Below are 57,671 nucleotides of genomic sequence, written 5' to 3'. Positions count from 1 at the left end.
GTGCGTAAACTACTCCGGAGGATCTAAAACTTGAAAAGGTACTATGTTTTCCTGGTGAGCATCCTTTTACTGGTGCTCCTGGTCATCTGGATTGGCCCCCAGCAAATGTGGGAGGTTATAAAATCTGCCAATCCCTGGCTGATATTACTGGCAGTTTTCATACATCTTTTTGTGGTGTGGGTAAGGTCTCTAAGATGGGGTTATATTATCAATCAACCCTGGGAGTTTAAGAAGAACTTTATTGTCAAGATCATTGGACTTTTTGCAGGTAATTTCACCCCTATGCGCAGCGGTGGGGAGGTTTTAACCGCAGTTGCCGGTAAAAAAATCAATGAAATAACCCTTTCTGAGGGTTTGTCTGCAGGGTTAACCGAAAGATTCTTTGACGGATTTATTGTGGCAGTTCTACTGATCACCTGCGCATTTCTTCTTCCCAAAGTTAGATTAATAGCTATATTAGGAGGTTTAGCTTCCATTGGACTTTTAATACTCATCTACCTTATTAACTGGAGGGAGGATACCAGTTTATGGATTTATAACCGTTTTCATTCCATTATCAGATTCTTACCTATTAGTGAAGAAGTGGTGGAAAACTTCTATCATAAGTTCACCCAGGGATTACGGGGCATGATTGAGTACACCCAATCATTCAGCAGTTTTAAGAATCTTTCTATTGTTTTCATATTAACCGCAGCGTCATGGATTTTTGAATGTGCCCGTCTTTACGTGGTTTTCATGGCTTTCGATGTTGAAATTGGTTTTGCAGCCATTATAATCATCTTCCTCCTGGCCAATATCATTGGAATCGTGTCTGCCCTGCCTGGAGGTATTGGTTCTATTGAACTTTCCCTCACCGGTCTTTTCGTGCTTTTCGGAGTTCCAAGTGCATTGGGTGGAAGCATAGCCATGGTGGACCGCCTAGCTTCCTTCTGGCTTACTACTGTTCTGGGGATTATTTTCTCCGCTTATTATGCCCATGACATTCTTGATGAAATCAAAGGATACACTATCGGACTTAAAAGGTCTGGTAGATAACATGAAATTTTTTTTACCAAATTTAAACCTAAACAGTTTACCTCTAATCTTACCTATAGGCAACGGCATCTCTTCTTATGCCAAAATAGATTATGCTAAAATCTTCAGGGAACTGGCATCCTTTAGGATAACTTCCAGATTACCCTGATACTCTGTAACTCTCCCCACAACACTTATACGGCGATGATCGAAGTTTTGAATATTTATACTGGTTTTCTGAATTTCAGAGGCTGCACTCTCAAATATCACCAACTTCATCTTCCCTGTTCCATCCATTAACTCCAGGAAATATGTTCCACCCTTCTGTGATTGGCTCACTCCTGTAACCAATCCTTCAACTGAAACTTCTTTATCAAGCATTCCTCGATTCAAATCTTTGATTTGGACTTTTTGAGGAGTTATATAATTTGCAGAAACAATCATACCCACCAATCCCAAAATTGCTGTAAATAATGCCAGTTTAAAGATCTTACTATCTTCCATAATACCACCAATAATACTATAACTGCAATAGTTAATAATATTTTAGTTGTTCTTATAAAGGGTAAAATAGGGTAGAAACTAGCTTTCAAAAAAAATAATTGAATTCGATAATGGAATAAAATATAAGCATCATTTAAACAGGAATTACCCTGTTAAATAAGTAATTGCTAGGTTAAAACAGAGAGTATAATGAATTATCTAATATATCTTGCAAATCCCTCGAATTTGCTTAATTCTTTTTTGAATTCCTGAAAATAGATTCTATTCTCTCCAGAGTATCAATTTCATCTAGACTGCGATCATTCCTGATCCTTTTAACAACAGGGAAACGTAATGAATACCCGGTTTCTGATTCAGGACTTTCCACGATTTCACTGAAGGCTATTTCCAAGATTATGGAAGGTTGAATTTTAACCTTTCTGCCCTCTTTGCTTATAATAAGTGGTTCCACCATTTCAGAAAGCTCCAGCAATGTTTTATCATCAAGTCCTGTGGCAGCATAGGCAAGAGGTTTAAACTGCCCGTTTTCATCCTGAATTGCCATTAGATAGGATCCTATTAGGTGCGCTCTTTTACCTGTTCCGTAGGTTCCACCCACCACCACCAAATCCAGTGTTTCTGGTTCTGCCTTTAATTTTAGCATTTTCTTGCCCCTGATACCCGGCATGTATGGCGCATTAGGATCTTTAATCATGATCCCCTCATGTCCCGCCTTAATTGATGTTTCGAAAAGTTCATGGGCCTTTTGGATTTCTGGAGGAGTTACTTTAACCTGTCTTGAAAGCTCCAGTTTACCAGGATCTGGGGTGACCATAGATTCTAAAATCTCCCTTCTTTTCTTTAAAGGTTCATCCAAAACTGGTTTTCTGTAATAAAGCACGTCAAAGAGATATAGGGTGATTGGTATCTTGGAAATCATTTTTTCAACTTCATATTTCCTGCGCACTCTCTGAAGCATGTACTGGAATGATATGGGTTTCCCATCCCTGCTGGCAATTATCTCCCCCTCCACAATTAAATCTTGGTGTGGGAGTGATTTTTTTATATAATCTGCTATTTCTGGGAGTGCATGGGAAATATTTTCCAGTCTACGGGTGAAAACATCTATTTTATCACCATATCTATGAATTTGAACCCTTATTCCATCATATTTAGTTTCACACAGGGCCCAACCCATTTCTTCAACACTTTCAGCTATTCCTGGTGAAAGCTGTGCCAGCATGGGTTTTACGGGTTTGCCTGGTTTTAGAGTTAACTTTTTCAATCCTTCTGTTCCCTGCATCCTGGCGACTTCAGAAACTAGTCCCATATCGTTAGTGAGCATGTGAGCTCTTTCTGTAACTTCAGTTGGGATGTTAAATGCCTGGGATATGGCATCTCTCATGGTGCCTTCACCTACACCCACTCTGAGTTCTTCTAAAACTGTTCTAGATAAATATTTAGCCTCTAAGGGTGATGCAGATGATAATAACTCCATTAAATAATCAATTTTCTTGAATTGAGCCCGGTTACCAGAAATATTAACCATTTTTATGAGATTGCCATGTACCTTACTAATGGTGAGTGGTCTGGTGAAGAGAGTTACCTGACTTTTTTTCTGATACAGTTCCTGAGTAGCCACTCCAATATCACCAGTTTCCCGCATCAGGTTCTCCACATCAGCAACAGAAACTCCAACTGCCATTGAAATGGCTTTCATAAGAAGTTTAGAACCAATTCCCAGCTCTTCTTCACTCCATGTTGGTAAAATTCGCCCCATAGACATTAATGTAACTACAGGGAGAATTTGAGGTTCTTCATCACCTACTTTTTTAAGGAAACTGGCCAATATGGAAGTTTTCTCCAGCCTTTTGGTGGTGGATTCTAAATCTTCATACACTCTCACTAATTCCAGGTAAAGCATTGGCTTATCACCCATAAATCCATTAAATTTCCTTTTTTTAGGCTATTGTTAAATTATAATATGAAATCATGTTATTTAAATGAAACTTTTGCCTTAAAAAAATCAAATCTTTCAAGCATTCGTTGAATCTTGCTAAAAATCTACTAAAAGAATTTGATGAGAATAAATTAGTTGAATGGTAAAAAATCAGAGATATGCTAGATTTTGAGATTAATACTCCGATTCTGACCAAATTATCTGGAAAGTGGTTCCTTTATCTCTGGAAAGTATTATGCTACCTTTTAACTGATTCACCAATTTGTTAACCAGTTGAAAACCCATTGTTCCACTATCTTTAAAATTGATCTTATCAGGAAGACCCACCCCGTTATCATTTACAATTAAAACATTATTTTCCTGATTGTCAAGACCAAATTCCACAACAACTTCTCCTTTTTGATTTCCAGGGAAGGCGTGTTTAACAGCATTGGTTAACAATTCATTTACAATTAGTCCGCAGGGTATGGCAGCATCAATATCCAGCATTAATCCATCGGTTCTTGTCTTCATCTGGATCCTATCTGTATCTACGTTATAGGAGTTGGTGATGAGTTCAATGAGTTTTTGGATATATTTGGAAAAATCGATCAATGCAAAGTCTTCAGATTGAGAAAATCCATCATGTATGAGTAACATTGATTTCACACGATTCTTGTTGTCTTTTAAAACTTCTCTATTCTCCTCATCTTTCATGTAAACTGACTGGAGTTCTAAGAGACTGGAAATCATAGTCATGTAATTACTTACCCGACTATTTATTTCGCCCAGAAGCATCTCTTTTTCCTTTAAGGATGCATTTATTTCTGTTTCTGCCTTTTTACGTTCTGTGATATCCTGTGCTATTATTTGTACTGCGAATAATTCACCATTTTTAAGTAAAGGAGCAGGATGAATTTCCATTAGCCGTGTTTCGCCTTCTCGAGATACAAGACGAGATTCAAATGGACCCACTTCCTCACCATCCAGGAACTTTTTAAATAGTTCCTGGTAATAGGAAGAATCTTCCCCAGTAATTGACTGCAGATCTGTGAAGTGCATACCTATGGTATCATCACGGGATAGTGGGCTGAATTTTGCAGCAGCATGATTAAGATCCATAATCTTCCCATCTAATCCTAAAAGTACCACATAATTGGGGAAATATTCAAAAAGAGTCCTGTATCTTTCTTCACGTTCTTTAAGAGCCTGTTCCGCATTCAACTTTTCAATCTTTTCTTTAGCCTCTTTTAAAGCTCTTTTGACAGCGTGAGGCAATTTAGTAAGGTTATTTTTAAGTACATAGTCCGTTGCACCTTCTTTAAGCATTTCAACAGCGAAATCCTCACCTATTTTACCGCTGACAAAAATGAAGGGGGTGTTGGGTGCGATTTCATGGGCCAAGTTCATGGCAGTGATGCCATCAAACTGGGGTAGGGAGTGATCTGCCAGAATGATACTCGGCTTGAAATCTACCAGGGCTCGGCGATATTCTTCTTCTTTTTCCACCATCTTGGATTTAAATTTTAGACCCTCTCTTTTAAGCTGTGTTTCAATTAGTTCAGCATCCAATGGCACATCTTCCAATATTAGAACTCTAATTTCTTCCGCCATAACATCCCACTAGTATTATTAATTAATAATTTAATTTATGAGGTAATTGACAACCAATTTAATAGTTATTAATAGTTGTTTTTATTTTGCCCCAATCACATTTTAAGTTAACTATGATTCCATTACCCTAATTAACCGAAGCCTTCTATATAGTTATAATCAGAATTATCTCAATATAATTCCTTAAATTTTTTAAAAATTGCAAATGTAAAGTGTAGTCTGATAAAAACTAAAAATTATGAAAAAAATGTAAAAAATAAAAAATATGAACTGCTTTAATTCCAACTGAAAGAAATTTATCTATTTTTCCATGACCATTATCTCATCATGTATTCCTTGTTTATCCAGTGTTACTGGAGTGGCTTGGTGGAGATAATAATCGAACAATCTGCTACCCCATGAAATAGCTTCGTCTCCATGGCTGATTAGAGAAATGTTTAAATCATATGCTCCGTCAGTTGAGAATAATCCCAGAGCAATGAAATTATCACCAGAAGTTAGAGATATTTTAACATCCTCATCAATTTTCATTAACTGCAGATTACCCTTTTTTATCCATTTTTCCAGTTTTTCCGCGCCAGCAGTTTCCACTAATTTTTCAATGATGCCTTCGGTCATTATCAGCTGAACTTTGCCCTTTTTCTCCAGAGTTTCTAGGAATATCTGAACACTTGAAGGGTTGTATACCGATGTTAGCTGTTTGAAATTTTTGCTTTTGGCTAAAAATTCTGATAAAACTTCTTGAGGCCTCATTATGTTAGTGCTGGTTGATTTGACAATGAATGCTTTTTCCAGGCACCCTATATCCTTAAATAGTTCTGGAGGGATACAGCTAATGTCATGATTTAAGAAAAGACCTTCGCAGAGGTTTAAAGAATAGAATGAACGCATTACATCGATTAATTTATTGGCAACAACTTCACCTGTTTGGGAGAGAGAATAGTTACCTGATTCCCGGAAAATGAAATTTTTCTGTTCCAGTTGATTCATCCCATGCAATATGGTTGAGGAACTCAAGTGAATTTCCTTTCGTAAATCAGCCAGATTCTTTGAACCACTTCTTAAACTGATTAAAATCTTAGCTCTCACATCAGAAGCTATGAAAAACTTCATATCATCCTTAACTTGCTCATACAGCTCAAACATATAATCCATTCGAATTCCACCTTTTGTTCTTTGGGGAGAAAATATAATATTGCTAATATGAATTTTACATAATTTTCAATATTACATATCTTATATGTATCCCCTTATATTGCTAACCATTAATAAATTTTCCCTTAGGACCTACCATTGAATGATCTTTAATAATATCTTATAACTCCATAATCAGCCTCGAACAAGTTATTAGTGAGTTATGCAAAATAAACTTGATTTAAATTGATTTATATCCATTTATTATTCATATAAATCTTTCAAATCTCTCTTTACCCACTTTACATATCGGACAGGTTTCTGGAGGTTCTTCCCGGGCGCATAAGTATCCGCAAACACGGCACCTCCACACCGGCAAATAAAGTGATGTTATGTGCTCTTCCAGGGCACTTTCCTGATTTCTGGATCTTTCATCCGGGCCAGGACGTCTTTCAGGTATGGAAGTTAATTTTTTCCTTCCCTGCAGTATATCTCGAGATACATACAATCCACAGTAACATGCTCCAAATTCATCTAAATCAGGATCACGATAGTCACAGGGACATATTATATCCATATCTTCTTTCTCATCTCCTGCAGACAGACGACAGGGACATGAACCATAACCATAACGATCCTGGTTTATCAGGATGCTTTTAAGAAGTTCCTTGGTGAATGTTTCATCAGGGTTCAGATGGTAACCTGCAGATTCAGCGTCTTCTTTAACTTTCTGGTAGAAACTGTCAACAGTTTCCTTGGAAATATCATTGGGAATCATCCCAGCATCTCCTTTACTTTATCCTCATTGAATCCAACGATAGATTCTTCATCATTGAAGACTAGGGTTGGGAAGGATAGTTGAGGGTTCCATTTCTTTACCTGTTCAATGATGTCCTGTTTCTCCTCACCGGCAAGAAGATCCACATAGATATAATCATATTCTACTTTCAGATCTTCCAGTAACATTCGAGTTTTTTTACACCATCCACAAGTGCTTAGGGCATAAAGAACCACTTTACCCTTATTTTGACCATCTACATGCTTCATGGGCATTTGTTTTCCCCCTTCATCTGAATCAGCTGATTTAATGGAAAAAGTTAATGTCAATAAAAGTTTTCCATTGAAGGCCGTTTTTATTTTTTGATTTTTTTTAAATTCCAATTTATTTATGGCAAATATTCTATTAATAATGTTTGAATACCTTAATTTCCTGATAAAATACAGATTATGAAATTTAAGTTATAGATTATCTCTTACCATTCTCAGTGCGCAGTATTCTCCACACATGCTACACATATCACTTTCAGGTGTTGGTTTCCTTTCACGACACTTTCTGGGTTTTTCAGGATCAAATGCCAGCTGGTACTGTTTTTCCCAGTCAAAATTCCTGCGAGCATTGGCCATATCCAGCTCCTTTTTCCAAGCCACTTTATGACCATTAGCCACATCAGCAGCCTGTGCAGCTATTTTAGATGCTATAACTCCTTCTTTAACATCTTGAAGTCCGGGTATGGATAGGTGTTCCGATGGGGTGACGTAACAGAGGAAATCCGCCCCTGCTTTTGCTGCAAGAGCTCCCCCAATGGCAGAGGTGATGTGATCATACCCTGGAGCCAGATCAGTTACAATGGGCCCTAAAACATAGAAAGGAGCACCTTTACACACTGTCTTCTGTATTTGCATGTTGGCTTCCACCTGGTTTAAGGGCACATGCCCCGGACCTTCCACCATTACCTGTACTCCTGCTTCTCTGGCTCTTTTTACCAGACCCCCCAGTATTAGGAGTTCACCAATTTGAGGTATGTCTGAAGCATCAGCCAGACATCCTGGGCGGAGACCATCACCCAGGGAGAGGGTTACATCATGTTCTCGTGCAATTTCCAAGAGATAATCATAATTTTTATATAACGGATTTTCCTCCTGATTATGAAGTATCCAGGCACATAAAAAAGCACCTCCTCTACTTACAACCCCCATTAATCTTTGTGACCTTTTTACCTTTTCCACTGTATCCAGTGTGATGCCACTGTGCACAGTCATAAAGTCCACGCCTTCACGAGCCTGTTGTTCAATGGCCTCGAACATGTCATCTTCATCCATATTAACCACCGCCCCCCTCTTTTTGGAAGCAGTGACCCCTGCCTGGTATATAGGTACAGTTCCTAAGGGTGCGCTGGTAGATTGCATGATTGCTTTTCGAACCTCCCTGAATTTAGGTCCGGTGGATAAATCCATCAAGGCATCAGCACCGTATTCCACTGCCAATTTGGCTTTTTTAACCTCCAAGTTCACATTTTCCAGTTCTGGTGATGAACCCAGATTGGCGTTTATCTTGGTGGTGAGTCCCTTTCCTATGCCACAAGGATTGGTTTTCCGGTTTTGATTTTTGGGAATCACCACATGACCTTTAGCAACTCTTTTTGTGAGTTTCTGAACATCCATGCATTCATATTCTGCTACTTTCCGTATTTCGTCTGTGATCTGGCCTTTGCCAGCTTGGTACAACTGAGTCACTTTTCTCACCCTTTATTGATATATATAGTAAGTAGTGGAGAGTTAAATATTATGATAGAAAAACTGCATGCCCAGGACATCATGATCCGGGAAGTGCATGTAAGTGCACCAGAAGACCTGATTGCTGCCGCCAAGTTGAAAATGATGCGCTGCAATGTAGGAGGTCTGCCTGTAGTGGATGATAAGAGACTGGTGGGAATTATCACCCATCGAGACATTCTCTTAGCCGGTGGTGAAGCTTTAGGCCTTAAAGTAGGGGACTTGATGACTAAAAATCCAAAAGTAGCAGAGAGAAACACCCCCATAACAGAGATTACCAGGATAATGGCAGAGAAGGGTTATCAGAGAATTCCAGTAGTGGAAAATGGAGATTTAGTGGGCCTTATCACCCAGAGTTCCCTGATACGTGCTCTTGCAGGTTTGGATGATTAATGACTGAGATAATCTTCAGGAATTAAAGATGAGAATCCTATAAATGCATAATTGAAATCTTATCTAACTACATCTAATCATAATCCAGTCGATATCTTTAATTAATCATTTACCACGAAATTCCCATTAATCTCAAAAATTTATCCCTTTAGTCCATTTATATGATTTTGTTTATATGATTTGGGATCAAATAAGGGGATTTGGAATTTTAGCATCTTTTTTCTCTTTAACTCCACCGATTTTTTCCAATCTTATTTTAAGAAATTTCTCACCATCCTCACTGGGAGCGTAAATTGGAATAGAAGCCCCCACAGAGAATGTTTCCTTTTCTTTGGCAATTTCTCTTATATGGAAAGATGCACAGGAAGTGATAACATCAGAATTTTCAAAGAGAACCTCTGCATCCCTCCGGGAGATACCAGTGGTGTGCACCGTGAAGATGCTGATCTTCACCTGAGGATGGTCTATTTCAATCTGGCGAATTTTAACTGCATCGGCTGCAGAAGCAACAGTAACGCCAATTTTCTTATAACCCAGGTTTATCGCCTTTAAAACTCCTTCAACCTGGTTGATCATTGCACTTTCTACTTCGAGTACTTTATCTTTCCCCAGAGTATTAACAATTTCCTTAATAGGAGTGGTGCTTATAATTCCGGATATTCTACCCCCAATTCCCTGCACCAGCACTGGATCCTCCACAATAACAGTTCCACTACCTTCACAAACTATTACTGCACATTGTATAACTTTTTCATCAAGTAAGGTTCCCAGAGTTTCTGATATCCCGAATGATAAAAAATCATCCATTTCCAGTTGCCTTTCTTTGGTACACATTCCAAAGTCCTTCACCCGGAACTCCATGTTCTCTCTAATAACCTGGGGTGTGAGTTTCTTAATACCCCGGTATTTGTGAAAAAGAGGGCAGTAATCAATTTTTGGTTCTTCAACTTTTACCACTTTTCCATCCCTTATTATGACCCTAGCTTTCCCTAAAGCCTCCATAATATGCTCATCCACTTTAAGACCCCATTATTTTTAACTCTCAAACTTAGTATGGAATTTGTATTCTAAAAAAGGTTTGTTCAGACCAATGAGAAATAATACAAATTTAACAAATTGACCATATAAGCAAGATCATATAAACAAAAAAAGAATTTTAAATGTCCAAGTAATCATAGAAAACTTTAAATTAGATAAGAATGAACAGCATATAAGCCATGCCGGGGTGGCTCAGCTGGTTAGAGCGCGCGGCTCATAGGGTATTAAGCAAGTGCTCTGACTTTTTCCTGGGATACCGCGAGGTCGCGGGTTCGAATCCCGCCCCCGGCACTTAATTATTAATATATTTAACCTAATTCTAGCATGTTTCTCTTTAAATAATGATTCTTTATAAAATATGGCCTTTATCTGGTATTTAAGAAAAGCTATGTTTTAAAAGAACTTATTAAAGACTTATTTGTTTCTAAAATCCACCTAAAAACCTAACAATAAACTTACTTCTTGTGCATAGATAAATGGTGAGAAACATCTAATTGAAATCATTAAATTTTAAAAAATGAAAGTGATTTGAAAGTGATTATTCTAATAATGAGAATTTGAATATTGTCTCAAAAATAACGATTTTAATCAATAATCACCTGTTTCAATAATATAATCTTCTGCATATTTAATTCATGGGAAAATTTCATTGCGAAAAATAAATTGGTATCCCTGATGGGAATTTTCCCATGATTGCATTTATGAGGCATACCTCATCCTGATCACGTTAAATGCAACCACCGCTCCCACAAAAGCCAGGCGTATGTAGGGACTTACTGGAGCAAATAGTGCAATGGCCAGGATTATAACCCCCACGATGGTGTGGGTTAAAAGGTTTTTCCAGTCTGTTAGATAAGCTTTTATCCCTTTAATTATCCTATTCATGTTTTTTTCTCCCAGATAACTTTTTTAATTTTTTTTAATTTCATGAATTCATTAAGAAATCCAGCATCTATCGTTTAAAATAACGCATTCTGAATAAGTTAAAGCCCATAATCACTGCTAAAACCACTGCCCGTGAATATGAATTTATTGACCCATGTGACCCATATATATCGATTAAACATTGTTATCTCAGTTTAACCACTTGATAGCCTGTTTTTCTTATTCAGAAATGTAATATTTGATTCCATTCCACGATTTGTTTCATAACTATATTCCAATTTAATTACATTTTATGTCATTTTTCGATATATATAATTATGACATATCAATTTATTATATATAATTTTTGGTTTAATGAACTATCTAGAAAATGTTAATAAAATGTTAAAAAATAAATGACACTAAAATAGAATCAAGTGATATAGCATATAAATGAAAGGTATTTGGTGGCCCTATGCCCGGATCAAACAATGAAGAAACTTATTGGGAAATGATAGACCGACAGAAAGGAATTCTTGATAGAGATCAGCAGATGCTACTTAAAAAATCCCTAATAACTGTTATTGGCTGTGGAGGCATAGGAGGGGCTGCGTTGGAAATGCTGGTCAGAATGGGCGTTGAAAAGGTTCGCATAGTTGATAAAGATGTTTTCGAATTAACCAATATCAACCGGCAGCTAATGAGCAACATGAAAAGAATTGGAACACCAAAAACCGAAGCCACCATTGAAGAACTTCTTTCCATTAATCCCCACTTGTATATTGAATCATTTAATGAAGAATTAACTGAACATAATGTTGTAAAAATACTCAAAGGAAGTAAGATTGTTATAGACGCACTGGACAACCTACTAACACGAATCATTGTTAGTAGATGTGCCCGGGAAATTGAAATTCCATTCATACATGGCGCTATCCATGGAACTATGGGTCAGGTGAGTGTTTTCACTAATTCAACGCCTTCTTATGAGGAAATATTTAAATTACCTTCCCAAGAAGAAGAATTAACTAAAAAAGTGATTTCAAAAGTTTTGGATATGAATAAAGAAGTTCCACCAGCGATTGGACCTGTTCCAAATATTGTGGGTTGTATTCAAGCATTTGAAGCTCTTAAACTCATCACAGGGAAAGGAAATCCCGTTATGTCCCCCCAAGTCCTCATGTTTGATCTGTGGAAGGAAGAAGCATTTTCAGTGGTACGTTTTTAAACTCATCCCTATTATTAATATAATTAAACTCCTAATCCTCATGACCAGGTGTATTTCATGAACAAAAAAATGAATGCAGGAATAATTGGATTAATCATTACGATTATAGTTTTGAGTGTCAGTGGCTGCACCTTAAACACCGGAAATCTTATCAACCCAAAAAATGACTCTGCTGGAGATATAATACAGTTTACAGTTAATATTCAACAAGCCAATAACAATTCTTACCATGTAAATGGCATGATGGAGAACAGAGGGGATAAAAAATACAGTTTTGTTAACTTAACTGTTATTGGATACAATGAAAAGAAAGAAGAAGTATCTAAAACTAAAATAATGTTACCGAGCATGCCTGCTCACGATTACACAAATTATGAAGCCTGGTTACCTTCACCCAACGGTGAAAAAATAACAACCGCACGCATAGAAGTTATTAACGCCACTAAAGAAGATTAATTAATCTCCTTTTTTAATAAAAAAAATCTATAACCCTAATTATGATAATTTTTTTTGAATTATTATTATAACACCAAACATTTATATACCAGTAAAAGGAAACATCCTTCCGGTGAAGATCACGGAGGTTTATAAATTGCAAGACAAAATTGGAAAAGTTATTGAAAATATCGAAAAATGCGGTACTAAATTCGTTAGGCTGCAATTCGTAGACATACACGGGACTCCCAAAAACATGGCAATCCCACTGGTGAAACCAGACGATATAGAAGATATAATAAAAGACGGACTCTTATTTGACGGTTCATCCATTGAGGGCTTTGCTGATATCAACAATAGTGACCTGGTCATAAAACCGGACCCGGACACATTCTCCACACTACCCTGGAGACCTGATGAAAAGGCTGTTTGCAGGTTCATCTGTGACATTTACTGGCCTGAAGGAAAACCATACGAAGGCGACCCTAGGTACATATTAAAGAAAACCTTGGAAAAAGTGGAAAAACTTGGCTACGAATACAATGTAGGGCCAGAACCAGAATTCTTTATAGTGGACATGGATGAAGAAGGAAATGTTTACCCCCATGATGAGGGTGTTTACTTCGATGTGGAACCTGTTGATCAGGGAACCAACATGAGAAGAGAACTGGTGCTGGGACTGGAAGAGTTGAACTTCGATGTGGAAGTTAGCCACCACGAAGTAGGACCCGGACAACACGAAATAGACTTCAAATTCGACCACGCCCTAAAAACTGCCGATGCAGTTATCACCTTTAAACAAGCAATCAAAGCCATTGCAGATAAACTAGGATCCATGGTCACCTTCATGCCCAAACCATTCTTCGGAGTAAATGGTAGTGGTATGCACTGCCACCAGAGCCTGTTCAAAAATGGTGAAAACGTATTCTATGACCCTGATACAGAAAATCAACTCTCAGAAGATGCTATGCATTTCACTGGAGGTTTGCTCAAACACTCCAAAGCACTGGCTGCAGTTGTGGCACCTTCAGTTAACTCCTACAAAAGACTGGTCCCTGGATACGAAGCTCCAGTCTACATCGCTTATGGACTCAAAAACCGTTCCACCCTGGTCAGAATCCCCGCCTCACGTGGTAAAGGTACCCGTGTGGAATTCAGATGCCCCGACCCATCATGTAACCCCTACCTGGCATTCGCTGCCATGTTAGAAGCTGGAATGGATGGTATGAAGAACAAAATCGACCCGGGAGAACCAACTGAAATCGATGTATTCGAATTGAGCCCAGAAGAACTGGCAACAATGGGTATTGACACCCTCCCCTCCAGCCTATGGGAAGCTTACCATGCCCTGGAAAAGGATGACGTAGTTAAAGCATCCCTGGGAGACCACATCTACAACGAATTCATGGCACTAAAACGAAAAGAATGGGACGAATACCGTATACAAGTATTCCAGTACGAACTGGAGAAATATCTCCAGATCTAAAACCCCCTTTTTTCTTTTATTTTGATGCCCTATTATTCCATCTTCAACTCAAAATCCATTTATATTTATAACAGCTTTTTCAATCACTCATTTTAACCATAAGTATTTAAAATCAATCCCAATAATTACAATTATTCTATTAAAATCTGATAGGATCAATAGGATTATGATACCATGATTTAGAAATAAACTGGTGAAATCATAAAAATATAAATAATATTTAAAAATCTTTAGATTTTTACAAAAAAAGATTAGGTGAAGCGATGCCACAGGAAACTGATCGTAAAATGATGGAGATCCTGAGGATCCTGGCAGACAGAAGTGAGGTTCTGGGAGCAAAAACCATAGCCGAAGAGCTGCGCAGAAAGGGATACGACCTTGGGGAAAGAGCAGTACGCTACCATATGCGAATCTTAGATGAAAAAGGATTCACCGAACGTGTAGGTTACGCTGGCAGGAGAATCACCCCCGAAGGAATTAAAGAGCTCGAAAAAGGCCTTATTTATGATCAAGTTGATTTCATTTTCTCTAAATTTGAGGATATGATGTACCAAACCACCCTCAATCCCCATACTGGAATGGGAAAAGTGGTTGTAAACACATCCATCTTCCGTTATGATGAGGAGTTAATGGAGATCATCACTAATGTTTTCAGTAAAGGGATTTCAGTTAGTCCTTACGTCAAAATCAACAAACCTATCACAACTGCAGAATATGAAGATCAGGTGGAAATGGAAACAATATGTGGAACTACCATTGACGGAATGTTACTTAAAGCCGGCATCCCCGTGATTCCTAAGTACGGAGGATTAGTGAAGATCGAAGACCACACTCCACGAAGTTTCACCGAACTAATCGCCTATAAAAAGACTTCCATGACCCCTCTGGAAGCCTTTACTGACCGGGAAATGACTTCTGTTCTAGGAGTTCTAGAAGGAGGGAATGGAAACATCCCCGCCAACTTCAGATTAATACCAGCACATGCCCGGGATGAAGCCCTAAACCTGTTCAGTAAGCTCCAGCAAAGAGGAATATCAGGACTTTTAAAGATGGGTAAAGCAGGGGAATCTGTTCTTGGCATTTCCGTGGATAATGATATGGTGGGCATAGCTGTGATTGGAGGAATATCACCATTATGTGCTGCCAAAGAAGCTGGATACGAAGTCAATATTAAAATGGCTGAAAACACAATAGAATTCTCAGAAATGAAACCAATCAGCACTCCCCACAATATAATAAAACAATCCGAACTGGAAGAAGGGGAAAAAGTAAAATTCATCCTTTCCAAGGCATGGAACCTCATTCATAAAGTTGATTTCGATCCAGAGACACGGCAAGGCCAGGTTATTGTGAATATATCCTACCTCAAGGAAGAAGACCTGGATGAAGGTCTTAACATCTTTGATCAGGTTATGGCCAAACGTCCAGAGTACTGCACCAGCAAATACTTCCAGATCCTTCCTGGACCCGAGGGTAAGAAGGGATTGGCCACTGTTTGCAGTTTAACCATTGACGGAATACTCACCAAACACGGGATTGCCTCCACACCCCAGTACGGAGGAATCCTTGAAACCGAAGGAAAATCGCCCCGATTCATTGAATTGACGGCTTACAATGGTTCCTCCCTGGATCCCCACGAAATATATTTATCCAAAGGATTAACCACCGTCAATCAATCCCTAAAAAGTGGTGGGCGAATCCTGGCCAGTTTAAGGGAAATACCCTACGTTGCCAGGCCAGAAGCCCTTGATATTCTAGATGAAGCAGAAGAAGCAGGATTATCCGTGTTAAAAGTTGGTAAACCCAGTGAACTGGTCTATAATGCTAAGGTAGAACGTTACCATGTGGGTGTTGTTGCCCCTGGTGGGTTAAACCCCATAGCTGCCATGAAAGAGGCGGATATTAGTGTGGAGGCCAAAGCAGTTGAGACTTTCATGGATATATCCCAGATGGAAGAGTTTTAATAATTTTTTACAAATTTACGTTCAAAAAAGGATTTTATTTGAAAAGTTTATTATTTAATTTCTAATTAAACCGGGAAAATTGATTAACATCCAATACGAATGATCAATAGGTGATGAGATGAAAGAAAGTAAACAAGTGTGTGCTACCTGCGAAGAGATTTGTGATTATATTGAAAATGAAGTGAAACCTGGAGACACAGTAAGATTATCTTTAGGAAGATGTTACATCCCTGGTAAAGTGGTAACCAACAACAACGGAGTCATACAAATAGAAATCGACAGTGAGATGATCAAAGGTTTATCCACCATCGATGTGGAAAAACTCAAAGAACATCTGGTGGAACTTGAGCACGAATGTCCTGATGGTATGTGCTGCACACTAGAAGCAAAGGATGATTAATAGCTCCTTTAATTTTTTACAACCCTCTGAACTTTATTTAGATTTTTTTTGGTAAATGAGATTTTTGATAATTTTTAGATATAATTTCAACCATTTTTTCAACCATTTCTCTAAATATTTAATGCCATCTGAATCTAATGCCATCTGAATCTAATGCCATCTGCTAATAACTTTACTGATAGCTTTACTTATAGCGATCTTTATACAAAATCGATATGTTTATATATGCATATCGATGTGATTATTATTAGGTTATTAGGAGACATGACATGGAAAGAAAATCCAGAAGGGCCTTGCTAGTGATTATAGGAATCATCATCATTGCAATTATCGCAGCCTCATACCTTGCTTTCAGTGGATTCAAAGGTAAGCAAACCCTTAAGATCGCAACCACAACCAGTTTGGAAGACACTGGCTTGTTACCTGTTCTAGAAGCAGCTTTTGAAAAAGAGAACCCTGATGTTGATGTGCAATTTATTGCCACGGGTACAGGTCAGGCCCTGGAATACGGTAAAAAGGGTGATGTGGATCTGGTGATGGTTCACTCCAAAACCCAGGAAGAAGAATTCGTTAAAGAGGGTTATGGTACCCAAAGATATCCCTTTGCCTACAACTACTTCTATGTGGTGGGACCATCCACTGATCCTGCTCAAATCAATGGAACCAATGCCACAGCAGCCTTCAAGAAAATCGATGCCACGGGATCGGCAAATCCTAACCAGGTGAAATTCGTCTCCAGAGGAGATAATTCCGGAACTAACACCCGAGAAATTCAAATCTGGAACAAAACAGGTGCCAACTACAATACCACCATCCGTGGACAGAACTGGTACATTGAATCGGGGAAAGGGATGGTTGACACCTTAAATGTTGCTAATGAGAAGTCTGCCTACACTTTATCCGATTCCGGTACATTCCTGGCATATAAAGACAATATTAACCTGGTAGCCTTTATAACACAGGGGAAAGACTTGTTAAACATCTACTCCCTGATACCTGTGAATCCAGGAAAATTCTCCAGGGTGGACTACAATACATCAATGAAGTGGGTAGACTTCTTGCTTTCCCCAGAAGGTCAAAAAATCGTGGGTGAGTACGGAAAAGATAAATACGGTCAGGAACTATTTATACCCCTGGCTGGAGTGAATGAACCAACGGAATAACTAGTATTGATGAAATAGTGAGATAAAAAAGTGATTTTTTTATTAATGGGATCTTAATTCCCAAATGATTCTTTTTTTGGTGGTTAAGTGAACGAGATCATGAACGCCTTATTGGAAGCCATACATCTCCTGGTAACTTTGGATCTGGAAGTTATGGAGATAACCATCAGAACACTCTACATATCCATCACATCCACGTTCATCGCTGCGTTAATAGCAGTGCCCATTGGTGGATACATACATTTTAGAAAGTTCCGGGGAAAAAGAACTGTTATAAATATTATTCAAACTCTTTACAGTATCCCCACAGTTCTGGTTGGTTTACTGGTTTTCCTTTTGATTTCCAGCCAGGGCCCATTAGGTAGTTTAGGTCTTCTTTTTACACCTGGAGGTATGATTCTTGGTCAAACTATACTAGTACTCCCTATCGTGACTGGATTCACGATTTTAGCATTAAATGGAGTTAAAGATGAAATTAGAGACCTTTGTATTTCTTTAGGAGCTACTGAGTTTCAGACCATTAAAACCATCATGCACGAAGCTAAATACGCCTTACTAGGGGCTATTATATTGGGATTTGGCAGAGCCATCTCTGAAGTAGGGGTTGCCCTGATGATAGGAGGTAACATCAGAGGACATACCAGAGTAATAACCACCACCATGTCCCTGGAGACATCTAAAGGAAATATTGAACTTTCCATAGCACTGGGGATCATTTTACTGGCTATTGCCCTATTTATAAATCTAATATTGAATTACTTCCAGGAGAAATAATATGAACCTGCTGGAACTTGAAAAAATATCCAAAAAATATGATGGGAAGCCCATTCTGGAAGATATCAACCTTTCCCTAGAAAAGGGCAAAACACTGGGACTTATCGGACCAACTGGTTGTGGGAAAACCACTCTACTTCGAATTATAGACCTCATTGAAAAGCCTTCCCAGGGTAAGATCCTCTTCAATGGCCAGGAAGTTCCTGGAACAAAAAAAGAGCAGATTAACATTAGAAGAAAAATTGGTTTGGTCTTTCAAAAACCTATGGTGCTTAAAGGAACAGTTTATGATAATATCAGCTATGGTATGAGGATCAGAGGAGAAAATAAACATTCCTATCATGACCAGATAAAGAATCTACTGGAAGCACTTGGCCTGGAGGGATATGAAAAACGAGATGCTGCAACTCTTTCAGGTGGAGAAATCCAGAGGATGGCTCTGGCAAGGGCCCTTATCACCAAACCTGAACTTTTACTTTTAGATGAACCCACCGCCAACTTGGATCCCCTTTCCACTCAGAAGATTGAGAATTTTCTGGAAAAAATGCACAGGGAAAGGGAAATTACGGTAATACTAGCCACCCATAACTTGATACAGGGTCAGCACCTTTCTGATGAAATTGCCATACTCAATAATAGAATATTTCAGATTGGTAAGCCAGAGGAGGTTTTCAGAAAACCAAAAAATAGGTTTGTAGCAGAATTCGTGGGAGTGAGGAATGTGAAAAAGGGAATATCCCGTAAGGTAGATGATGGCCTCACCATTATCAAAACTGGCACCATTAGTGTTTATTCATCGTCAAACCTGGAAGGAAATGTTTATATGAGTATAAGACCAGAGGATATAACCATTTCCAGATCAAAAGTTCAGACCAGTGCCCTTAACGAATTTAATGGAAAAATTAAAGAGATTAAGGATTCTGGTGGTATTTTAGATCTTAAAATTGATGTAGAAAGTGAGTTGTTCTCAGTTTACATTACTCGAAAATCATTTGCAGATATGGGGTTGGAACCAGGTTCCTCAGTTTGGTTAGAATTTAAGGCCTCAGCAGTGAATGTTTTTGAAGTTTAACATTAGAAAAAAAATCCAATAATTTAGATTTACTATTTAGAGATTTCGTGTTTATTGACTGTACCTAAAAAAAGATATAATTTGGGTCTTCTTTAGTGGAATTTAAATATGCTTCATTTTTGTTACCAAAAACTTATGTAAGCATTAATTCTTAATTCAACTGTATAGAACCCATTAATTATATTAGAACTTTATTTTCCAGTTACCACTTCAGATTCACTTAAGTTGGTTGATTCTACCTTATCATTTACTATCACAACCACCACCAATACTAAAGCAATTATTGAGGTTATTGTTCCGAATAGGAACAAATTAGAAAATGATTGGCTTAAGTTACCCATCCCACTGGCGGCATTAACTAAAAATATAGCTCCAATCACTGGCGCGACAGTGGAACCAACACCTTTGAAAGTATTTAATATTCCAACACCTGTTGCTTCTTCTTCTTTTGGCATGAAAGACATCATCAGAAGTTGGAATGCACTCCATGTGAAACCCACACCCACTCCAATTATGGCTAAGCAAATTGCCAGACTTGTATAATCTCTGACATAGTATGACAAGCCGAAGAGTCCTGCGACTAGGAGAGGTGATCCCAACAAGAGCATACGTTTAGATCCAAATTTATCTAAAAGAAATCCGCCCAATATTGCTGTTACACAAACAGCTGCAGAAAGTGGTGTCAACACCATACCACTGTCCTGTACATTCAGATTTAGTACAGTCTGGGCGAATGTTGGCACATATGTAAATGCCATAAACGTTCCAATCCCAGATAAGAGGATTGCAAAGTTTAGTGATAGAATTTTAGGCTTTTTTAATACATCTATATCTAATATTGGTTCTGATACGCGTTTTTCGTATGTGATCAGCGCAATGAACAGAATCGCAGCAGCTATAAGTAGTGGGAACACCGTTACGTCTGTAAATGGTGCGCTTTCCAGCCCTATAATACCTAGCAACATTGAGGCTATTGCTCCTACCAGTAATGCTGATCCAATGTAGTCAATATGCTGATCTTGATCTCCATAGGTTTCTTTGAACTTGAAGGCTAGGATGATGGCCATTATTCCCAGGGGAATGTTAATATAGAATACTGTTCTCCAACCAAAATTTTGGATCAAAAAACCACCGATGTTTGGCCCTATAATGGTAGCAATGGATGACATAGCCATGAGCACACCCATTGTTTTTCCTTTTTGATTTTCTGGAGCAGAATCATTCATACTGGATAATGCTGCTGGCAGAACAATCCCTGCACCGATACCCTGTAAACCCATTGAAGCTATTAATGAATATATATCCCAGGATAAGCTGGCAGTAATTGATCCTATGACAAAGGTGGCCACACCAACGACATATAATTTTTTCCGACCAAATACATCAGATAATTTCCCAGCCAGTGCCATAATGGCTGTCATAAACAACATGTATGTTGTTAATGTCCATGTCGCCCAATTAAAGGAAGTGTGCAGGTCTGAAATTATAGTTGGTAGAGCTGGCACGAATATATAGGCATCCATGGCTGTCATGAATACACCTAAAGCCAGGACTATCATCACAAAAATTGGGGATGATCCTAGACCCTTTTTATTTTCCATTGTTTCGGTAGTATTTTCACTCATTTTTATCTCCATCTTTTATGACAAAATTAAAGTCTGAGAGCATAACATATTCATTTTTCCAATTATCACTATTATAATAGGAATATGAAAAAATAAATCGGCTAAAGCCATTGAATGCTTTTTAAATTCTCAGATAATTTAATTTTGAAATTTAATGATTTTTATCTCAAAGTAACAATTTAATTAGTTGTTAAATACATTACAACTAAAATAATATGTTTTAGTATTTATATTTATTGCTTAAGTTGTTAGACACATAACAACTAGAATATTAATATCACAGCACACACAAAATTTATGTAGTAATTCATTACCTAACAACCAAAACTTAGCAGGAGATAATTAATATGAATGAAATTCCTCAAGAATTAATTAAATCATTGATGGACCTCGGACTTCTTGAATCTGAGGCAAAAATATACATAACACTGGCAATGATGAATAATTCCGAAGTTAAAACGATTATAGAATTTTTAGGTCTATCAAAACCAAATACATACGAAAGTCTTCGCCTTCTAGAAGAAAAAGGACTGGTGTCTTTAATTAATACCCGGCCAATGGCCTATCAAGCATTGCCCCCAGATATAGGGTTGGAAGTTTTATTAAAAAAACATATTGATGCAAAAGATAAAGCAAAAAAGATTTTTTCAATTATGGATAAAAAAGAATTCTTACCCAGATCTTCTGAGTCATTATGGAATGTTTTCAATGGAGAAAGCATAAATTATAAAATTAAAGACATGATCCAAAATGCTAAAAAGAGCATATTCATGTTCTCATCCCCCAAATACATTAAATTTCTCGAAAATGCAGATAAAAATTTAAAACTGGACGTAGTCCTATTTTCAGAGACACACTCCTTTGAAACATTAAAAGAAGATTTGAAAGATAAAAAAGGCAGTTTTAAAGTTGTAAATGAAGAAGATATGCTTAATATTGTTGCATTATCTAAAACCAAAGATCAAAAACAATTTGAAATATATAAAGAAGCTTTGTTAATGGTTGAATACAGGAATATGCTAATGTTAGCTATAGATGATGAAGAAGTATTATACATGCCACCCATGTCTACAGAATCACTAACAGCAATCAATACAAAAAATAAGGCAATGACTATGCTTATGAAAATAGGACTCAGTGACATTACAAACCAGTTATCTTGAAAATAATCCAAGTAATGACATTTAAAAACCCCAGCAACCACCATCAATCAATTAACGCTTCTTGAAGTATTAGATAATATTTTAGGGTCTTTATGGCTGAAATTTCCTCATCTTTCAAGAAAAAGAAATGTTTTTCCATTAAACGGACAAATTTTACCATATCATAATAAACAGAATCATTAAATCTTAATTTTATTTTATCTTAATTTCTACAATTCTATATATATAGTAGAAATTTTTTAGAGAATACAGTAAAAACCATAACATTTATATAATATAATTATTAACACTATATTATCGGAAGTATGTTTCCTTCTTCCGGTAACTTTTATTAGAAAAACAAACAAGAGAGGTCAAAATGGTAAGAAAAATAGCTATATACGGTAAAGGTGGAATTGGAAAGTCTACAACAACTCAAAACACAGCATCAGCCATGGCACACTTTCACGATAAGAAAGTAATGATACACGGTTGCGACCCCAAAGCGGACAGTACCAGAATGATCCTTGGGGGAAAAATGCAAACAACCATGATGGATACCCTCCGGGAAGAGGGCGAAGAAGCCTGTATGGACCTGGACAAAATTATGTCCAAAGGTTTTGAAGGAATAAAATGTGTAGAGTCCGGAGGACCAGAACCAGGTGTTGGATGTGCAGGTAGAGGAGTTATAACCGCCATAACAATCATGGAACAGCTAAAAGTCTATGAAGACAATGACTTCGTTTTCTTCGATGTTCTTGGTGATGTTGTATGTGGAGGATTCGCTATGCCCATCAGAGATGGGAAAGCCGAAGAGATCTATGTAGTGGCATCAGGAGAAATGATGGCACTGTATGCTGCCAACAACTTGTGTAAAGGGATGGTAAAATACGCAGAACAAAGCGGTGTGAGACTGGGAGGAATAATCTGTAACAGTCGAAACGTGGACGGAGAAAAAGAACTAATGGAAGAATTCTGTAAACGTATCGGAACTCAGTTGATACATTTCGTTCCTCGAGATAACATCGTACAAAAAGCAGAATTCAACAAAAGAACCGTAGTTGAATTTGATGAAGAATGTAATCAGGCCCATGAGTATGAGGAACTGGGTCGAAAAATTATAGAAAACGAAAATTTTGTAATTCCAAGCCCTATGACCATGGAAGAACTGGAAGAGCTTGTTATAGATTATGGTTTAGTCGATTAAACCAGTATCGCCCCAATACCCCAATAAATTAAATGGTGATTTAATATCCATGGAAATTACAGATCAAGAATTTAATGGTGATTAAGAAAATGAAAATGATTAGAGCAATTATACGCCCAGATAAAACTGAAGAAGTGGTTGATACGCTGGCAGATGCTGGTTATGTGGCTTTAACCAAAATGGACGTTATTGGACGTGGAAAGCAAAAAGGTATTCAAGTGGATAAGATCTACTACGATGAATTACCCAAAACAATGATCCTGCTGGTTGCAGAAGACGATGCTACCCCTCAAATTGTGGATTTAATTAATGAATCAGCATTTACCGGGAGTTTTGGTGATGGGAAAATATTTGTTAGCCCAGTAGATGAAGCATACACCGTAAGAACACGTAGTAGTGAACTTTAACTTAATTATTGGAAATAAAAGACGGTGCATTTAATGAAAGAAATAATCGCCATCATCCGCCCCAACAAAATGACTCAAACTAAGGACGTTCTAAACGCACTTGGCTTTCCTGCAATGACTGCACAAAGAGTAATGGGGCGGGGAAAGCAGAAAGCAATAATTGGAGAAGTATCCTTCGACATACAGAATGAAAACCTTCTAAAAGAGGAAGGTACCATGCGATACATACCTAAACGACTTATATCGTTAGTAGTGCCTGATGAAGATGTTTCTTTAATTGTGGAAGCCATTATGAGAGTTAATCAAACCGGGCAAACCGGTGATGGGAAATTATTTGTATGCCCTATAGACGAGGCAGTTAGGGTAAGAACGAACGAACGAGGAACAAAAGCGCTGGTTTAGATTAATATTTAGATTAATATTAAAATTGTCGGCCTTCAGAGGATTATTTAATATAAAATAGTTAGAACCAAAAAATTACGAAAATTTAGCATTTTAGGAGAGTAAAAATGCCCTATGAACTTTTTGAAGTGGATAAAGAAATTCCAGATAGGAAAAACCATACTTATGTAAAAGACTCATCAGATCCAACTGAGGAAATCCCAAAATGTAACACTAAAACTATTCCAGGTTGTATGACCGAACGCGGGTGTGCATTCGCGGGTGTTAAAGGAGTTATAACCGGAGCTGTGAAAGACGTTGTGCACGTGGTTCACTCCCCTGTAGGCTGTACCACTTATGGGTGTGGGAGTAAAAGGTATCCCACCTCCCCTTATCTTCCCAACGGAGATAAAATCCCCGTGGAGCAGTTTAACCTTAAATATATCATGGGGACAGATTTAAAAGAATCAGATGTGGTTTTCGGAGGTATGAAAAAACTACGAAAATCTATTCTGGAAGCTGCTAAAGAATTTCCATTTGTCAATGCCATATACACATATGCAACATGTACCACTGGACTTATAGGGGATGATTTGGATGCAGTTGCTAAAGAATTATCTGAAGAAATTGGAATAGATGTAGTAGCCTTTAATGCTCCTGGTTTTTCAGGCCCAACCCAGTCTAAAGGACATCATGTAGGGAATTTTACCCTCTTCAACAAATTAGTTGGAACCAAAGAACCACCAGAAACAACTCCCTACGATGTCAACCTTATAGGAGAATATAATATCGATGGGGACCTATGGGTCCTTCAAAAGTATTTCGAAGAGATAGGAATAAACATACTCTCCAAATTCACTGGAGACTGCAGTCATGATGAAATATGCTGGATGCACAGAGCTAAATTAAGCATTGTAAGATGTCAGCGTTCTGCAACTTACATTGCGGACTTAATAGAAGAAAAATACAACATCCCCTATATTAAGGTTGATTTTTTCGGGCCGAAATACTGTTCTGAAAACCTTATGGCTGTAGCTAAACACTTTGGACTAGAAGAAAATGCTCAAAAACTTATCCATCGTGAAATGGCTAAAATTCAACCGAAATTAGATTTCTATAGAGAAAAACTTGAAGGTAAAAAATTGTGGGTATTTTCAGGAGGGCCTAAAAACTGGCACCTTCCCGAACCATTAAAAGAACACCTTGGAATGGAAACGGTTGTAGTTTCAACCATGTTTGAACACCAAGATGGATATGAAAAGATCAAACAACGTGTGGGTGAAGGAACTGTAATTGTGGATGACCCCAACTCACTGGAACTGGAAGAAATCATTGAGGTATACAAACCCGATATTATTCTTTCAGGAATAAAAGAGAAATATATCGCCCATAAATTGGGAGTTCCCTGCGTTTTAATTCATTCATACGAAAACGGACCATACATTGGCTTTGAAGGATTCTTAAATCTAGCTCAGGATATCTATGCATCAATATATAATCCTGTGTGGAATATGCTAGAATTTGAAGAAACCATAAAAGATAAAGAAGAACATTTAGATGAAACCTGCAATATCTCTGATGAAACTGGGACAAATATTCCAAAAGCCAAAACAGAAGAGGAGGTAGTCTAATGAGCTGTGCCAATGTAATGAAAAGGGATAGGACTGCAGTTATAAATCCCCTGGTTACCTGCCAGCCCATGGGTGCCATGTATGCAGTTGCCGGGATAAGAAGAGGTCTTCCACTGGTTCACGGATCTCAAGGTTGCTCCACATTTGTTAGATACTCCTTCTCACGACATTTCAGGGAACCTTCAGAAATCGCAGTGACCTCACTCCACGAAGATGCGGCAGTTTTTGGTGGGAGAAAGAACCTGATATCCGGTATTGGAAACTTGGCAGTCAGATTTAAACCAAGTGTCATCGGTGCCATAAGCACTTGCTCCAGTGAAATCATTGGAGATGACATGGAAGGTTTCATAAAAATAGCTAAAGAAGAATTAAAACAAAAGATGGGAGAAAAAGAAGCAGAACAAATAAAAATCGTCCCTATAAGCACCCCCAGCTTTGTAGAAACCCATTTTAAAGGTTATGACAGTGGTATTAACGCTTTGGTGAATAATTTAGCACAAGATCCTGTAGATAGTAATGAAAAAGTAAATATAATTCCAGGAATTGTAAATCCAGGAGATATCAGAGAAATAAACCACATGATGGAGCTAATGGGTATTGAAGGTATCATACTTACAGATATATCTGATCCTTTTGACTCGCCACTGCGACCCTCAACAACAGAAACCAAGCCATTCTATCCTAAAGGAGGAACAACTCTCGAAGAAATAGAAGATTCATCTAATAGCCTTGGAACAATAGCTTTGTGTGGATACGCTGGTTCTGGTGCCCGTTCTCTTGAGAAAAAGTTCGAAGTTCCTGCTGCTGTAGGTCCTATCCCAATTGGTGTTAAAAATACCGATAATTTCCTGAGAAATTTGAATAAATTCACAGATGCAGAAATTCCAGATTCTATTCTGGATGAAAGAGGACTGTTAATAGATTCAATGGCAGACCTCGCATCAAGATATCTTTTCGGAAGAAAAGTAGCCATTTTTGGAGATCCAGCCATAAGCGCAGGGATAGCTCGTTTCGTATGTGAATTAGGCATGATCCCCTCAGTGGTTTGTACAGGTGTTGAAAGCCCCGAATTTGTTAGTGAAATGAAAAGTGTGGCCAAAGAATCGGATGGGCCAGTAGATATATTAATAGGAAGCGATTTGAGAGCTTTAGAGACTCGAATTGAGGAAGATCCTGTAGAACTAATGATTGGCCATTCTGATGGCAGATTATTTGCTAAAGATCTAGATATACCTTTAGTAAGGGTTGGATACCCAGTTTATGATAGAGTAGGATATCATAGGATCCCTATTGTCGGATATAATGGTTCTGTTAACCTAATAGACAGAATAACCAACACCGTGTTTGAAAAATATTACGACAAAGAACACTGGAAATTACAGCAGTGACCAGCACAATATTTTTTATTTTTTTTATAAAAAATATAAAATCGCTTGAAAATAAAAAAAATATAATTTAACGGTTATATAATGCAAAAAAATAGTAAATCTCACCCTAACCCCGAAATTGAGGATAAGAATGTGGTTTTTCCCCGGGATATGCAGGATATTGAGATCCCTAAAATTCCAAAAGAAGTGATAGGTACCCTGAAATCTCGAAAGAAGCACTTGTGCATAAAAAGGGAGGGAGAAGAATCAACTCCGGCTTGTAACCAGGCTAGTGTTCCTGGAATGGTAACTCAACGATCATGCGTTTATGGTGGGGCTCGGGTGGTTTTGATGCCTATAACCGATGCTATCCACTTAGTACACGGCCCTCTGGGTTGTGCATCATGCACCTGGGATATTCGTGGCAGTCGATCCTCAGGTTCAGAGCTCTATCGTAATGGATTTAGCACTGACCTGCAGGAGAAAGATATAGTTTTTGGAGGAGAGAAAAAACTCCTGGAAACCATCATCCAACTCAATCAGTTGTTCAAGCCGGGTGCCATCTTTGTCTATGCAACCTGTGTGGTGGGATTAATTGGAGATGATCTTAAAAGTGTTTGCCGCAAGGCAAGTGAAATCACTGGATCAAGAGTCATACCTGTCCAATCAGAAGGTTTCAGGAGTGTGAATAAATCACTAGGACATCAACTTGCATGTGATGCTCTCTTGGAATATCTTATCGGCAAAGAAGCCCCTAAAAAGAAAAATGAATCCCAAAAAATAGATAATTTCCCCGCGGATTACACAGAAGAATCTCCACCAAAAACGAATCATCACATAAACATATTAGGTGAGTTCAATGTGGCAGGTGATTGCTGGGCCATTAAACCACTCCTGGAAAAAATTGGAATTTCCATTCAAGCAGTTATAACTGGAGATTCTCGGGTTGAAGAAATAGCCAATGCACATCTAGCTGATTTGAACTTGGTGCAGTGTCAGAAATCATCACGTTACCTGGCGGATTCCATGGAAGAACTTTACAACATTCCCCAGCTCAGAGTGAACTTTTTCGGAGTTGAAGAAACATCTAAATCTCTTAGAGCAATTTCAAGTTTTTTTAATGACCCTGAAATGATAGAAGCTGCAGAAAATCTTATTGAATTTGAAACTAACCGAATTGAAGATGCCATCATTCCCTATCGGAAACGTTTGACTGGGAAAAGAGTTGCGGTTTATGTGGGTGGAAATAAGGCATGGTCCCTCATAAGAGCATTCGAAGAACTGGGAATGGAAGTAATCATGACCGGAACCCAGAATGGTTTGCCTGAGGACTACCGGATGATAAAAGAGACTGTGAGAGATGGAACATTAATTGTAGATGATGCCAATGCCATGGAACTGGCCAGGCTCTTGGAGAAATATGAACCTGATCTACTGGTTTCCGGAGCTAAAGAGAAATATCTTTCACTGAAGATGGGAGTGGCTTTCTGCGACTTTAACCATGACCGGATAAGCTCATTTGCTGGTTTTGAAGGATTCCTTAACTTTGCCCGGGAAGTGGATCGAGCAGTTTCAAGTCCAGTGTGGAAGTATGCTCCCCACATTAAACTAACCAATCTAAACGGGAAAATGAAGGTTAGATCCATCAAAAACAGTTCTTCGACAAAATTCTCAAAGGAGGTGGCAAAAGTTGCAGAAGACTCTTAAAATTGATATTGCTGGAGATGGCTCTCTTGGAGGAGATAGTCCCTCCGAAGGAGATAAGCATCTTGAGGAATCTACAAAAGAAGATAAAAAGAAATTTGCAGTGATTAATCCCTGCAGAATGTGTCAGCCTATGGGTGCTGTGCAGGCACTGCTAGGGGTTGAAGGTGCCATGCCCCTTATCCACGGCTCACAGGGATGTAGTACCTACATGCGTTTCCAGTTATGCCGTCACTTCCGGGAGCCCATTAATGTTTCCTCTTCATCCATGAGTGAAAGCACCGTGGTTTATGGTGGTGAAAAAAACTTGCTGAAGGCTCTGGAGACTATAAAATCACAGTACAATCCCATCCTAATTGGGGTAACTTCCAGCTGTCTCACAGAAACCATTGGCGATGATGTTAATGGCATAATAACAAAATTCCGCGAATCTTATTCTGAAGATCCTGAAGAAGAAGTTCCCCAAATACTATCCGTATCAACACCCAGTTACACTGGTTCTCATGTTGATGGTTATGATAAAACCATTAAAACCCTTCTAGAAAGCTTTACGTTGCCTCCTGAAAGTGAAAATAAGAAAGATGTAATCAACATTGTCCCTGGGAACTTAAGCCCTGCAGATGTAGAGGAGATTAAAGAAATTCTGCAGCTCTTGGAAGTTGACAGCATCATCCTCACCGACACATCCGAATCGCTTCATGCACCCCTTGATGGTTCTGTTGAATTTTTATCGTCAGGAGGAACAACTTTAGATGAAATCAGACAGGCCAGTAATTCTAAGACTACTCTAACCCTATCCAAGCATGCAGATTCAGGTGGAAAGTTCCTGGAAAAAAGATTTAATGTTCCTCATATCTCACTTCCCCTCCCTGTGGGGCTGGAAAATACTGATGGGTTCATGAAAATTATTTCTTCTCTTGAAGATATTGAAAATATTCCCCCTGTGCTGGAACGAGACCGGGGACGGTTACTGGATGCCATGATAGATTCCCAAACATACAACTACAGGCGAAAAGTGGCCATTTACGGAGACCCCGACCTTGTGTGCGGCTTGGTTAGCTTTTTAACTGAAATAGGTATGGAACCATCAATTATTGCCACTGGCACCAGAAGCAATAAATTTAGAGATGAAATCCACCGGATCATTTCCAGAACCCAACATAAACCTGTGGTACTAAATGGGGGAGATCTTTATGATCTGCAAAGGCAGGTTAAAAAAAGAGGGGTGGATCTTTTGATAGGGAACTCTTACGGAGCCCGTATTGCAATTGAAGAAAACATTCCCCTGTTTAGAGTAGGCTTCCCAGTATTTGACAGAGTTGGTGCACAGAGAATCCGTATTTTAGGTTATAAAGGAGGTTTACATCTATTAGACCAACTTACCAATACAATCATCCAGCACTACTATGATGAAGCGGGTTATGAACTATTGGATGAATTAATTCGATGATTTATGATGGTCTTAGGAATTATTTCATGAAGATAAGGTTCATGGAAGATAAGATTGAAAGTGCATTCAAGATATCTACTAAAGGGAATGTGAGAGAAGTTACATGATAGACATTACATTAGACCAAAGCCGTTGTAGAGGCCCAAAATGTGCTAAATGTGCATATGTATGCCCTAATAACGTTTTCACAGTTTATGATGCAGTCGTAGTAACTTCTTCCAGGTACTGTAAAAAGTGCCTGCAATGTTTAGAGATATGTCCAGAAGTGGCAATTTTCCTGAATGTTCAAGATAACGATTAATATAACAATGCAGAGAAGCATTAAAAAAAATATTGACCATTATATCAAAAAATAGTCAATATGCAGTCAATTATTGGAATATATCTAAATGGATGATTAAATGAAGATAGCAATAGCCTCAAGCGATGGCCAAACTGTTGACCAGCACTTCGGACAGGCCCATCATTTCCTCATCTTCGAGATGGGAAAAAACGGACTGGACTTTTTAGAATTAAGAGAAAAAAGTAAAAGACCTATTTATGATCATGAATATCGCTGGATTAGAGGTCTTGAAATTTTAAAAGATTGCAAAGTGGTGTTTTGCAGACGCATAGGAGATGAACCCCGACAAAAATTACAAGAAATTGGAATTGAGGTAGTTGAATCCAAAAAAAAACAATATCTAACGCTATAACTGGTTATCTTGCTTCTGTTATTGAAGAAATAAAAACAAACGATTCAAATGATATGATAAAGGATCAAGAGATTGGCAAAAATAAAGATTGATCATGCCAAATGTGATGCTTTTGAGTGAGTTATGTATGAAATTATGCATTCATTATGGAGAAAGTTTTTATGGAAGAGATTTTAACCACATGCACTGCTGATTGTCCAGGAACCTGCAGTATTATCGCCCAAGTGGAAAATGGAAAAATAGTTAAACTTCGTGGGAACCCTGAACACGAGATAACCAGTGGTTTCATCTGTAAAAATACTCGTCATTATCTTGATGAACGATTTTACAGCCGAAAAAGGATCCTTCATCCTTTAAAGAGTGAAGATGGGAATTGGGTGCAGATTGAATGGGATGAAGCACTGAAAATCGCTGCAGATAAAATAGTGGAGATATCTGAAAAATATGGAAGCCAATCTATACTTTACTATCAGGGTTATGGTGCACGTTCAGCTCTCAGAATTCTTAATCGTCGTTTTTTCAATCTTTTAGGCGGAGTTTCAACCCTTTACGGGTCAATATGTGGCGGGACAGGACAGGCTGGCATGGAAATGGATATGGGTGTTCGTTTATCACATGACCCAGTTAGTCACCTTGAGAGTGATGTTATAATTGTCTGGGGCCGTAACCCTGCAGTTACTGATGTTCATCTCTGGAGGATTATTGTACAGGCCAGGAGAAAAGGTGCTAAGCTGGTGGTGATAGATCCTGTTAAAACAGAGACCACTAAAAGAGCAGATCTACACCTTCAACCCACCCCAGGTTCGGATATTTATCTGGCTATGGCCTTGGCCAAAATAATCCTTAAGGAAAATCTCACCCATGATGGATTCATTGAAAACCACACCGAATACTTTGAGGATTATCTGAAGTTACTGGATATTTACAGTTTAAAGGAACTTTCACGAATTACAGATATCTCCCTGGATGAACTTTTTTATCTGGCCAGATTATATGCCAAGGGTTCTTCCAGTAGTATAATATTAGGATGGGGTCTGCAGCGTTACCAGAAGGGTCATCTGACTTTTCGCTTTATTGATGCTCTGGCAGCTATCACTGGAAATATAGGAAAAATTGGTGGCGGAGTTAGCCATGGTTTTGATGAATATGGATATTTTAATCATGGCTATGCCCTTGATGATGCAAATAACGGGAGAAAACTGGCATTTCCCATTCTTGGCGATGAAATACTTAAAACAGATGACCCTCCAATTAAGCTAATTTTCATCACCGCTGGAAATCCCTTAGCCATGCTGGCTAACTCAACCAAAGTCAAAAAGGCTTTTGAAAGCGTTGATTATATTATAATGGTTGATCAGTTCTTGAATGATACTGCTGACTTGGCAGATCTTTTCCTACCTGCAACCAGTTTCCTGGAAGATGAAGATCTGGCGGGTAGTTACGGTCACAATTGGATATCACCTATAAACCCTGTTATAAGACGTCGAGGAGAGTGTAAGTCTGAATTACAGATTTTCCAGGAATTATCAGAGAAACTCGGTTTTGGAGATGAAATGTCAGGAACCCCCAGGGAATGGTTGGAGAAACTTGCAAGGCCCATAATCAATGAGGGAATATCACTAGAAGAACTTCTATCAAAGCCCCATAGATTCCCTTCCGCCCCTATTACCCCGTTCTCTGATGGTAAATTCCCAACCAAATCTGGAAAGTTTGAATTCATCACCGGAATAGAATCGGAAGATATTTTGGCTGCTGATATTTTAGAAAGAAATTTGTTAGATAGAAATTTGAAATCAAATTATGATACCCTTCGTTTACTCTCAACCAGTCCTAGAAACTGGATAGGTTCAGAAATACCTGAAAAGGAACAAAAAAAAGATATTCTCGAAGTTCAAGTACATCCAAAAATCCTGAAAAGAGCGAAAATTCAAGATGGAGATGATGCATGGCTTGAATCAGGACAATCAAAGCTTTTAGTTAAAGTAAAAGAGAATCAAGATGTTAGACCTGATTACATCCTAACATATAGAGGGGGCTGGCATAAATTTGGCAAATGCGTGAACTTGCTCACCAGAGATTTGATGAGTGATGAAGGAAATGGAGCACCTTACTATGAAACCTTTGTTAAATTAAAGAGAATTGATTAGATATGTTAGACAAATAAGTTACTAAATCATTACTGATACCCTGAAAAATGAAATATTATTTTATGAATTTTATATAGAATTTAAAAAAAAAATAAAAAAAAATAAATAAGCCATTAGGCTTATTTAGATGCTGTTTTTATTTCCATTACCCTTTGCATGAGTTTTTCCAGTATTTCCCGGTCAGAAAGTAGATCTGAATCCACCACTTTCCTCATCCTGATGGGCACACCTTCCATACGATAGGCAGTTCCTTCCGTTTCCATTCCCACAATAGCTGGGGGAAGGATGATATCCGCCAGTTCAGTGGTTGGTGTTCGGTGTGGTTCAATGGCAATAACTGGAATTTCTGCCATGCGCTGCAGTGCTTTCTGGGGGAAGTGAGCTCCTGGGTCAGATGCAATGACCATCATGGAATCAGCTTCCTTGGTCTGGAGTAAGTCGTTTGCTCCAGTTTCTCCCGGGTTGTACCTGGGTATTCCAGTGGCGAAGTCTATACAGTAGGGGTATCCGCTTTCCCAGGTGGCAACCTGGTTGAATCCTGTCACATTGTAGTGACCCCTCATGGGTATGAGGGTGAATTTGCCGAAGTTGTTCAGATCCTGGACCATCATAATGGCTGTGTCGATGTTCCTGTGTTTTCCCCGGCTGTGGGTGATTCCCATTCCGAAGAAGAGGATACCGAACTGGGCGTTTTTAAGGACTTCCACTACTGCTTCGATGTCTTCTTTGGGCACTCCTGCTACTTCGTCGTAGAGTATTTCATGACCCATTAAACAGGCTCTCATGGCATCCAGGAGTTCGTAGTCCTGGTTGTATCCTACCTGAATGTGGATGTCAGCCAGTTTTGAGGAGTCGCTTTCCCTGGGGTCCACCACGATTAAGGTTCGGTCGGATCGGCCCCTTTCCCTGAAGAATCCCCTGGCAAAGACATGCCGGGAAAGGTGGCGTGGGTGGGCGTGCATGGGGTTGCATCCCCAGTATACAACCACATCGGCTCGGTTTTTAACTTCTCCAAAGGTACAGATAGGGTATCCTACATCCTGCAGAGCCAGTACTGATGGTCCGTGACATACAGATGCTGTGTTATCCACTACGGCTTTGGTATTTTCAGCTAAGGCCATGCCTGCTGCCTGAGCATCACAGTCAGTGCAGCTCCAGCCGTACATTAACGGTCTTTTTGATTCAGCTAGTATCTGGGCTGCTTTTTCTATTGCTTCTTCATAAGTGGTTTCCACCAGTTCGCCGTTCTCATCCCTTATTTGGGGTTTCTTCCAGCGCATTGCACCTTCGGCATGGACGAACTTGCTGTGTCCTATCCGGCAGGCGTTTATGGTTCCGACGATTTCGTCGCCTTCCACTTTACAGATGATATCATCACATAGTGTTCCACAGAAGGGGCACACCACGTTTTTTACGAGTTCCAAAATTATCCCTCCATTCTAGGGAGCTATATGGCTGTTACCTGCTACTGCAGCGTAAATGATCCCATTAGCTCCTTTTATTGCGTAGTCTCCTTTGAATTTGTAGAATGCTCCGGGTATGACTTCTCCTTCAACTTCGATGTCTTTTTCAACACCCAGGAATTCGAAGCCTGGCAGGAATTCATCGATGATTCCTTTGACCACAATGGTTCCTCCAGCCATTTCCCCTCCAGTTCTGGCTATAACATTGCCTTCTATGATCAGGACTCCGTTGTTCATGTGGATTCCAGGCATGATTCCTACGTCACCTTTGATGACCATTTTTCCGCCGTTCATGTATTCGGCTATTTCATTCCTGGCGTTTCCGTGGATGGTGATTTTACCTCCACTCATACCTCTCCAGTCTCCACGGTAGGATGCACCCACATAATCACCGGCATCTCCCAGAATCTCTAGTTCTCCGCCTTTCATGTTCTGTCCGGCCCATCCAGCAGCATTTCCTTCTACGGTGATTAGTCCGCCTTCCATTTCAGCTCCTACGTACATGTTGACATTGCCTTTTACGGTGATTTCACCTGCTGTCATTCCCTGTCCTATGCGTTTGGTTTGGGAAACATCACCATCAATGAGGATTTTGGTTTCAGCGGCTGTGGCACCTGCTTCTCCTTCCACTTGGAAGAAGTCGGTTAATGGCACCTGCCCGTTCCCGTGCCATATTGGCATGTTTTTTATTTCGTCAAGGGTTTTACCAGCTAATGAATCTGGAGTTATGGTGTCTATTTCTAATGGTACTTCTGGCTGTTCTAGGGGTGTTAGGATGATCATTGTATCACCCCCTTAACAGGAGCAGAGTGGGGAAGATACTCGTCCTGCACAGGGTAGTTTGCGAAGTTTACAGAGTAGTACTGTTTGAATGTTTTTTCCACATTGGCCACTACTTCGTTGTAGATGGTTTCATCCACAGTGGTGTCCACCCAGTAGGTTCTTCCGCGTAGGGTTGGGTTGGTGACAGTACCATCTTTAACTACTATTTGACCGTCTTTCAATACACATGCAGCATGCTGGAAAGCGGCTTCTAGTGCGCGGTAATCAGTTGAGGGGTCCTGTGTTTCTGGGTTGAAGTTGTAGATGGCTACATCTGCATCAGCACCAACACCTATATGTCCTTTGGTGTCTGATAGACCCAGAACTTTAGCTGCGGTGGATCGGGTGACTTGAGCAATCTCCATGAATGAGTACTCCCGGTCTAGTGTGGCTACGCTACTTTTCCTCTGGGCCCATGCGTGGAGTTCGCCATCGATTAGGTCTTGCCGTGCTTTGTTACTCATTAACCAGCTTATTACTCTGGGGTATCTGGTGAAAGGTCCTGCATTTGGGCTGTCAGTGGTTAAACAGACTTTTCCTGCGTCTTTAGTTAAGAGGAAGAGTTCTATTCCTACTGCCCATTGCAGGGCGGGTACTGGTGCTCGAGCTGCGTAGATGAAAGGTACCAGTCCTGAGCCAGTTTCAAGTTCCACGTCACAGTTCGCCCATTTTAATCCGTTTAAGCTGTGCAGGTCGAATTCCATAGGTCCGTCTGCTGTCATGGTGGTGGTTTCATCCAGGGTTACCTGTCCCACATCAAATACAATGTGGTCGTTTTTATTGATGTAATCCGCTATGGCTGGTGCTTCTGAGACCACATCTCTCCAGCTGGTTCCACCGTAGCTGTGGAACTGTACGTGAGTGGCGTAGAGAACTGCATCACGGTTTCCAGTTTTTGGATTGGCTTTAATTCCCTTGGGCACGTCGAATGATGCCAGGGTGGTTTCAAAGTTCCCTGGGTGTCCCAGGTCGTTACAGTGCAGGTGTATGGCATGTGGTAATCCCAGCATTTCGTTTACTTCTGCCAGACCTCTTATTATGTCGAATGATTCTATGTCAAAGTAGGGTGTGGGGTCGTGTATTCCGTGTACGTTTCCTCCCCAAGCCCATGCTTCGGTACCACCGGGGTTTACGATTTTTATGGTGTATCCTTTGGTGGCTTTTAGTAACCAGGATGCGTAGGCTGCACAACCGTCTATGTCTCCGTCTTTCAAGTATTCCATTACGAACCAGTTGTTACCGAATAAGGGGTAAGCTGCATGGTCGATGATGGGTGTGTCGTGGAATTCTTCATGGGTGTGCCTGGCCAGTAATGGTGGCATGGCTGCTTCCATGGCGGTGGTGTAACCCATCTGAGCATATCTTTGACCGGTCATAAAGGTTGATGGAACTGAAAATCCACTTCCTGCTCTTCCTCCAGATTGTCCGGCTTCCACATCTTTTTTACTGTCCTCAGGACGGTACATTCGGCCTACGTTAACCTTTGCACCGGCAATGTGACTGTGAGGATCGACTCCTCCAGGCATTACAATTTTGCCTTCGGCGTCTATTACATTTGCATCTGCGCTTACTGAGTCCACTATTTTACCGTCTTTGATGCAGATATCCATTTTTTCTCCATCAACGCCGTTTTGTGGACAGTAAACAAATCCGTTTTTGATTATATGTTCCAAGGAAAATCCTCCTTATAATTGGTTTAAGATGGTTTTATTTACTAAATTTCTTGTAAACTTTCATCAAAGTAGGCATGTCCAGTACTTCTTCTGCTGTTGGAGCGATTTCTACTGGTATGTTTTTGAAACGGGGTGTTGCAGTGGAGTCTGTGTCAGGGTCAATTACCCGGTTAGCCCAGGGACCCATGGGTATGTAGATCATTCCTGGAGGTAGGGTTTCTCTGGTTTCTACCACTTTAACTACAACATCTCCAAATTCTGATACCACTTCAATGTTGTCTCCTTCCTCAATTCCCATCTGATCCATCATTTCACGGTTCATGTGACATATGGCGGCAGCGTCTATGTACATTTGAAGGTCTTTACCAGATTCTATGGCTTGTCCCTGCCAAACAGTTCTTCCTGTGTTTAGTATAACGAACATTATAAGTCCTCCAGTGTTATTGCATCTACAGGGCAGCTTTCTACGCATGTACCACATTTCCCACATAGATCTGGATTTTTTAGGTTGATTTCGCCGTCTTCCACAATCATGATGATTTCCACATCATCTGTGGGTCCTTTTCCACCGGCTATCTCTGGACTCCTGGCAGAATTGACTGGACAGGCTATTACACAGTTACCACATCCGTGGCAAAGTTCAGGGTATACTTTTAGTCCTATTGCCATGTTACTACCTCACAATTAGTTTTTCACAGAATCGAAGGCTTTTTGCCATGATTTGGATTTGATTGGTGTGCTGTTGATTTTGGTCCTGGTAACCTCTATTGCATCCACTGGGCAGGCTTTCTGGCAAGCACCACAGTATATGCAGTAGGTTTCATCTTTGTGTAATTTTTCAGGTTTCATACCACCGTCAGTTGACTCGGGGAATGATAACACGTTACATGGGCAGACCATTACACAGGTTTCGCATCCCTGGCAGAGTTCCTGATCCAAAGTTAAGGTACCTTCGAATGGTTTGGTTACTGTTGCTGCGTCCACTGGACAAATATCCTGGCACCATCCGCAGTTTACACATAATTCATCGTCGATTACGGAGTTACCCACGATTTGAGAATCTTCCTCTTTAATATCATAGTCCCCGTAGGAACAGATTCTGCACACTGCTTTAATGGCATCCACTGGGCATGCTTTTTTACACACCAAACAGTAAACACATTTATCTGTATCTACTTTTATGTCTGCAGAGACTGTTGGGTTGTCAGATGTTGGTATTTTGTGATCTAGTGTGATTGCGTCTGCTGGACACATTTCTTCACATATACCACAGTCAACACATGTTTCCTTGTCGATTTCGATTTCTCCACTAACCAGTTTTGCTCGGTCAGGGAGTTCCCGGGCAATGGTGATGGCATCGGCCGGGCATGCTGTTTCACATGCTTTACAGTATATACATGCGTCGTCATCGATTTCTGCAGATTTTATTAAGGTAGGATAAGCATCCATGGTTTTTATGGATTCTCCACCGATCTCAAGGTCCAAGGCGTTGAATGGGCAGATGCAACTGCACATTCCACAGAGAACGCATTTGTTCTCATCGATGTCTATGCTGCTTATATCTTGTTCTGTTCTTACCATTGCACCAGTTGGTTGTACTTCAATGGCACTGACTGGACAAATTTTTTCACAGAGACCACAAGCAGCGCAAAGATCATCCTTAAAGAGTAACTTTCGGTCCTCTTCGCCTGTTCTCTCTACAGAAATGTCTTTTCCTTCAATTATTTCTGTTGTATCCATTAAATCTACCTCCTTTAATTGCTATTAGTTTGGTAAGTCACCTTCTAACACATCTGAAAACTGCCCAGTAACATTTAGTGATTTAATTGTGTTGAATTACCAGTTCGAGTTTGAAAAAACTGGATTTTTAAGTTATAAAACTTTGCCATCCAATTGAATCCAATTGATTTACAGAGAGTCTAGGCCATTATCATGTGTGTTAATTACACTCTTCAAATCATATAATATATAATTTCCCCAAAAAACCATATAGAAATTGATATATACTGGCGTGTAACAAGCACACTTTAACAGTTTAAAAAAATCCTACTAATTAAGATTTATCTTTAATAAAAAGAAAAATAAAAAGAAAATTTTGTCTTTATCCGTAGAAAAATAAAGAATGATCAAATTATAACCATTTTAAATGAAATTAATGGTTCTATTTTTCTATTCTAACTGCACATACCTTAAATTCAGGAGTTAAAGAATTAGGATCGGTTGCAGGATTTGTGAGCATGTTTGTAGGAGTTTCAGAAAAGTGGAAGGTCATGCTCACCAGTCCCTGCTGAATCTTAGTAGTAAGTTTCAATTCTGCCTTAACCTTTCCCCGGCGAGACTTAACCGTAACCACATCCCCCTGCTTTAATCCTAAAGCAGAAGCATCATCATAGGACATTTCCACGAATTCATGGCCACAGAGAGTATTTAAACCATCAACCTTTCTTGACATGGTTCCAGTATGATAATGGCACAGTTTACGACCAGTGGTTAAAATAAAGGGGAATTCATCATCGGGTAGTTCTGCAGATGGCTTGTACTCCAGGGGTATTAAATTTCCCTTCCCATTACTGGTGGGGAACCTGTCTTGGTGCAGGAATACCGTTCCATCATGGTCATTATTGACACATGGCCACTGAATTCCTTCCCTATCAAGGCGCGAATAGGAGATGCCCGCATAGGAGGGGGTGAGTTTTCTGATTTCATGGAAAATTTCTGAAGGATTCTTGAAATTGAATCCCTCTGCATTCATTTTCTCAGCAATTTCTTTAATAATCAACCAATCTGGCTTAGCATCCCCTGGTGAATTTAATGCCTTGCGAATCCTTTGAACCCTTCTTTCTGTGTTGGTAAATGTTCCATCTTTTTCTGCGAAGCTAGATGCTGGTAAAACCACGTCCGCCAGCTGGGCAGTTTCAGATAAGAATATGTCCTGCACCACCAGAAATTCCAGTTTTTCCAGTGCCTCTGCCACATGAGATGCGTCTGGTTCACTGAGGACTGGATTTTCCCCAATTATATACATGGACTTGATTTTCCCATTTTCTATATTATTTATCATTTCAGGGATTCTCAGACCCGGAACTGGGCTTAATACAGTACCCCATTCATGTTCAAACTTATGTGCAACTTGTGGATCATCCACTCTCTGATATCCAGGATACACATCAGGAAGCCCACCCATATCACAGGAACCCTGAATATTGTTCTGTCCACGCAGAGGATTTATACCTGCACCTGATTTACCAATGTTCCCAGTTATAAGAGCCAGGTTACTGAGAGCCATAACATTATCAGTCCCATGTGAGTGCTGAGTTATGCCCATAGCATATAATATTGAAGAATTCTTGGAAGTGGCATATAAACGAGCCGCATGGATGATATCCTCCTTCTCAACACCGGTAATCTTCTCCACAGTATCCATGTCAAATTCATTAAGGGATTTTTGGAAAGATTCAAAACCATTACATCGTTGATTAATAAAATCATGATCTACTAAATTCTCATCCACCATGAACCGAATCATACCCATTATTAAAGCCACATCAGTGCCGGGTTTGGGTTGAATAAATATTTCTGCATGCTTGGAAAGTTCAATTTCTTGGGGATTGATCACTATTAACTTTGATCCATTTTTTACCGCCTGAATTACCTTCATTCCAATGACGGGATGTGTGGATGTGGTGTTAGTACCTATGGCAAGAATACAATCTGAATCTTCTATTTCCCCTATGGAGTTAGTCATAGCCCCGGTTCCAATGCTCTGATATAAACCTGCCACTGATGGGGCATGGCAGAGCCGAGCGCAATGATCAATGTTGTTAGTGCCCATAACTTTTCTGGTGAACTTCTGGAAAAGATAATTATCTTCATTGGTACATTTTGAAGATGCCATAAGAGCAAAAGCATCCCCTGAAATTTGAGAGAATTTTTCTGCCACCAAATCCAAGGCTTCATTCCAGCTTACCTTTTTGAATTTTCCATCCTTTTTTACAAGTGGAGAGGTAAGTCTTGCAGGATGATTGATAAAATCCATGCCAAAACGTCCTTTGACACAGAGATAACCTTGGTTCACCGGATTTTCCCTATCTCCCCTGACACTTACAATTTTTTCACCACGAACACCCAGATAAATACCGCAACCCACCCCACAATAAGGGCAGATGGTTTTAACTTCCCTAGAAGGCCTACTATTTTGTTTAGGAATCAATGCTCCCACTGGACAGGCCTCTACACATTCACCGCAGGATACGCATGGTGATTCAATGATATCCTTATCATTGAAAGTGGCAATTTTTGTCTGGTAACCTCTGAAACTGAAATCAATGGCACTGGCACCCACTAACTCACTGCATACCCTTACACATATCCCGCACAGAATGCATTTATTTAAATCACGAATGAAAAAAGGGTTAGAAAGATCTCGAGGAATTTCTGGAATGGACGACCTTAAATTTTTTAAATCTTCTTCTTCGACACCCATGTATGCTGAAACGTCTTGTAAAGCACAATTACCATCCTGAGAACATTTTAGACAATCTCTTTCATGATTAGCAATCAAAAGTTTAGCTACGATTTTTCTTACCTGGCTAATTTTCTCATTTTCACTAATAATTTCCATTCCATCTTCAACCAGATTTTCACAGGCTGTGATAAGACGTCCTTCAGCATTTTCCACTAAACACATTCTACAAGCACCATATGGCTTTATATCAGAATGGTTGCATAAATTAGGAATGTAAATATCATTTTTTAGGGCAGTTTGGAGTATAGTACTTCCTTTTTCAGCTTCTATTTCCATGCCATCAATTTTGATTGTAATTCTATCTTCGCTCATATTAATCAGGGAGAAATTTTATTCTGCCGGTTTTTTATATTGCAGGCCTTGCATCTCAAGTTTTAGATTCACATGATTCACATTATAATTAAGGTAGAATCCTTTTTAAATAATAATTCTTATTAGAGAATTCTTATTGGAGATAATTTTTAATCAATATGGTGAATAACCACTTTTACCTATATAGTTTTTAAGCAAGATTTTTAGAGTAAAGTCAGAGTTTTTCAATATAATTTTTCATATAAAAGTTTTTCATATTAAAATAATAGAATTGTTGAGGTAACACCTATGAAGATCATAGCCGTGGCCGGGACCAAAAACACTGGCAAAACCACATTAGTCACCCGAATTGTAAGTGAACTGGCCAATAGAAACTATAAAGTAGGTACTGCGAAGCACACCCATGTTCAACTGGATGTGGAGGGAAAAGACACTTGGAAGCACCGCAAGGCGGGTGCAAGTGTGGTGGTGGGTGCCGGGGCAGATGAAACATTTTTCATCACCCATCAGGATATGTCCCTGGAAGAAATTATCAACAGCGTTGAATACCTTTTTAAACCCGATTTTTTAGTTTTAGAGGGATATAAAAAAGCCCCTTATCTTAAGATATCCACTTCACCCTTGGATGATCCTTTCACTCTCACTGAAGTTGATGTTATGAAACTGGATGAGGAATCTCTCAGGGAACTGGTTGACCTGGTTGAAGAGAGAAGTTTCGGGAAACTGGCCAATATAAACTGTGGTGAATGTGGTTTTAAAGATTGCAATGAAATGGCGCAGGCAATGGTAAAAGGAGAAGCCAAGGAGGACCTTTGCGTTATGAAAAAAACATCAGAGGTTTTACTTAAAATTAACGGATCTCCAGTGCCCTTAAATCCATTTGTTAATAAATTCATTAAAAACACCTTCTTAGGTATGATTAGTTCACTTAAAATTGAAGAACACGGCGAAGCAAAAAAAATTGAACTCCTGATACAACATGAAAGTAACCGATGAATATCAGCGCCCCATTATATCCCTGAGGATATCTATTACCAATCGCTGTAATGTGAAATGCTTTTACTGCCATCATGATGGCATCATACCCCAGGAATATGAAATGTCCCCTGATGAAATATTCCGAATTGCCAAAGTAGCTCGTGGCATTGGAGTGGATAAAATAAGACTTTCAGGCGGAGAACCACTGATTAGAGATGATATCGTAGATATTGTCCGTAAAATTTCATCACTAAGATTTAAAGACATTTCTATCACCACCAATGGTATTCTCTTGGAACATTATGCCCCAGATCTAGTAGCAGCTGGACTTAACAGAGTCAACATCAGTTTTGATACTCTCAACCCTCAAACCTACCGGTTTATAACCAAAAGAGACTACTTGGATCAGGCTAAAAAAGGAATTATAAGCGCGGTGAAAGCTGGTTTGTACCCGGTGAAAGTAAACATGGTGGTGATGAAAGATGTAAACCACCATGAAATCTGGGATGTTTTCCAATTCTGCCAGGAAAATGGAGTTATACTTCAACTTATCGAATTACTGAAAACGGATAACTGTCCAGATGCTGGTTTTCTGGATGATTATCATTATGATATGGGAAAACTCGAACAAAAACTCGAAAATATGGCTGATAAAGTAAAAATAAGACGTTTCATGCAGGATCGTAAAAAATATTTTATTGGAGGAGGAGAAATAGAAGTAGTCAAGCCCATGGATAATACACAGTTCTGTAAAAACTGCACCCGGATAAGAATAACTCCTGATGGTAAATTAAAACCCTGTCTTCTAAGAAATGATAATTTAGTTGATTTTATAGAACCCATGAGGCAGGGTAAAACAGATGAAGAACTGAAAGAATTATTTTTAGAGGCAATTAAGAATAGAGAACCATTTTACAATGGATGTAATTCCTGAATTTAACTAAAATTGCCTGAACTGCCAGATAATAAAATCTCTTGAATTATAGGATTAAAAAGAATTTTAATGGCTTGAAGGAGGTATTTAATGGCTAAATTTAAGTATGAGCCAGAATACAGAATAGAAATTAATGGGAAGCCATTGTTAATTGATAAAAATAAGTTTAATCTTCTAAAATACGTTCAAGAATATGGTTCCATCACCAGAGCCTCCCAGAAATCTAATATTCCCTATCGAAGTGCCCTTAAATATATTGAAAACTTGGAAAATCAGTTAAATGATCCAATCGTGATAAGTAAAAGAGGAGGAAAAGGAGGTGGGGGAGGATCTCAGCTTACAAAAACTGGTCTGTTCATATTAATAGAGTACAGGAAGGTTGAAAGTGTTATTGATATGCATAGTGAGGTTAATGAGATTCAATGCGAAATCGCAACAATTGACCTGGAAAAAAAGATTATGATCATTTATTTGGGAAAAGAAAAAGTTATCCTTCCACTTAGAGGAGATTTCTGTGTTGGAGAAAAGGTTTTAATCTTAATCAGCCCTGATGATATTATTATCACACTGGAACCGCAAAAATCAAGTGTTAGAAACGTGTTCAAGGGCAGGATAACCCATATGGAAGTTAAAGATGAAATTGTGCGTTTAAACATAGATATTGGGGAAATTGATCTCTTTGCCGATGTAACTCAATATGCAAGAGATGATTTACAATTAGATATTGGTAAAGAAGTGTTTATGGGATTCAAAGCCGCAGCGATTCCTGTGATTAAATTATAAGAAGTTCTAGGAAGTTTTTTTAATTTGTGAATGTTTCATATTGCTAACCTAGGCTTATATTCCCTGTTTATTTTTTCCATTTTATATTACATTACATGCATTTTTCATGCATTGAGAAGTTGAGAAAATTCAGACTTATTAATTAGGCTTTATTTGCTTTTTTAATGGCATCATACTTACCTGAACATAAATCAAAACACGTACCACATCTAATACATTTTTCTGAATTTATGGAGTGTATTTCCTTTTTAGCACCAGTTATTGCATCTGCAGGACACGATTTAAGGCACAACATACATCCCTGGCATTTATCATCAATTACAACGTAATTGATAAGTTCTTTGCAGTGTAAAGCTGGGCATATCCCCTCTTCAATGTGGGCACGGTATTCATCCTGAAAGTATCTTATGGTGGTGAGCACTGGATTAGGAGCTCCCTGACCAAGCCCACATAAAGAACCAGCTTTTATACCCTCAGAAAGTTCTGTAAGTAATTTAACATCTTCAGATTTGCCCTTTCCTTCAATTATATCTGTTAAGATATCCAGCATCTGCTTGGTTCCCAGTCTGCAGGGAACGCATTTACCACAGGATTCGTTCTGGGTGAATTTTAAAAAGTAATGGGCCACATCCACCATACAGGAGTCTTCATCCATAATCACCATCCCACCAGAGCCCATTATGGCCCCGGCCATGTTCAAGGAACTGTAATCAATTGGAGTATCCAGAAATTCTTCAGGAATACATCCTCCAGAGGGTCCGCCCACCTGAACGGCTTTAAACTTTTTATCATTGACTATCCCACCACCAATCTCGTATATTACTTCCCGGAGGGTTGTTCCCAGTGGTACTTCTACTAATCCAGTGTGACATACATCACCTACCAGTGCAAAGGTTTTAGTGCCTTTACTATCCTCTGATCCGACTTCACTGAACTTTTGCGGGCCTTTCTGCATTACCAGGGCCACAGCAGCCATGGTTTCCACGTTGTTAATCACTGTGGGTTTACCCCATAAACCAGATGTGGTGGGGAATGGTGGACGGGTGCGGGGGGTGCCTCGTTTACCCTCAATAGAAGCAATGAGTGCAGTTTCTTCTCCACAGACAAATGCTCCTGCACCTTCTTTTATTTCCAGATTAAAATCGAACCCTGAGCCTAAAATGTTCTCACCAAGAAATCCCTTTTTTTCCATCTGAGAAATGGCCTGTTTTAAGGTTTTAAGAGCGAGAGGATATTCTGCTCTGCAGTATATGTATCCCTCTTGAGCTCCGATAGCATAGGCTGCAATGACTATTCCTTCCAGTACTGAGTGGGGATCGCTTTCCAGGAGTGAACGGTTCATGAATGCTCCTGGATCACCTTCATCAGCATTACAAATCAGGTATTTTTTTTCTGATTCTTCATCACGACATAACTGCCATTTCATCCAGGTAGGGAAACCTGCTCCCCCTCTACCCCTCAAACCAGATTCTTTAACCCTTTCAATAACCTTATCTGGTTCCATTTTCAGTGCTTCATTTAATCCACTGTATCCTCCATTGGCCAAGTAGTGGTTGATGTTATTAGGATCTATTAATCCGCAATTCCGGAGTATCCGCCTCACCTGGGGTTTTAAAACTGGGAGTTCCCATATATCCTGTATTTCATCTATTTTACCTTCTCCCAAAGTCCCCAATGCATGCTCTGCCAGTGGGTCTTCCCCTTCAATGTAAGAGTGAACCAGTTCCCTGGCAAGTTGAGGGGTGACATTACCATAAAAAATAGGGGGATTTCCAGGTTTTATGATGGTGATTAATGGTTCTGCGTAACAGAGTCCTATGCAACCCACTTTAACAATTTCACATTCAATATTATTTTCATCGCTTTCACTTTGAATTGCAGATGCTACTTCTTCTGCACCAGCAGAATTACCACAAGTAGCAGCACCCACCAACACCACTGGTTTTTCACTATTGTAAACCAAACCCCAATCTTTTTCGGCTATTTTAACCATATCTTTAAAATTCATGATTTATTTACCCCTAAATTTATTATTATTTTGAAATTTGTTTATTATCCCGAATTAGTGATTAATAATCTAAATTGACTAATTCTTCCTGGTAATTTATCTATTTTTTTAATATAAAAGATAAAAAGGTTTTGCATGCCTTTTTAAACATTTTTATGTACGATCAAACATCTAAAATAATTTTTAATACAGAAATGATAATCCACTCTTCTTTCAACTATTTATCATGTTATTATATAAATGAATACGCGTGTAGAAATGTGAGATGAGTGCTATTTTTAGAAAAATACCAATTATTAAAATCCATATTATTCGATAGAAACTATTAGAATGCTCAAGTTCCTTTTTAGTAAAATTTATCATCTTTACCAACAATAATCTAATAGAGAATTATGTGGAGCTGGGAAAAAATGTCGTTTAAAATGCCAAAACATCACCAGAATATGAAAGAACGCTTCCCTGAATATATGGATGCTCTAAGTGATTTAGGAAAATCTGTTAGAAGCTGTGGTCCTCTTGATGAGAAAACAGCTCAGCTCATACAGCTAGCTGCTTCTACAGCCAAGAGGTCTGAAGGAGGAGTACACAGTCACGCGCGAAGGGCTATAGAAAACGGTGCCTCCCCTGAAGAAATTTATCAGACTTTACTCCTGCTAACCAGCACTATAGGATTTCCTACAGTTGCTGCAGCCATATCATGGGTGGATGATGTAATAGAAGACTCGATGTAGTTTTGATTTAAAGATTAAAATTGAAAACCACAATAAATATCCTGATTATTTTCAAATAGAAATTTTGAGAGTTTGAAATGAGCAAATTATTTAAAAAAATCAGTATTATCAAGGTTAACCAGGAAGCACGTGAGGTGGATGACCTGGTGGCCATGGACACCAAAATGGAACTCTTGGTTAACGGAGAAAAACTGGGGAAATTTTATTTAAGTCCTGATGATTTGGAAGACTTCACCCTGGGCTATCTAATTGATGAAAAGTTCATAAAAACCTCTGACGATATCCTGAAAATAGAATTTGAACCTCAATCAATCCAAGTTACCCTTAAAGATTATGAAAATATGGGAGAAGATGACCTGTCATGTTATGATGGTTGGTATCATCGTGAACAGACTATTCCTTCTGTTAAATCTGATCTGAAAGTTAAAAGTGAGGATATACTCTTGGCATATGACCGCTTAATTGAAAAAGCAGAAGTCTGGTCCAAGACCGGTGGCACCCATGTAGCTGCCCTAGTTGATGAAACCCATTTCATTGTCAGGGAGGATGTCAGCCGACACGTGGCTGTGGATAAAGTTATTGGTGCTGGTTTAAAAGAAGGATTAAACTATTCAAAAAGTTTTCTTGTGTGCAGTGGCAGGATACCCCCGGACCGTGTGGTTAAACTGGCCAATGTAGGAATACCTATTATGGTAACCAAAGCCGCTCCTACTGTAGAAGGGTTGAAAATAGGAGAGGATGCCGGCATTACTCTGATAGGTTTCCTTAGAAATGGTAGATTTAATATTTACACCCACCCCCATAGGATCGTAATTTGATAATATCTGGTGAGGTTTTCACTACTTAAAAGCAAATCAACATATCAAAATCATATGAAACCTGAAAAACTCACATTCTTAATCTAAAATTTATTAAATCATTGAAATATTAATCATAAAAATATTAAGATGAGTTATTAATGAGCAACATCGTTGGAATCTATGGAAATATGAAAATCCTGATAGAATTCAAATTCAAAAAAAGTATGAGTTGTAAAGGAAAGTTTTTATATGGAAACAGGGAAACTTTGGAAGCTTAAAGTTATTGGGGGGTTGAGCCGAGGTTTATTATGAAATTATTTCTTTATTATTTCATATTTCTTATTAAAATATAAAAGCCATTTAAGATGGCGATTGCAATTTTCACTCAATAACCGTATGTCTGGCTTTCATATCCTCTTCTGTTTTCCCCATTTCCACCATTAACTGGGCTATCAACCCGTCCAGGAATATGAGGCTGGTAACCTCAAATAGGGTTCCCAGTGGAGATAGAGACTGGTGCTTTCCATTTATCTGGCGTGTGATATAATTTTTTTCAGAATCAATTTTAGTACGGCCTTTTATGTGGACTATCACATCTGCCATTTTCCCCAGTGTGGATTCCACATATGATGTGACTGCAATTATTTTAGCTCCTCTTTTTTGGGCTATTTCAGCGGCACTTATTATGCTGAAGGTTTCCCCTGAACCTGAAATTGCCAGTAGGCAGTCTTCACTGGTTAAAGCAGGTGTGGTGGTCTCTCCCACCACATACACACTTATGCCCAAGTGCATGAGTCGCATGGCAAAGGCCCGGGCCACCAGACCTGAGCGGCCTAATCCCATGACAAAAACGTTTTTTGATGATCTTAACAACCCTGTCATTTCTTCAATGTTCTTCGGGTCTAATTCTCCCGAAACAGAGAGTACATTATCCACTATTTCTTCTATAGCCTCATTTAAAATCAATTGTTTCACCGTTAAAAGCATTATTTCGTGGATTATATCTATCAAGTATGATATATATAATCCATACTTCAATCCACATACTTGCCAAAGAGTATGATTGCTAAATCCAAATCAACTTGGACGATTAGAGAATTAATACAGTTTATATTTAGGGAATGAATGGCCATGGAGTTTAATCCAACATTAAACTTGGAAATAAATGGGAAAAAATTCACTTACAGACTTTTTGAAGCTTTAAATGAAATTTCACAAACCTATTCTCAGAGAGAAGCTGCCAAACGCTTGGGAATATCCCATTCGGTTTTGAATCGTCGCATATTAGACTCTGAAGAGAGGCTCGGGTTTAAATTAGTTCACACTACCGGAGCTGGCTCTGGTCTTACACCTCAAGGTATTTCAATACTTGAGAAATACCATGAATATCTGAAACGGCTGCGAGAAAGAGATAGATTAGTTTTATGCGGCGGACCCATATCAACTGGTTTAATGGACGTTTTAGCAAATAATTATGGTTTGGACGCTGCGATTATGAGTTCTGATGATGTTAGCGCCCTGGAAATGGCAGATATGGGTTTGGTGGATCTTGTTCTCTTGGATGATCCTGTGCATGCCTTTATCCATGACCTTGATTTTATTCCTGTAGCCCGGGATCATCTGGTGCTGATTTCCAGTTCAGCTGAACCCATGGAAAGCCCGGAGGAACTCAATGGCAAAAAATTCATTGAAATCCCCCATTCAGCTCAGAGACTGGCATGGAATACCTTAGATCAGTTGAGGATAGATTATAGATTGGTTGAAGTTTGTAACTCTCCTCAAACTGCACTTAAAATGGTCTACGCTCAAGATGATCTTCATACCTTCCTTAATAACAGCTTCACTTCATCAATTGTTTCTGGTTCGGATCTGTTTGCTGCTGACACCATGCACCTTATTACCATGGTCCCCTTCACTCAAAAACCCCAACTGGAAGATTTTGCAGAGTTCGTGCAGGGAAGAGGGCAGGAAATAGTCCTGGAATGGGGTTTTAAAAGGATTGACTGACTTTATCATCCCCTATAGTTATAATGGATTTTAATGTTGATTCAACACTCTAAACCAGACTAGCACTGATAATTATAGTTAATTTTAAATAATCTGAAAATAGAAATAAGGCAGGTGATTCTTCTGAGGGAAAAAAGAGATTTACTGGCCATTGGACACACAGCCATGGACTACATTATTCAGGTTAATGAGTTTCCCCATCCTAATTCTTCCACTGCCATAAAAAATATGAAAACGTTCCATGGAGGAGCCGCAGCCAATGTTGCAGTGGTTGCCTCCTCTTTAGGGCTTAAATCTTCCCTGGTATCGGCAGTTGGTGGGGATTTCCTGGATTCTGAATACCAGAAACATCTGCAAAATTATGATATCAATATACAAGACATTATAGTGGTGGAAGATGATAAAACACCCACTGCTTTCGTTTTAACTGATAAAAATCATGACCAGATATTTTACTTTTACTGGGGGGCTGCCAAGCAATTCAAAGAATCTCCAGTACCCCATGATGCCATAAAAAATGTTAAGGCAGTGCATCTTGCCACTGGAGACCCCTTATTCAACTGGAAATGTGGTAAATTTGCCCGTGCTCAAGGTAAAATCATATCTTTTGATCCTGGACAGGATTTGCACATGTACTCCACCCAGGATCTTAAGGATGTTCTGAAAATCACTGATATTCTTTTTGGAAATCATCATGAAATCCAGCGTATTCTGGAAAATATCCAGATGAATGTGGATGAATTAAGGCATTACGGACCTTCCATTGTGGTTGAAACCAGAGGTAAAGAGGGTAGTGTTATCTACTCTGATGAAACCATCAAAGTGGATGCCCTGGCACGTGAACCCGTAGATCCCACCGGTGCTGGGGATTCTTATCGTGCCGGGTTTCTGAAATCTTATCTAGAAGGGAAATCACTGGAATATTGCGGTAGGATAGCTTCTGCAGTGTCATCATTCGTGGTGGAAGCTGAAGGATGTCAGACCAATGTACCTAATTTTAAAAAGGTCCAGGAGAGGATGAAGAAGGAAAAATGATTTTTTTTGGAATTGATTAACTACAGTGATCTTGTTTAACCAGATTATTATCTTATTTAAATTTATTATCAAATTTCCATAAATTTAAACGCTTCTAGGGGACTGAAAACCATATCTATTTTTATGGTAAATATAAAATCAAATTAAGATTAATATCAATATTCAGTATGGGACTTATTACATCTGTATGCATACTCTATGGATTCTTATAGAAATTGAAAAACTAAGTCCAAGTACATTTACAAGTATAAGCTGATACGGTGATTCTATGACACAAATGGACGATGCAAGAAAAGGGATTATAACCGATGAAATGAAATCTGTTGCAGAAGCAGAAAATGTTGACGTTGAATTCATCAGGAAATCTGTAGCCCAGGGTACCATTGCTATTCCCAGTAATAACGGAAGGGAAGTGAAAGCTGTTGGTATTGGTGCCGGACTGCGAACCAAGGTTAACGCCACCATTGGTACCTCCACTGATATTTGTAATTTTGATATGGAAGAAGAAAAGGCCAGAGTTGCCATGGCCAATAATGCTGACACACTGATGGAACTATCAGTGGGCGGAGATCTGGATGAAATCAGAAGAAGAATTCTGGAAATATCTGACATACCAGTGGGAAGTGTGCCTGTGTATCAGGCTGCCATTGAAACCATCCGCAAGAAAGGCGCTGCCATCTACATGGATGAAGATGTAATGTTCAAGGCCATAGAAAAACAGGCCAAGGACGGTATTGACTTCATGGCCATTCACTGCAGTGTGAACATGGAAACCCTTAAACGTCTCAAGAGACAGGGACGTGAAGGTGGTCTGGTGAGTCGTGGTGGTGCTTTAGTATCTGCCTGGATGGTGGAAAATGAAACTGAAAACCCGCTTTACAAGAATTACGATTACATCCTGGAAATTGCCAAAGAGCATGATTTCGTGATGTCCATGGCCAACGCAATGAGAGCTGGAGCCATTGCTGATGCCACCGACCGTGCAGGAGTTCAAGAGTTGATAATTCTGGGTGAGTTAATTGACCGGGCCCGGGAAGCTGGTGTGCAGACCATAGTGGAAGGCCCAGGCCACATTCCATTAAACGAAATCCAGGCCAATGTAACCATCCAGAAAAAACTCTGTCGTGGTGCTCCCTTCTACATGTTAGGACCCATAGTAACGGACATCGCACCTGCCTATGACCATATAGTCTCATCCATCGGTGCCTCACAGTCCGCTGCTGCCGGGGCGGACTTCATCTGCTATGTAACCCCTGCAGAACACTTAGCACTCCCAGGACCAGAAGACGTGAAAATGGGAGTTATAGCCAGCCGCATCGGAGCCTATGTGGGAGATATGGCCAAAGGAATACACAACGGTGAACTGGATCTGGAAATGGCTAACGCCCGTAAAAAGCTTAACTGGGAAGCTCAGTACGCAGCATCAATCTGCCCTGCTGATGCCAGAGCTATAAGAGATGCCAGACCCCCAGAAGACCCTGATACTTGCACTATGTGCGGAAGTTACTGTGCAGTCAAAATCGTGAATGAATGGCTTGATGAAGCTTCTACCGAAGTATTCGAATAATGATATCATTTAAATAAAATTCATCCCACCATTTTTATTTATTTTAAACAGTTAAAACCCCCATTTTTTATTTTTATGTTTAGAAGGTGAATGAAATTGAAACACTGGATTGAGAGAATTGCATCTGATCTTGCTAACTGGGACGTGGACCAACACGTGGTAGCCAGTGGAACTTCCATATCTGGCTCTATACATATAGGAAATTCCTGTGACGTTTTCATAGCCAACGCAGTGGGTAACTCCCTGAAAAATCTCGGTGAAAACGCTGAGACTATATGGATTGCCGATGACCATGACCCCCTACGGAAGGTTCCTTATCCTCTCCCTGAATCTTATGAAAAATATTTGGGTGTTCCTTACTCCCAGATTCCCTGTCCTGAGGGTTGCTGTGAGAACTTCGTGGAACACTTCCAGAAACCCTTCCTGGAAACACTGCCTTTCTTTGGGATAGAACTTGAAACCTATTCCGGTTTTAAGATGTACCAGGAGGGGGTTTACAATGACTACATTAAAAAGTCACTGGAAAGAGCCCCCAGAATCCGGGAAATATTCAACCAGTACCGTGAACACCCCCTGAAAGGAGACTGGCTACCTTACAATCCTATATGTACTGAATGTGGACGGGTAAACACCACCACTGCCTATGACTACCAGGGAGACACTGTTTTCTACAAGTGCCAGTGTGGTTATGAGGGTGAAATGGACATCAAATCCGGTGAAGGGAAATTAACCTGGCGTGTGGAGTGGGCTGCCCGTTGGAAGATCTTCGGTGTGACCTGCGAACCCTTTGGAAAGGACCATGCAGCCAGTGGCGGTTCCTATGATGTGAGTAAAATCATATCCCAGGAGATATTTAATTACCAGGCCCCTTATCCAGTACCTTACGAGTGGATCACCCTGAAGGGTGATGCTATGAGCAAGTCCAAGGGTGTTTTCTTCACCCCTGGAGAATGGCTGGAGATAGGTGCACCGGAAACTCTGAATTACTTCTTATTCAGGAGCAAGCCTTTGAAACATAAGGATTTTCATCCAGGAATGCCGTTTTTAGACTTTATAGATCAGTATGATCGGGTGGAAAGGATATTCTATGGTGTGGAGGAAGCTGCATCAGAGAAGGAAATGGAGAAACTTAAAAAAATCTATGAAGTATCCCAGATCAGGTTAAGAGATTCCATGCCCTTCCAAGCATCCTACCGTTTCCTTACCGTGGCCCGGCAGATAACTAGTGACCCGGAAAAGATCTTCGATATACTGGAACGTAACTCACAACTTCCAGCTGAGATGGAAGGAGTGTCCTATGAAAATGTTGATGTTGAAGTCAAAGACCGTTTAGCTTCTAGACTAACCAATGTGGAAAACTGGTTGAATAAATATGCCCCTGAATTTGTGAAGTTCCAGGTGCAGGAAGAACTGCCCAAAGTAGAAATTAATGATAAACAGCAATCATTCCTCCTTAGGGTAGCAGATGTTCTGGAGAAATCTGACCACACCTCACAAGAATTACATGATGAGATGTACCTCATACTAAAGGATCTGGGGTTGAAACCACAGAAAGCGTTCCAGGCCATTTATAAGGTGATTATTGGGAAAAAACAAGGCCCCAGAGCAGCTTCATTTGTACTGTCCCTTGATAAGGATTTTGTTATTAAAAGATTTAGAAGAGAAGCTTAAAAACACCTTAATTTAAATTTAATCCTATAAAACCCCATCATCAGAATATTTAAGTCAGGAATATTTAAGTTAATCAGGTTCAAATGATATTTAGGGCGTTAAGGTGAAGGTAAGAATTCAAGAACAGACATATTAAATGAATTCACACCCTCAACATCCCGAAATTAATATATTCACCATTATTAATAAACTCATTGAGAATCATATTAAACCTGAATTAGGGTTATAAATTAGGGTTATAAGTTATAACTTGGAGGATTGTTTTTTTGAGAGTGAAACTCACAGAAAGGGAAGTTCTAAACCCCCTGGGAGAAGTAGAAAAAACAAAAATAAATTTGAATTCATTCCCCTATGATTTTAACAGGGTTTCTCTGGTGGATAACACCAAACCCGGAGCAGAAATCATTCTAAAAGTACTTTCTGAATCCATGGGAAAACGGGAATTTATGTGGGTGAGGAAAGCTGCTGGAGCACCAGCAACTGAGGAACAAATCCAAAGTGCTGCGTCTTCAGAAGTGGCAATTTTAGCCCTAGGAGATTGTGGATCATGCACTAGCTGGGTTATACTGGACGCTATTCGCCTGGAAGAGTATGGAACTCCCACCATATCCATCTGCTCGGATCATTTCGCACCCTTCGCCAGACAACTGGCTGAATCACATGGGATGAGAGATTTGAGAATTCTGGAAATTGAACACCCCCTGGCCGGACTTACCCGTGATGAAGTAGAAGACAAAACCCTGAAAATAGTTCCAAACCTCCTTTATCTCCTACAAATACCCTAAAAATCATAAATTCAGGATATTTCACAGAAAATCAGCGTGAAGTAACACTGACAAAATTTAAATGATCAAGTATGGCAAAAAAATATGGCAAAAAAACAGGTACAGAATCCTGTGGCTGTCTCATCGACGATTTATTGAATGATAGATGTGATACAGCGCCCAAGGATATAACTAAATCAGATGAAGATCGTCTTTGTAAAGTTCAGGAAAGCGACATGGAATTTTTCATAGATCCTGACCCCGAGAAGCTTAGCCATGATTTTTATCAGCGCAGGTTAACCGACGGCCTGCCCATAATACCACCTACCAGAGAACGGGTGGATCGTTTCCTTAAGTTTTCTGATTGTGAAGATCAAGACGTTATAGGTGTTCTTCCCCCTAAAATGGGCCATGCCACCCCTTTAAAGATTGCAATTAATTCTGTTATGGCCGGATGTCTCCCTTCATTCCAACCAGTGCTCCAACATGCTGTAAAGGCTATTTCTCATGAAAAGTTCAACTTGGCTGGTGTTAACGCCACCACCCACCCCGTATCTATTTGCACTATAATAAACGGCCCCATAGCTAGAGAACTTGGAATTAATAGTGGTACTGGGTGTTTAGGTCCCAGCAACATTGCAAATTCAACCATTGGCCGAGCCATTCGACTTTGTCTTATTAACATCGCCGGAGCCATTCCCGGGGTTGGTGACCATGCCACCCATGGTTCTCCAGCCAAATACAGTTACTCTTTTGCTGAAGACGAAGAAAAAAATCCATGGACCCCCTTGCAAATAGAAAGAGGCTATAAAAAGAGTGAGAGTACTGTAACCATGATGGCTGCTGAATCTCCCCATAATGTTAATGACCATCGCAGTAAATCTGCAGAGGACCTACTGGATACCATAATACATACTGCAACCACTGCAGGTTCTAACAACAGCCACGTTCCTGGTGAAATCCTGGTTATCATGAGCCCTGAGCATGCTGCAACCATAAATAGGGATGGATGGTCTAAAAAAGATGTTCAAACATATATTCATGAAAAATCACACCTACCCCTGCAACTGGGAGATCGTGGGGGTCGGAAGTTGGATGAAAAGTGGATAAATGGGGATGAAGTCCATATAACCCGTTCTCCCTCGGATGTGGTTCTAGTGGTGGCTGGAGGGCCAGGTAGGCATACCATGATCAGTCACGGTTTTGGTACGGGTTCTGAATCTGTAACTATACCCCTAACTCTAAAAAATGGCATTACTGCCAAATCTGTAGAAGAATTTAAACAGGAATAGGCTTTTCACATGGCTAGGTAAAAATTTATGATTTTTTGTTTTAATTTTTCCATAAATACCCAACTACGCATTATTTATAAAAAAACGGCTCAAGTGAAAAATTATAAAAAAAAATAATTGTTTAAAAATTGATAATTATTTAATCAAAGTTTTCTGGGTCGCTATAGATTATTTCATTTTTATCCATGTACACATAAGTGAGAACCAGTGCAAAGTAGGGATATAGCAAAGTATAAACTATAATATTTAAAATTATGCCTAAAATTGAGCCCAATATAGGTATTATACTTAAAATAAGATTTATAAAGCCTAAAAGTGCCATTACGCATATTAATAGTACTAAATTTATAATAAGCACCACAATGACGTCGGCTATGTTTTCTCTTAGGAGTCTAAAGCTTTCTTTTAATGATCCTATTATTGATTTTTCACCTACCACTATGGACTGATTGGCAAATATGAAAATTGTCGGTACAGCCAGCCAGAAAATGAAACTCACTAAGACTCCAATTATGGTTAAAACTGGGAATAACCCATAGGCACCATCAATTATAACCCCCAATAGAGCAGGTAAGGCGAATATGAATAGAAGGATGATTATTAAAATTGACACTGCAAAGATCGGTGTTGACCCTTTTATGTGTTGATGTTTTTGTGGTATGGGAATGTTAGTAGTTCTTCCAAGGTCCAGATGTGGTCTGTGATTCCTACGGACATCATAGGTGTTCTTTTTTGATATTTTCTCCACACTTTACCATTTACTTGTGTTTTACAAGGTTTTTTCAGGGAATTGTGTGTTCGTACGAAGTTGTGGTCTGTCATTTGTAGTGTGGCATGATGTTGGAGCCATTCATCTTTTTTGGAATAAACTAATGTTTTTCTTGTTAATCTATTGTTATCTTGCCTTAAAGTCAAATTCTCTCGTTCTATGTAAAAAGTAGAGATGAAACTAGAGTCAATATCTTCTTCCATGCCATATATGATGCGTTTTTCAAT

At 39.3% G+C, this 57,671-nt stretch carries 53 protein-coding genes, 1 tRNA gene and 1 pseudogene (1 of these 55 running past the window's edge); 34 read left to right on the top strand and 21 right to left on the bottom strand.

What is annotated here, in order from left to right; all coding sequences use genetic code 11:
• Positions 1-27: the 3' portion of a glycosyltransferase family 2 protein gene (locus HVN35_00275; GenBank protein ID NYB50995.1), read on the top strand. Its footprint begins 651 nt before the window's first position; the window shows 27 of its 678 coding nt (coding positions 652-678); its start codon lies off the left edge, out of view; it ends in the stop codon at positions 25-27.
• Positions 28-30: 3 nt separating this feature from the next.
• Positions 31-1,035 (top strand): UPF0104 family protein, encoded by a 1,005-nt coding sequence (locus tag HVN35_00270; GenBank protein NYB50994.1) that lies wholly within the window; start codon positions 31-33, stop codon positions 1,033-1,035.
• Positions 1,036-1,125: 90 nt separating this feature from the next.
• Here the strand turns inward: HVN35_00270 and HVN35_00265 are convergent, their stop codons facing one another.
• The 7 genes from HVN35_00265 to thiC (HVN35_00235) all read right to left on the bottom strand — a co-directional run bounded on the left by HVN35_00265 (position 1,126) and on the right by thiC (HVN35_00235) (position 8,698).
• On the bottom strand, positions 1,126-1,518 hold the full coding sequence (locus tag HVN35_00265; GenBank protein ID NYB50993.1) for an exodeoxyribonuclease VII large subunit: 393 nt from the start codon (positions 1,516-1,518) through the stop codon (positions 1,126-1,128).
• A 229-nt stretch (positions 1,519-1,747) separates the two neighbouring features.
• Positions 1,748-3,421 carry an ATP-dependent DNA ligase gene (locus HVN35_00260; protein ID NYB50992.1) on the bottom strand — a complete coding sequence of 558 codons (1,674 nt, stop codon included), beginning with the start codon at positions 3,419-3,421 and terminating at the stop codon, positions 1,748-1,750.
• 210 nt (positions 3,422-3,631) lie between these two features.
• Positions 3,632-5,050: a PAS domain S-box protein gene (locus tag HVN35_00255; protein NYB50991.1), complete on the bottom strand. Its 1,419-nt coding sequence runs from the start codon at positions 5,048-5,050 to the stop codon at positions 3,632-3,634.
• Between the two features lie 300 nt (positions 5,051-5,350).
• Positions 5,351-6,205 carry a DUF1724 domain-containing protein gene (locus tag HVN35_00250; protein ID NYB50990.1) on the bottom strand — a complete coding sequence of 285 codons (855 nt, stop codon included), beginning with the start codon at positions 6,203-6,205 and terminating at the stop codon, positions 5,351-5,353.
• 247 nt (positions 6,206-6,452) lie between these two features.
• Positions 6,453-6,962, bottom strand: a complete 510-nt coding sequence (locus HVN35_00245) for a ferredoxin:glutaredoxin reductase (GenBank protein ID NYB50989.1) — start codon at positions 6,960-6,962, stop codon at positions 6,453-6,455.
• Complete coding sequence (locus HVN35_00240; protein ID NYB50988.1) at positions 6,959-7,237, bottom strand: glutaredoxin family protein; 279 nt, start codon at positions 7,235-7,237, stop codon at positions 6,959-6,961. The genes HVN35_00245 and HVN35_00240 overlap by 4 nt, the downstream gene beginning before the upstream one ends.
• A gap of 186 nt (positions 7,238-7,423) precedes the next feature.
• On the bottom strand, positions 7,424-8,698 hold the full coding sequence (thiC, locus tag HVN35_00235) for a phosphomethylpyrimidine synthase (protein ID NYB50987.1): 1,275 nt from the start codon (positions 8,696-8,698) through the stop codon (positions 7,424-7,426).
• A 51-nt stretch (positions 8,699-8,749) separates the two neighbouring features.
• Between thiC (HVN35_00235) and HVN35_00230 the strand changes: the two genes are divergently transcribed.
• On the top strand, positions 8,750-9,130 hold the full coding sequence (locus tag HVN35_00230) for a CBS domain-containing protein (protein ID NYB50986.1): 381 nt from the start codon (positions 8,750-8,752) through the stop codon (positions 9,128-9,130).
• Positions 9,131-9,316: 186 nt separating this feature from the next.
• Here the strand turns inward: HVN35_00230 and HVN35_00225 are convergent, their stop codons facing one another.
• Positions 9,317-10,147 carry a DUF2099 family protein gene (locus tag HVN35_00225; GenBank protein ID NYB50985.1) on the bottom strand — a complete coding sequence of 277 codons (831 nt, stop codon included), beginning with the start codon at positions 10,145-10,147 and terminating at the stop codon, positions 9,317-9,319.
• A gap of 202 nt (positions 10,148-10,349) precedes the next feature.
• Between HVN35_00225 and HVN35_00220 the strand changes: the two genes are divergently transcribed.
• Positions 10,350-10,459 (top strand) — tRNA-Met (locus tag HVN35_00220).
• A 408-nt stretch (positions 10,460-10,867) separates the two neighbouring features.
• Here the strand turns inward: HVN35_00220 and HVN35_00215 are convergent.
• Positions 10,868-11,053, bottom strand: coding sequence for a hypothetical protein (locus HVN35_00215; protein NYB50984.1), 186 nt, complete (start codon positions 11,051-11,053; stop codon positions 10,868-10,870).
• Positions 11,054-11,507: 454 nt separating this feature from the next.
• Between HVN35_00215 and HVN35_00210 the strand changes: the two genes are divergently transcribed.
• From HVN35_00210 to HVN35_00175, 8 genes are all read left to right on the top strand, one after another.
• Positions 11,508-12,260, top strand: coding sequence for a HesA/MoeB/ThiF family protein (locus tag HVN35_00210; GenBank protein ID NYB50983.1), 753 nt, complete (start codon positions 11,508-11,510; stop codon positions 12,258-12,260).
• Positions 12,261-12,371: 111 nt separating this feature from the next.
• On the top strand, positions 12,372-12,716 hold the full coding sequence (locus HVN35_00205) for a hypothetical protein (GenBank protein NYB50982.1): 345 nt from the start codon (positions 12,372-12,374) through the stop codon (positions 12,714-12,716).
• A gap of 136 nt (positions 12,717-12,852) precedes the next feature.
• Positions 12,853-14,181 (top strand): type I glutamate--ammonia ligase, encoded by a 1,329-nt coding sequence (glnA, locus tag HVN35_00200; protein NYB50981.1) that lies wholly within the window; start codon positions 12,853-12,855, stop codon positions 14,179-14,181.
• A gap of 263 nt (positions 14,182-14,444) precedes the next feature.
• The gene (locus tag HVN35_00195; GenBank protein NYB50980.1) at positions 14,445-16,145 is read left to right on the top strand and encodes a DUF128 domain-containing protein; all 1,701 of its coding nucleotides are present in this window, start codon (positions 14,445-14,447) and stop codon (positions 16,143-16,145) included.
• Between the two features lie 118 nt (positions 16,146-16,263).
• Entirely contained in the window at positions 16,264-16,545 is a 282-nt protein-coding gene (locus HVN35_00190) for a DUF2097 domain-containing protein (GenBank protein NYB50979.1), read from the top strand.
• Between the two features lie 269 nt (positions 16,546-16,814).
• Entirely contained in the window at positions 16,815-17,708 is an 894-nt protein-coding gene (locus HVN35_00185) for an extracellular solute-binding protein (GenBank protein ID NYB50978.1), read from the top strand.
• An 87-nt stretch (positions 17,709-17,795) separates the two neighbouring features.
• Positions 17,796-18,482 (top strand): ABC transporter permease, encoded by a 687-nt coding sequence (locus HVN35_00180; protein ID NYB50977.1) that lies wholly within the window; start codon positions 17,796-17,798, stop codon positions 18,480-18,482.
• Between the two features lies 1 nt (position 18,483).
• Positions 18,484-19,554, top strand: a complete 1,071-nt coding sequence (locus HVN35_00175) for an ABC transporter ATP-binding protein (GenBank protein ID NYB50976.1) — start codon at positions 18,484-18,486, stop codon at positions 19,552-19,554.
• A 191-nt stretch (positions 19,555-19,745) separates the two neighbouring features.
• Here HVN35_00175 and HVN35_00170 read toward each other — a convergent pair whose 3' ends face one another.
• Positions 19,746-21,179: an MFS transporter gene (locus HVN35_00170; GenBank protein ID NYB50975.1), complete on the bottom strand. Its 1,434-nt coding sequence runs from the start codon at positions 21,177-21,179 to the stop codon at positions 19,746-19,748.
• Between the two features lie 347 nt (positions 21,180-21,526).
• On the opposite strand from HVN35_00170, the gene HVN35_00165 reads away from it, so the two are divergent.
• From HVN35_00165 to HVN35_00115, 11 genes and pseudogenes are all read left to right on the top strand, one after another.
• A complete protein-coding gene (locus tag HVN35_00165) occupies positions 21,527-22,342 on the top strand; it encodes a hypothetical protein (protein NYB50974.1) in 816 nt (271 codons plus the stop codon).
• Between the two features lie 358 nt (positions 22,343-22,700).
• Complete coding sequence (locus tag HVN35_00160) at positions 22,701-23,528, top strand: nitrogenase iron protein (GenBank protein ID NYB50973.1); 828 nt, start codon at positions 22,701-22,703, stop codon at positions 23,526-23,528.
• An 89-nt stretch (positions 23,529-23,617) separates the two neighbouring features.
• Positions 23,618-23,935, top strand: a complete 318-nt coding sequence (locus HVN35_00155; protein ID NYB50972.1) for a P-II family nitrogen regulator — start codon at positions 23,618-23,620, stop codon at positions 23,933-23,935.
• 33 nt (positions 23,936-23,968) lie between these two features.
• A complete protein-coding gene (locus HVN35_00150) occupies positions 23,969-24,337 on the top strand; it encodes a P-II family nitrogen regulator (protein NYB50971.1) in 369 nt (122 codons plus the stop codon).
• A 107-nt stretch (positions 24,338-24,444) separates the two neighbouring features.
• Positions 24,445-25,947, top strand: coding sequence for a nitrogenase subunit alpha (locus HVN35_00145; GenBank protein NYB50970.1), 1,503 nt, complete (start codon positions 24,445-24,447; stop codon positions 25,945-25,947).
• On the top strand, positions 25,947-27,335 hold the full coding sequence (locus HVN35_00140) for a nitrogenase molybdenum-iron protein subunit beta (protein NYB50969.1): 1,389 nt from the start codon (positions 25,947-25,949) through the stop codon (positions 27,333-27,335). Before HVN35_00145 ends, HVN35_00140 begins: the two co-directional genes overlap by 1 nt.
• A gap of 81 nt (positions 27,336-27,416) precedes the next feature.
• Positions 27,417-29,021: a nitrogenase iron-molybdenum cofactor biosynthesis protein NifE gene (nifE, locus tag HVN35_00135; GenBank protein NYB50968.1), complete on the top strand. Its 1,605-nt coding sequence runs from the start codon at positions 27,417-27,419 to the stop codon at positions 29,019-29,021.
• 118 nt (positions 29,022-29,139) lie between these two features.
• Positions 29,140-30,468, top strand: coding sequence for a nitrogenase iron-molybdenum cofactor biosynthesis protein NifN (gene nifN / locus HVN35_00130; GenBank protein ID NYB50967.1), 1,329 nt, complete (start codon positions 29,140-29,142; stop codon positions 30,466-30,468).
• A 103-nt stretch (positions 30,469-30,571) separates the two neighbouring features.
• Positions 30,572-30,769, top strand: a complete 198-nt coding sequence (locus HVN35_00125) for a 4Fe-4S dicluster domain-containing protein (GenBank protein NYB50966.1) — start codon at positions 30,572-30,574, stop codon at positions 30,767-30,769.
• A 100-nt stretch (positions 30,770-30,869) separates the two neighbouring features.
• Positions 30,870-31,255: pseudogene (locus HVN35_00120) on the top strand (nitrogen fixation protein).
• Positions 31,256-31,324: 69 nt separating this feature from the next.
• Positions 31,325-33,310 carry a molybdopterin-dependent oxidoreductase gene (locus HVN35_00115; GenBank protein ID NYB50965.1) on the top strand — a complete coding sequence of 662 codons (1,986 nt, stop codon included), beginning with the start codon at positions 31,325-31,327 and terminating at the stop codon, positions 33,308-33,310.
• Positions 33,311-33,429: 119 nt separating this feature from the next.
• Here the strand turns inward: HVN35_00115 and HVN35_00110 are convergent, their stop codons facing one another.
• The 7 genes from HVN35_00110 to fdhF form a co-directional block, all read right to left on the bottom strand.
• Positions 33,430-34,734 carry a formylmethanofuran dehydrogenase subunit B gene (locus tag HVN35_00110; protein NYB50964.1) on the bottom strand — a complete coding sequence of 435 codons (1,305 nt, stop codon included), beginning with the start codon at positions 34,732-34,734 and terminating at the stop codon, positions 33,430-33,432.
• Between the two features lie 15 nt (positions 34,735-34,749).
• Positions 34,750-35,556 (bottom strand): formylmethanofuran dehydrogenase subunit C, encoded by an 807-nt coding sequence (locus HVN35_00105; GenBank protein ID NYB50963.1) that lies wholly within the window; start codon positions 35,554-35,556, stop codon positions 34,750-34,752.
• Positions 35,553-37,268: a formylmethanofuran dehydrogenase subunit A gene (locus HVN35_00100; protein NYB50962.1), complete on the bottom strand. Its 1,716-nt coding sequence runs from the start codon at positions 37,266-37,268 to the stop codon at positions 35,553-35,555. The genes HVN35_00105 and HVN35_00100 overlap by 4 nt, the downstream gene beginning before the upstream one ends.
• A 34-nt stretch (positions 37,269-37,302) precedes the next feature.
• Positions 37,303-37,692 (bottom strand): protein fwdD, encoded by a 390-nt coding sequence (locus HVN35_00095; GenBank protein ID NYB50961.1) that lies wholly within the window; start codon positions 37,690-37,692, stop codon positions 37,303-37,305.
• On the bottom strand, positions 37,692-37,937 hold the full coding sequence (locus HVN35_00090; GenBank protein ID NYB50960.1) for a 4Fe-4S binding protein: 246 nt from the start codon (positions 37,935-37,937) through the stop codon (positions 37,692-37,694). The genes HVN35_00095 and HVN35_00090 overlap by 1 nt, the downstream gene beginning before the upstream one ends.
• Positions 37,938-37,952: 15 nt before the next feature.
• On the bottom strand, positions 37,953-39,008 hold the full coding sequence (locus HVN35_00085; protein ID NYB50959.1) for a 4Fe-4S binding protein: 1,056 nt from the start codon (positions 39,006-39,008) through the stop codon (positions 37,953-37,955).
• A gap of 421 nt (positions 39,009-39,429) precedes the next feature.
• Positions 39,430-42,105 (bottom strand): formate dehydrogenase subunit alpha, encoded by a 2,676-nt coding sequence (gene fdhF / locus HVN35_00080; GenBank protein ID NYB50958.1) that lies wholly within the window; start codon positions 42,103-42,105, stop codon positions 39,430-39,432.
• A gap of 288 nt (positions 42,106-42,393) precedes the next feature.
• Between fdhF and mobB the strand changes: the two genes are divergently transcribed.
• The 3 genes from mobB to HVN35_00065 all read left to right on the top strand — a co-directional run bounded on the left by mobB (position 42,394) and on the right by HVN35_00065 (position 44,800).
• A complete protein-coding gene (mobB, locus tag HVN35_00075) occupies positions 42,394-43,101 on the top strand; it encodes a molybdopterin-guanine dinucleotide biosynthesis protein B (GenBank protein NYB50957.1) in 708 nt (235 codons plus the stop codon).
• Complete coding sequence (gene moaA, locus HVN35_00070) at positions 43,085-44,017, top strand: GTP 3',8-cyclase MoaA (GenBank protein ID NYB50956.1); 933 nt, start codon at positions 43,085-43,087, stop codon at positions 44,015-44,017. The genes mobB and moaA overlap by 17 nt, the downstream gene beginning before the upstream one ends.
• 90 nt (positions 44,018-44,107) lie before the next feature.
• Positions 44,108-44,800 (top strand): TOBE domain-containing protein, encoded by a 693-nt coding sequence (locus HVN35_00065; protein NYB50955.1) that lies wholly within the window; start codon positions 44,108-44,110, stop codon positions 44,798-44,800.
• Between the two features lie 142 nt (positions 44,801-44,942).
• Here the strand turns inward: HVN35_00065 and HVN35_00060 are convergent, their stop codons facing one another.
• On the bottom strand, positions 44,943-46,808 hold the full coding sequence (locus HVN35_00060) for an NADH-quinone oxidoreductase subunit NuoF (GenBank protein ID NYB50954.1): 1,866 nt from the start codon (positions 46,806-46,808) through the stop codon (positions 44,943-44,945).
• A 410-nt stretch (positions 46,809-47,218) separates the two neighbouring features.
• Here HVN35_00060 and HVN35_00055 point away from each other — a divergent pair, with 410 nt between their 5' ends.
• Together HVN35_00055 and fdhD are read left to right on the top strand one after the other, a co-directional pair.
• Complete coding sequence (locus HVN35_00055; GenBank protein ID NYB50953.1) at positions 47,219-47,539, top strand: carboxymuconolactone decarboxylase family protein; 321 nt, start codon at positions 47,219-47,221, stop codon at positions 47,537-47,539.
• A 77-nt stretch (positions 47,540-47,616) separates the two neighbouring features.
• Positions 47,617-48,357 carry a formate dehydrogenase accessory sulfurtransferase FdhD gene (fdhD, locus tag HVN35_00050; GenBank protein ID NYB50952.1) on the top strand — a complete coding sequence of 247 codons (741 nt, stop codon included), beginning with the start codon at positions 47,617-47,619 and terminating at the stop codon, positions 48,355-48,357.
• Positions 48,358-48,720: 363 nt separating this feature from the next.
• On the opposite strand, the gene hxlB is transcribed toward fdhD, so the two are convergent.
• Positions 48,721-49,326: a 6-phospho-3-hexuloisomerase gene (gene hxlB / locus HVN35_00045; GenBank protein ID NYB50951.1), complete on the bottom strand. Its 606-nt coding sequence runs from the start codon at positions 49,324-49,326 to the stop codon at positions 48,721-48,723.
• A gap of 144 nt (positions 49,327-49,470) precedes the next feature.
• Between hxlB and HVN35_00040 the strand changes: the two genes are divergently transcribed.
• The 6 genes from HVN35_00040 to HVN35_00015 all read left to right on the top strand — a co-directional run bounded on the left by HVN35_00040 (position 49,471) and on the right by HVN35_00015 (position 56,675).
• Positions 49,471-50,346, top strand: a complete 876-nt coding sequence (locus HVN35_00040; protein NYB50950.1) for a LysR family transcriptional regulator — start codon at positions 49,471-49,473, stop codon at positions 50,344-50,346.
• Positions 50,347-50,469: 123 nt separating this feature from the next.
• The gene (locus tag HVN35_00035; protein NYB50949.1) at positions 50,470-51,381 is read left to right on the top strand and encodes a carbohydrate kinase family protein; all 912 of its coding nucleotides are present in this window, start codon (positions 50,470-50,472) and stop codon (positions 51,379-51,381) included.
• Between the two features lie 268 nt (positions 51,382-51,649).
• A complete protein-coding gene (gene thiC, locus HVN35_00030; GenBank protein NYB50948.1) occupies positions 51,650-52,948 on the top strand; it encodes a phosphomethylpyrimidine synthase in 1,299 nt (432 codons plus the stop codon).
• A gap of 96 nt (positions 52,949-53,044) precedes the next feature.
• The gene (locus HVN35_00025; GenBank protein ID NYB50947.1) at positions 53,045-54,619 is read left to right on the top strand and encodes a lysine--tRNA ligase; all 1,575 of its coding nucleotides are present in this window, start codon (positions 53,045-53,047) and stop codon (positions 54,617-54,619) included.
• A 266-nt stretch (positions 54,620-54,885) separates the two neighbouring features.
• Positions 54,886-55,404, top strand: coding sequence for a hypothetical protein (locus tag HVN35_00020; protein ID NYB50946.1), 519 nt, complete (start codon positions 54,886-54,888; stop codon positions 55,402-55,404).
• Positions 55,405-55,475: 71 nt separating this feature from the next.
• The gene (locus tag HVN35_00015; protein NYB50945.1) at positions 55,476-56,675 is read left to right on the top strand and encodes a hypothetical protein; all 1,200 of its coding nucleotides are present in this window, start codon (positions 55,476-55,478) and stop codon (positions 56,673-56,675) included.
• Between the two features lie 139 nt (positions 56,676-56,814).
• On the opposite strand, the gene HVN35_00010 is transcribed toward HVN35_00015, so the two are convergent.
• Positions 56,815-57,423 carry a hypothetical protein gene (locus tag HVN35_00010; GenBank protein ID NYB50944.1) on the bottom strand — a complete coding sequence of 203 codons (609 nt, stop codon included), beginning with the start codon at positions 57,421-57,423 and terminating at the stop codon, positions 56,815-56,817.
• Positions 57,312-57,671: hypothetical protein (locus tag HVN35_00005; protein NYB50943.1), on the bottom strand; the 360-nt coding region annotated here is incomplete at its 5' end. The genes HVN35_00010 and HVN35_00005, both read right to left, overlap by 112 nt.

The sequence above is a fragment of the Methanobacteriaceae archaeon genome (assembly GCA_013403005.1).
In the GTDB taxonomy this organism is placed as follows: Archaea; Methanobacteriota; Methanobacteria; order Methanobacteriales; family Methanobacteriaceae; genus Methanobacterium.
The sequence above is the reverse complement of the archived record's forward strand: the minus strand, read 5'-3'. Positions and strand labels throughout refer to the sequence as shown.

Bases quoted from the DNA above. Each gene is read 5' to 3' on its own strand.
- HVN35_00145 (NYB50970.1), top strand. From the start codon at position 24,445: ATGCCCTATGAACTTTTTGAAGTGGATAAAGAAATTCCAGATAGGAAA.
- HVN35_00260 (NYB50992.1), bottom strand. From the start codon at position 3,421: ATGCTTTACCTGGAATTAGTGAGAGTGTATGAAGATTTAGAATCCACC.
- HVN35_00160 (NYB50973.1), top strand. From the start codon at position 22,701: ATGGTAAGAAAAATAGCTATATACGGTAAAGGTGGAATTGGAAAGTCT.
- HVN35_00055 (NYB50953.1), top strand. From the start codon at position 47,219: ATGTCGTTTAAAATGCCAAAACATCACCAGAATATGAAAGAACGCTTC.
- HVN35_00140 (NYB50969.1), top strand. From the start codon at position 25,947: ATGAGCTGTGCCAATGTAATGAAAAGGGATAGGACTGCAGTTATAAAT.
- HVN35_00245 (NYB50989.1), bottom strand. From the start codon at position 6,962: ATGATTCCCAATGATATTTCCAAGGAAACTGTTGACAGTTTCTACCAG.
- HVN35_00085 (NYB50959.1), bottom strand. From the start codon at position 39,008: ATGGATACAACAGAAATAATTGAAGGAAAAGACATTTCTGTAGAGAGA.
- HVN35_00115 (NYB50965.1), top strand. From the start codon at position 31,325: ATGGAAGAGATTTTAACCACATGCACTGCTGATTGTCCAGGAACCTGC.
- HVN35_00125 (NYB50966.1), top strand. From the start codon at position 30,572: ATGATAGACATTACATTAGACCAAAGCCGTTGTAGAGGCCCAAAATGT.
- HVN35_00170 (NYB50975.1), bottom strand. From the start codon at position 21,179: ATGAGTGAAAATACTACCGAAACAATGGAAAATAAAAAGGGTCTAGGA.
- hxlB (NYB50951.1), bottom strand. From the start codon at position 49,326: ATGCTTTTAACGGTGAAACAATTGATTTTAAATGAGGCTATAGAAGAA.
- HVN35_00105 (NYB50963.1), bottom strand. From the start codon at position 35,556: ATGATCATCCTAACACCCCTAGAACAGCCAGAAGTACCATTAGAAATA.
- nifN (NYB50967.1), top strand. From the start codon at position 29,140: ATGTGTCAGCCTATGGGTGCTGTGCAGGCACTGCTAGGGGTTGAAGGT.
- HVN35_00210 (NYB50983.1), top strand. From the start codon at position 11,508: ATGCCCGGATCAAACAATGAAGAAACTTATTGGGAAATGATAGACCGA.
- fdhF (NYB50958.1), bottom strand. From the start codon at position 42,105: ATGAGCGAAGATAGAATTACAATCAAAATTGATGGCATGGAAATAGAA.
- HVN35_00265 (NYB50993.1), bottom strand. From the start codon at position 1,518: ATGGAAGATAGTAAGATCTTTAAACTGGCATTATTTACAGCAATTTTG.
- mobB (NYB50957.1), top strand. From the start codon at position 42,394: ATGAAGATCATAGCCGTGGCCGGGACCAAAAACACTGGCAAAACCACA.
- HVN35_00165 (NYB50974.1), top strand. From the start codon at position 21,527: ATGAATGAAATTCCTCAAGAATTAATTAAATCATTGATGGACCTCGGA.
- HVN35_00190 (NYB50979.1), top strand. From the start codon at position 16,264: ATGAAAGAAAGTAAACAAGTGTGTGCTACCTGCGAAGAGATTTGTGAT.
- HVN35_00060 (NYB50954.1), bottom strand. From the start codon at position 46,808: ATGAATTTTAAAGATATGGTTAAAATAGCCGAAAAAGATTGGGGTTTG.
- HVN35_00250 (NYB50990.1), bottom strand. From the start codon at position 6,205: ATGGATTATATGTTTGAGCTGTATGAGCAAGTTAAGGATGATATGAAG.
- nifE (NYB50968.1), top strand. From the start codon at position 27,417: ATGCAAAAAAATAGTAAATCTCACCCTAACCCCGAAATTGAGGATAAG.
- HVN35_00150 (NYB50971.1), top strand. From the start codon at position 23,969: ATGAAAGAAATAATCGCCATCATCCGCCCCAACAAAATGACTCAAACT.
- HVN35_00090 (NYB50960.1), bottom strand. From the start codon at position 37,937: ATGGCAATAGGACTAAAAGTATACCCTGAACTTTGCCACGGATGTGGT.
- HVN35_00015 (NYB50945.1), top strand. From the start codon at position 55,476: ATGGCAAAAAAATATGGCAAAAAAACAGGTACAGAATCCTGTGGCTGT.
- HVN35_00095 (NYB50961.1), bottom strand. From the start codon at position 37,692: ATGTTCGTTATACTAAACACAGGAAGAACTGTTTGGCAGGGACAAGCC.
- HVN35_00240 (NYB50988.1), bottom strand. From the start codon at position 7,237: ATGCCCATGAAGCATGTAGATGGTCAAAATAAGGGTAAAGTGGTTCTT.
- HVN35_00065 (NYB50955.1), top strand. From the start codon at position 44,108: ATGGCTAAATTTAAGTATGAGCCAGAATACAGAATAGAAATTAATGGG.
- HVN35_00230 (NYB50986.1), top strand. From the start codon at position 8,750: ATGATAGAAAAACTGCATGCCCAGGACATCATGATCCGGGAAGTGCAT.
- HVN35_00175 (NYB50976.1), top strand. From the start codon at position 18,484: ATGAACCTGCTGGAACTTGAAAAAATATCCAAAAAATATGATGGGAAG.
- HVN35_00215 (NYB50984.1), bottom strand. From the start codon at position 11,053: ATGAATAGGATAATTAAAGGGATAAAAGCTTATCTAACAGACTGGAAA.
- fdhD (NYB50952.1), top strand. From the start codon at position 47,617: ATGAGCAAATTATTTAAAAAAATCAGTATTATCAAGGTTAACCAGGAA.
- HVN35_00195 (NYB50980.1), top strand. From the start codon at position 14,445: ATGCCACAGGAAACTGATCGTAAAATGATGGAGATCCTGAGGATCCTG.
- thiC (NYB50948.1), top strand. From the start codon at position 51,650: ATGACACAAATGGACGATGCAAGAAAAGGGATTATAACCGATGAAATG.
- HVN35_00040 (NYB50950.1), top strand. From the start codon at position 49,471: ATGGAGTTTAATCCAACATTAAACTTGGAAATAAATGGGAAAAAATTC.
- HVN35_00255 (NYB50991.1), bottom strand. From the start codon at position 5,050: ATGGCGGAAGAAATTAGAGTTCTAATATTGGAAGATGTGCCATTGGAT.
- HVN35_00185 (NYB50978.1), top strand. From the start codon at position 16,815: ATGGAAAGAAAATCCAGAAGGGCCTTGCTAGTGATTATAGGAATCATC.
- moaA (NYB50956.1), top strand. From the start codon at position 43,085: ATGAAAGTAACCGATGAATATCAGCGCCCCATTATATCCCTGAGGATA.
- HVN35_00155 (NYB50972.1), top strand. From the start codon at position 23,618: ATGAAAATGATTAGAGCAATTATACGCCCAGATAAAACTGAAGAAGTG.